39 protein-coding genes, 1 tRNA gene and 1 pseudogene are annotated in these 40,438 nt (G+C 44.8%); 16 read left to right on the plus strand and 25 right to left on the minus strand.

The window, feature by feature from the left end; genetic code table 11:
• Positions 1–8 precede the first annotated feature (8 nt).
• Positions 9–374 carry a hypothetical protein gene (locus PJF56_RS20530; RefSeq protein ID WP_283764584.1) on the minus strand — a complete coding sequence of 122 codons (366 nt, stop codon included), beginning with the start codon at positions 372–374 and terminating at the stop codon, positions 9–11.
• Between the two features lie 157 nt (positions 375–531).
• Here PJF56_RS20530 and PJF56_RS20535 point away from each other — a divergent pair, with 157 nt between their 5' ends.
• Together PJF56_RS20535 and PJF56_RS20540 are read left to right on the plus strand one after the other, a co-directional pair.
• Positions 532–1,443 carry a COX15/CtaA family protein gene (locus tag PJF56_RS20535; protein WP_283764585.1) on the plus strand — a complete coding sequence of 304 codons (912 nt, stop codon included), beginning with the start codon at positions 532–534 and terminating at the stop codon, positions 1,441–1,443.
• A 101-nt stretch (positions 1,444–1,544) separates the two neighbouring features.
• Positions 1,545–2,528: a heme o synthase gene (locus PJF56_RS20540; protein WP_283764586.1), complete on the plus strand. Its 984-nt coding sequence runs from the start codon at positions 1,545–1,547 to the stop codon at positions 2,526–2,528.
• A 64-nt stretch (positions 2,529–2,592) separates the two neighbouring features.
• On the opposite strand, the gene lnt is transcribed toward PJF56_RS20540, so the two are convergent.
• The 5 genes from lnt to upp all read right to left on the minus strand — a co-directional run bounded on the left by lnt (position 2,593) and on the right by upp (position 6,637).
• Positions 2,593–4,122 (minus strand): apolipoprotein N-acyltransferase, encoded by a 1,530-nt coding sequence (gene lnt / locus PJF56_RS20545; protein ID WP_283764587.1) that lies wholly within the window; start codon positions 4,120–4,122, stop codon positions 2,593–2,595.
• Positions 4,123–4,208: 86 nt separating this feature from the next.
• Positions 4,209–4,325, minus strand: a complete 117-nt coding sequence (locus PJF56_RS20550) for a photosystem II reaction center protein I (RefSeq protein WP_283754986.1) — start codon at positions 4,323–4,325, stop codon at positions 4,209–4,211.
• Between the two features lie 103 nt (positions 4,326–4,428).
• Positions 4,429–5,484 (minus strand): hypothetical protein, encoded by a 1,056-nt coding sequence (locus PJF56_RS20555; RefSeq protein ID WP_283764588.1) that lies wholly within the window; start codon positions 5,482–5,484, stop codon positions 4,429–4,431.
• Positions 5,485–5,603: 119 nt separating this feature from the next.
• Complete coding sequence (locus PJF56_RS20560; RefSeq protein ID WP_283764589.1) at positions 5,604–5,903, minus strand: ssl2009 family thylakoid membrane protein; 300 nt, start codon at positions 5,901–5,903, stop codon at positions 5,604–5,606.
• An 83-nt stretch (positions 5,904–5,986) separates the two neighbouring features.
• Complete coding sequence (gene upp, locus PJF56_RS20565; RefSeq protein ID WP_283764590.1) at positions 5,987–6,637, minus strand: uracil phosphoribosyltransferase; 651 nt, start codon at positions 6,635–6,637, stop codon at positions 5,987–5,989.
• An 80-nt stretch (positions 6,638–6,717) separates the two neighbouring features.
• Here upp and crtH point away from each other — a divergent pair, with 80 nt between their 5' ends.
• The 3 genes from crtH (at position 6,718) to PJF56_RS20580 (ending at position 11,265) form a co-directional block, all read left to right on the plus strand.
• Positions 6,718–8,229, plus strand: coding sequence for a carotenoid isomerase (gene crtH / locus PJF56_RS20570; RefSeq protein WP_283764591.1), 1,512 nt, complete (start codon positions 6,718–6,720; stop codon positions 8,227–8,229).
• A gap of 93 nt (positions 8,230–8,322) precedes the next feature.
• Positions 8,323–10,188 (plus strand): tetratricopeptide repeat protein, encoded by a 1,866-nt coding sequence (locus tag PJF56_RS20575; protein ID WP_283764592.1) that lies wholly within the window; start codon positions 8,323–8,325, stop codon positions 10,186–10,188.
• Positions 10,189–10,227: 39 nt separating this feature from the next.
• The gene (locus PJF56_RS20580) at positions 10,228–11,265 is read left to right on the plus strand and encodes an ABC transporter substrate-binding protein (RefSeq protein WP_283764593.1); all 1,038 of its coding nucleotides are present in this window, start codon (positions 10,228–10,230) and stop codon (positions 11,263–11,265) included.
• 102 nt (positions 11,266–11,367) lie between these two features.
• On the opposite strand, the gene lepA is transcribed toward PJF56_RS20580, so the two are convergent.
• Positions 11,368–13,179, minus strand: a complete 1,812-nt coding sequence (gene lepA / locus PJF56_RS20585) for a translation elongation factor 4 (RefSeq protein ID WP_283764594.1) — start codon at positions 13,177–13,179, stop codon at positions 11,368–11,370.
• Between the two features lie 416 nt (positions 13,180–13,595).
• On the opposite strand from lepA, the gene PJF56_RS20590 reads away from it, so the two are divergent.
• From PJF56_RS20590 to PJF56_RS20600, 3 genes are all read left to right on the plus strand, one after another.
• Positions 13,596–13,826 (plus strand): type II toxin-antitoxin system CcdA family antitoxin, encoded by a 231-nt coding sequence (locus tag PJF56_RS20590; protein WP_283764595.1) that lies wholly within the window; start codon positions 13,596–13,598, stop codon positions 13,824–13,826.
• 163 nt (positions 13,827–13,989) lie between these two features.
• Positions 13,990–15,732, plus strand: a complete 1,743-nt coding sequence (locus tag PJF56_RS20595) for a GAF domain-containing hybrid sensor histidine kinase/response regulator (protein WP_283764596.1) — start codon at positions 13,990–13,992, stop codon at positions 15,730–15,732.
• A 39-nt stretch (positions 15,733–15,771) separates the two neighbouring features.
• On the plus strand, positions 15,772–16,656 hold the full coding sequence (locus PJF56_RS20600; protein ID WP_283764597.1) for a sensor histidine kinase: 885 nt from the start codon (positions 15,772–15,774) through the stop codon (positions 16,654–16,656).
• Here the strand turns inward: PJF56_RS20600 and PJF56_RS20605 are convergent.
• Positions 16,646–17,443, minus strand: coding sequence for an alpha/beta fold hydrolase (locus tag PJF56_RS20605; RefSeq protein ID WP_283764598.1), 798 nt, complete (start codon positions 17,441–17,443; stop codon positions 16,646–16,648). The two genes, PJF56_RS20600 and PJF56_RS20605, sit on opposite strands and share 11 nt — an antisense overlap.
• A gap of 277 nt (positions 17,444–17,720) precedes the next feature.
• Between PJF56_RS20605 and metG the strand changes: the two genes are divergently transcribed.
• The 3 genes from metG (at position 17,721) to lptC (ending at position 21,231) form a co-directional block, all read left to right on the plus strand.
• Positions 17,721–19,319, plus strand: coding sequence for a methionine--tRNA ligase (gene metG / locus PJF56_RS20610; protein WP_283764599.1), 1,599 nt, complete (start codon positions 17,721–17,723; stop codon positions 19,317–19,319).
• A gap of 83 nt (positions 19,320–19,402) precedes the next feature.
• Positions 19,403–20,017 carry a LabA-like NYN domain-containing protein gene (locus tag PJF56_RS20615; RefSeq protein ID WP_271943784.1) on the plus strand — a complete coding sequence of 205 codons (615 nt, stop codon included), beginning with the start codon at positions 19,403–19,405 and terminating at the stop codon, positions 20,015–20,017.
• Entirely contained in the window at positions 20,017–21,231 is a 1,215-nt protein-coding gene (gene lptC / locus PJF56_RS20620) for an LPS export ABC transporter periplasmic protein LptC (protein ID WP_283764600.1), read from the plus strand. The genes PJF56_RS20615 and lptC overlap by 1 nt, the downstream gene beginning before the upstream one ends.
• Before the next feature lie 31 nt (positions 21,232–21,262).
• Here the strand turns inward: lptC and PJF56_RS20625 are convergent, their stop codons facing one another.
• Positions 21,263–22,060: a class I SAM-dependent methyltransferase gene (locus PJF56_RS20625; RefSeq protein WP_283764601.1), complete on the minus strand. Its 798-nt coding sequence runs from the start codon at positions 22,058–22,060 to the stop codon at positions 21,263–21,265.
• Between the two features lie 58 nt (positions 22,061–22,118).
• On the opposite strand from PJF56_RS20625, the gene PJF56_RS20630 reads away from it, so the two are divergent.
• On the plus strand, positions 22,119–23,324 hold the full coding sequence (locus tag PJF56_RS20630) for a glycosyltransferase family 4 protein (RefSeq protein WP_347179600.1): 1,206 nt from the start codon (positions 22,119–22,121) through the stop codon (positions 23,322–23,324).
• Positions 23,325–23,401: 77 nt separating this feature from the next.
• Here PJF56_RS20630 and PJF56_RS20635 read toward each other — a convergent pair whose 3' ends face one another.
• The 4 genes from PJF56_RS20635 to PJF56_RS20650 all read right to left on the minus strand — a co-directional run bounded on the left by PJF56_RS20635 (position 23,402) and on the right by PJF56_RS20650 (position 27,519).
• Positions 23,402–24,352, minus strand: a complete 951-nt coding sequence (locus PJF56_RS20635) for an NAD-dependent epimerase/dehydratase family protein (protein WP_283764603.1) — start codon at positions 24,350–24,352, stop codon at positions 23,402–23,404.
• Positions 24,353–24,401: 49 nt separating this feature from the next.
• A complete protein-coding gene (locus PJF56_RS20640) occupies positions 24,402–25,319 on the minus strand; it encodes an Npun_R2821/Npun_R2822 family protein (protein ID WP_283764604.1) in 918 nt (305 codons plus the stop codon).
• A 2-nt stretch (positions 25,320–25,321) separates the two neighbouring features.
• Positions 25,322–26,335, minus strand: coding sequence for an Npun_R2821/Npun_R2822 family protein (locus PJF56_RS20645; RefSeq protein ID WP_283764605.1), 1,014 nt, complete (start codon positions 26,333–26,335; stop codon positions 25,322–25,324).
• 137 nt (positions 26,336–26,472) lie between these two features.
• On the minus strand, positions 26,473–27,519 hold the full coding sequence (locus PJF56_RS20650) for a glycosyltransferase (protein ID WP_283764606.1): 1,047 nt from the start codon (positions 27,517–27,519) through the stop codon (positions 26,473–26,475).
• Positions 27,520–27,701: 182 nt separating this feature from the next.
• On the opposite strand from PJF56_RS20650, the gene PJF56_RS20655 reads away from it, so the two are divergent.
• Together PJF56_RS20655 and PJF56_RS20660 are read left to right on the plus strand one after the other, a co-directional pair.
• The gene (locus PJF56_RS20655) at positions 27,702–28,241 is read left to right on the plus strand and encodes a sulfotransferase (protein ID WP_283764607.1); all 540 of its coding nucleotides are present in this window, start codon (positions 27,702–27,704) and stop codon (positions 28,239–28,241) included.
• Between the two features lie 28 nt (positions 28,242–28,269).
• Positions 28,270–29,439 carry a glycosyltransferase family 61 protein gene (locus PJF56_RS20660; protein WP_283764608.1) on the plus strand — a complete coding sequence of 390 codons (1,170 nt, stop codon included), beginning with the start codon at positions 28,270–28,272 and terminating at the stop codon, positions 29,437–29,439.
• A gap of 44 nt (positions 29,440–29,483) precedes the next feature.
• On the opposite strand, the gene PJF56_RS20665 is transcribed toward PJF56_RS20660, so the two are convergent.
• The 9 genes from PJF56_RS20665 to PJF56_RS20705 all read right to left on the minus strand — a co-directional run bounded on the left by PJF56_RS20665 (position 29,484) and on the right by PJF56_RS20705 (position 37,030).
• A complete protein-coding gene (locus PJF56_RS20665) occupies positions 29,484–30,584 on the minus strand; it encodes a hypothetical protein (RefSeq protein WP_283764609.1) in 1,101 nt (366 codons plus the stop codon).
• 7 nt (positions 30,585–30,591) lie between these two features.
• Positions 30,592–32,079 carry an MBOAT family O-acyltransferase gene (locus PJF56_RS20670; protein WP_283764610.1) on the minus strand — a complete coding sequence of 496 codons (1,488 nt, stop codon included), beginning with the start codon at positions 32,077–32,079 and terminating at the stop codon, positions 30,592–30,594.
• 14 nt (positions 32,080–32,093) lie between these two features.
• Positions 32,094–33,002, minus strand: a complete 909-nt coding sequence (locus PJF56_RS20675; RefSeq protein ID WP_283764611.1) for a sulfotransferase family protein — start codon at positions 33,000–33,002, stop codon at positions 32,094–32,096.
• A gap of 11 nt (positions 33,003–33,013) precedes the next feature.
• Entirely contained in the window at positions 33,014–34,093 is a 1,080-nt protein-coding gene (locus PJF56_RS20680; protein ID WP_283764612.1) for a glycosyltransferase family protein, read from the minus strand.
• A 244-nt stretch (positions 34,094–34,337) separates the two neighbouring features.
• Positions 34,338–35,021, minus strand: coding sequence for a photosystem II repair protein Psb32 (gene psb32, locus PJF56_RS20685; protein WP_283764613.1), 684 nt, complete (start codon positions 35,019–35,021; stop codon positions 34,338–34,340).
• Positions 35,022–35,115: 94 nt separating this feature from the next.
• A complete protein-coding gene (locus PJF56_RS20690) occupies positions 35,116–35,592 on the minus strand; it encodes a universal stress protein (protein WP_283764614.1) in 477 nt (158 codons plus the stop codon).
• 252 nt (positions 35,593–35,844) lie between these two features.
• A complete protein-coding gene (locus PJF56_RS20695; RefSeq protein WP_283764615.1) occupies positions 35,845–36,114 on the minus strand; it encodes a hypothetical protein in 270 nt (89 codons plus the stop codon).
• Between the two features lie 189 nt (positions 36,115–36,303).
• Positions 36,304–36,375 (minus strand) — tRNA-Asn (locus PJF56_RS20700).
• Between the two features lie 103 nt (positions 36,376–36,478).
• Positions 36,479–37,030 (minus strand): NYN domain-containing protein, encoded by a 552-nt coding sequence (locus PJF56_RS20705; RefSeq protein WP_283764616.1) that lies wholly within the window; start codon positions 37,028–37,030, stop codon positions 36,479–36,481.
• A 259-nt stretch (positions 37,031–37,289) separates the two neighbouring features.
• Here PJF56_RS20705 and PJF56_RS20710 point away from each other — a divergent pair, with 259 nt between their 5' ends.
• Complete coding sequence (locus PJF56_RS20710; protein WP_283764617.1) at positions 37,290–37,742, plus strand: hypothetical protein; 453 nt, start codon at positions 37,290–37,292, stop codon at positions 37,740–37,742.
• A 323-nt stretch (positions 37,743–38,065) separates the two neighbouring features.
• Here PJF56_RS20710 and PJF56_RS20715 read toward each other — a convergent pair whose 3' ends face one another.
• The 3 genes from PJF56_RS20715 to PJF56_RS20725 all read right to left on the minus strand — a co-directional run bounded on the left by PJF56_RS20715 (position 38,066) and on the right by PJF56_RS20725 (position 39,836).
• Entirely contained in the window at positions 38,066–38,662 is a 597-nt protein-coding gene (locus PJF56_RS20715) for a L,D-transpeptidase (protein ID WP_283764618.1), read from the minus strand.
• 101 nt (positions 38,663–38,763) lie between these two features.
• A complete protein-coding gene (locus PJF56_RS20720) occupies positions 38,764–39,453 on the minus strand; it encodes an energy-coupling factor ABC transporter ATP-binding protein (protein WP_283764619.1) in 690 nt (229 codons plus the stop codon).
• A gap of 113 nt (positions 39,454–39,566) precedes the next feature.
• Positions 39,567–39,836, minus strand: coding sequence for a UPF0367 protein family (locus PJF56_RS20725; RefSeq protein WP_283764620.1), 270 nt, complete (start codon positions 39,834–39,836; stop codon positions 39,567–39,569).
• Positions 39,837–40,084: 248 nt separating this feature from the next.
• Here PJF56_RS20725 and PJF56_RS20730 point away from each other — a divergent pair.
• Positions 40,085–40,438: pseudogene (locus PJF56_RS20730) on the plus strand (photosystem II D2 protein (photosystem q(a) protein)); the annotation flags it as partial.

A 40,438-nucleotide genomic window follows, 5' to 3' on the forward strand; every position in this document is an offset into this window, starting at 1 on the left:
CAAGGTGTTCAGGAGTGCGAGCATCTTGCTCGCTGCTTCCCCAGGGAGCGAGACGCTCCCACTCCAAAATATCCAAGGTGTTCAGGAGTGCGAGCATCTTGCTCGCTGCTTAACCCTAGGGAGCGAGACGCTCCCACTCCGAAATATCCAAGGTGTTCAGGAGTGCGAGCATCTTGCTCGCTGCTTAACCCTAGGGAGCGAGACGCTCCCACTCCAAAATATCCAAGGTGTTCAGGAGTGCGAGCATCTTGCTCGCTGCTTAACCCTAGGGAGCGAGACGCTCCCACTCCAAAATATCCAAGGTGTTCAGGAGTGCAAGCATCTTGCTCGCTGCTTAACCCAACTGAATTCCTGAGAATCGAAAGAAAAACCAAAGCCTGGCTGGGATTAGCGATCGCCTCACTTACAGTAGTACACCAGTGGCATCAGGCCTGATGGTCTTACCCTCTGTCTTCGATGAGTGAGCATTTGCTCGCGAATTGTTTAACATGGATTGATAATTATTGAAGATAACGAACTGTGAGTATGGGCATGGCTAATTTCACACTCCATGAACAGATAGAATCCAAGCATCGAGTTCACCCTCAACAAAGAATCCTTAAGTTAGTGGTCAAACTCGTGGTGGCTACGGTGCTGTTAATGGCAGTCGGTAGCGCCACCAGAGTGATGAATGCAGGATTAGCTTGTCCCGACTGGCCCCTGTGTTATGGAACCTTAGTACCAACCCAACAAATGAATCTACAGGTGTTTCTAGAATGGTTTCATCGTCTGGATGCCAGTTTAATTGGCTTGGGGGCAATTGTCCTCATGGCTCTATCCTGGTGGTATCGCCAAGAACTCCCCCAATGGTTACCCTGGGCCGCCACTGGGAGTTTAGGATTAGTAGTATTCCAAGGACTGCTCGGAGGCCTCACGGTTACCGAGCTGCTGCGGTTCGATATTGTCGCTGCTCACCTGGGAACAGCCCTCCTATTCTTCCTCAGTCTGGTCACCATCTGGATGTTGCTGCTACCCTATAACGGCACAGGAGCAACGGGAAAATTATCCTGGATGGGCGCAGTAGCTGCCAGCTTGGTCTATATTCAAAGTATTTTAGGGGCGCTGGTGGCTTCCCAATGGGCCGTTCATCAATGCTTAGGAGGAAAACAACTCTGTGGGATTATGCATAGCCATATTGCTGGGGTACTCCCTCCGATTATCACCACTGCTGTTCTGATTATTTGGGCCCGGCGCACTCCTGCCCTTCACCCTTTGCTACGGCGCTTAATTCACTATGCTGGAGGCCTTTTAGTTTTACAAATTCTGTTGGGAGTGGGAACCTTATGGTTACATCTGCAAGTGGAACCCTTAACGGTGGCCCATCAAACCATTGGGGCCTGTTTATTGGGGATTTTAACTGCTTTTTCCGTTTTAGCCTGGCGCGATAATGCTCCGCATCGCTAACGCGATCGCCAAATTCTACCCGATCTCCAGTAGACACAACACTTTACCCATTGCCAATAACCCATTACCCGTTACCTGCGTAAAGCGCTCTATTTGAATCTATGCAAGACACCGCAAGAATTTCTGTCTCTTCTCTCCAACACACTCTTCTGGAGACCTGGCGCAATTACTATCAACTCACTAAACCTCGCATTATCCCCCTCTTACTGATTACCACAGCCGCCAGTATGTGGATTGCTTCAGAAGGCAACATCGATCCGATACTCTTACTGGTAACCCTGACTGGAGGAACTTTAGCTGCTGCCTCTGCCCAAACTCTCAACTGCATTTATGACCTCGATATTGATTATGCCATGGTACGCACGCGCAAGCGTCCCCTTCCTTCGGGAAAAGTGCAACCGCGACATGCGCTGATTTTTGCCTTAATTCTGGCTGGATTATCTTTTGGATTATTAACCCAATTTGCGAATCTGCAAGCGGCCCTTTTAGCGATGATGGGGATTGTGTTTTATATGGTGGTCTATACCCATATCCTCAAGCGCAATACGCCCCAAAATATTGTCATTGGTGGTGCGGCTGGCTCAATTCCGCCGTTAGTCGGTTGGGCAGCAGTGACGGGAGAATTAAGTTGGGCAGCTTGGTTATTGTTTGCTCTGATTTTTCTTTGGACTCCGCCCCATTTCTGGGCTTTAGCTCTGATGATTCGGGAAGATTATGCCACAGTCAATGTGCCCATGTTGCCGGTAGTAGAAGGGGAAAAAGCGACAACTGTGCAAATTTGGATCTATTCTTTGTTGGTGGTTCCGGTTTCGTTACTGTTAATTTATCCCTTGGGAGTCTGTGGGGCAGTGTATGGGGTGTTTGCTGTGGTTTTAGGGGGAGTTTTCCTCCAGAAAGCTTGGGTTTTACACCAAAATCCCCAGGATCTGCCTTTAGCCAAATCGATGTTTAAGTATTCGATTTTGTATATGATGGTATTGTGTACGGGAATGGTGATTGATAGCCTCCCCATTACTCATCAGATGGTACAAGCTTGTACCGGTCATTTAGAGACGCTGATGGGTATGGTGTTGAATATGAGTTAAGATCATTCAACTCTTGTCTGTTCTCTGTTGTTTGTTGCACCCGCTACGGCGGGTTTTTTAGTCTTTAACCGGATTTATTACCTATTATCGCGCCAAGGGCTAGAACTATACACAGCAGTGGGGTGAGCCAATCTCCCCATTGGATATATAAGGTTTGGGTGGTTCTGCGTTCAATGGTATCGGCGTGAATTTGATAGATGTTGCGATCGGAAATCCAGCGCGTTTTACCATAATGTTCGACAATGGCTGAATAGCCTGTATTGGTGGCTCGAATGGTGGTGCGATCGCTCTCTATGGCTCGTAGAACATCTTGAGCATGGTGTTGCCATTGCATGGCAGCGCTGTAGTGTGCATCGTTAGAAGCGGTGATGATAAATTCTCCTCCTTGTGCTGTTTGGCGGCGGAAAATTTGCGAAAAGGCAGAGTCGTAACAAATGCCGACAATGGCTTGTCCTACGGGGGTTGGGATGATTTGATCGGCAGCACCTTGAGCCAGTTGAGCGTCTAGGGGAGAGAGTCGGTTAATGAGTTTGCCGATCAGGGATTCAAAGGGGATATATTCTCCTAAAGGAACGAGTTTAATTTTGTCATATTGACTGATAATGGTTCCGGTTCTATCTAGGGTAAAGAGGCTGTTGGTGAGGCGATCGCCTTTTTGCCCGAATGCACCCACCCAAGCGGGGGTTCCCCAGTCGCGGATGGCTTGGAGTAGAGGAGGATAACCCCGGTTCTGTTTTGTCCAAAGAAAGGGGAGGGCGGTTTCGGGAGTCAGAACGATATCGACTCCTTGAGAGGCTAATTGTTTGTATCCTTGGGTATACCCGGCTATGGCGTTTTGCCATCCTGGAGAATAGAGTTTGATTTCATTGGGAATATTGCCTTGAATGATGCCAATGTTGAAGGTTTTTTCGGTTTTTGAGGCTAAGGATTGCTGGGAGAGAAAATAACCGGTTGCATGGCTGGAAAGAAGGATGGAAATTGCTCCAATTAGGATTGCTTTATATGTGCTTTTATGATATAATTTATGGCCAATGAATTCGGCGACTAATCCATTTACGGCAACCAATACGGCGGTAATTGTATTTGGCCCTGAAAGTTGGCTGAGGTGCAAAATGGGGAGGTTAAAAGGACTTTGGGTATAGGAAAGGGAACTCCACCAAAGATCGCTATGGCTCCAAAGACCTTCTAAAAGACACCAAAGGGTTGTTCCGAGGAGTACGGTATAGATACTGTTTTTCTCGCGGGTCAAATCATTGAATAAAAGTGCCCACAAACTGACTAGAGCGCTTCCCCAGAGGGTGATGAAGATCCAAACACTGAGGGCGATCGCCAAACTCGCGAACCAAGGAACGCCTAACCAGGTCATGGGATGAATTCCGGTAATCCAAAACAGAGCCACACCATGAAACCCAATTCCCCAAACCAGACCATAGCTCAGGGTTGCTTTCCAGGAACCAGAGCGCCGAACTAAGACCCAAAGGGGGATTAAGGCAATCCAAGCGAAGGGCCAAGCATTGACCGGAGCAGTAGTGATGCCCATCAGTAACCCTCCAATCAGCAAGAGGGTCACAGTTGCCAAAGATTGAGCTTTCATGATGGGGGTTTACAGCGCTTTGCGCCCTCTGTGGGGGAGGAGTGGGAGCGTCTCGCTCCCTAGATGTTCAATTGATTTTATCGGAATTATTCCAAGTCGCGACGACCAGGGTTACGGGATGGGTCACTCGATAGGAAACCAAAGACAAATAAAGCGACAAAGAAAAGCACAACGATATTAACAACGATTTTGAGCGTGAGCATTTATGTTTCTCCGAACAGATAGGCTTTGGATTATCATATCGAAATTTGGCTGAAAAACCTAGTCGAGGGAATGGTGGGGATGGATAGAGTGCCTATTCCCTATTCAAACTTCCTCATTAAGCCAGCGCCAGACTTTAGTCACTTGTTGTTCCACTTGAAGCAAGAGGCGATCGAGCCAGAGTAAGAGTTTTTCTGTGGGAGATAGGATGTATTCGTGGCTGGTGGCTTTCGTTTCAATGTAATCCGGTGCAGGTTCTGGAGTGCTGGAGGTTTGAGGTTGAGAGATGGATGAGGGTTGGGTGCGATCGCCCATCGTACCAAATAGTTCCTCGGAGGTTAACCAAGGATCGTCGGTGTGGGTGGGTGCGGGTTGGGGAGAGGGGGTTCTGAGTTGGGTGGGTTGCTTGGAGGCTAAATCGGTATTGAACCCAGTAGGAGGATGAAGATCGAGGGAAGTGAGCCAAGGAGCGTTGGAGGTTAAGGGGTTGGGTTGGTGTTGTTTTTGAGGTTGCCCGGTTTGAGATTCTCCAAAGCTGTCAATAGCGATGGCGACTCCGCCTTGTTCCATCCAAGCCATGAGTTGCCAAAATCGTCGTATGGGGGGCAATAGATGGGAGCGTTGGGCAAGGGTGGAAAGGGGGGTATAGGGTAGGGAATTGGGGGAGGGAGGGAGCAGTTTTTGGGCGATCGCCTCTTGCATGGTTTGCTGCTGTTGGGGTGTTAAAATATCGAGGGTTTGATTGGTTTGGGAGACCAGAACTAATTTTCCTGAGTCGAGCTGACTGGCAATGCCTTGCAGGAGTTTTCTCGATAGGCGATCGGGCGTAGGTTGAGCCGTTGAAGGGAGTTGGACGGGGGGATCGAGTTGGGTGAGTGCCGCTAAAACTTCCAAAATTGGGGTATCCGTTTCAGTTTCTTGGGGTTCTGGAGCGGTGAGCCAAGGGGCGACTTTATGCTGGAATTGATGATTAATGTAGCGTCCACTTTGAAAGACCCAATAAATGGGATAAACCATCACTTGGACAGTCCATTGTGCGGCAACTTTCAGGTGGCGTAGGGCGCTAGTTCCTCGATCGAGCCATTGCTGAGAATAGTGCTGAACCCAATTAAAGATCCGACTTTGATAGCGATCGCCTAGAGTCATCTTTTCCGCTCCCATTAACCCGCTTGATGGTTTTATTCTATAGCATTTGTGGGATCGGCAGGATGGGAGGGCATGGAGATGGCCCATTACCCATACCCATGAGATACCCCTAGATTGGGCTTCCGGGAGGCCTCTTAGTCAGAGGAGACCTTATTCATGGTTCCGAGTTGGTTGCGCACATCATCAATGGTTTCATTGAGTTGGGCGATTTTGCTTTCTAGGCGGCGACGAGCCGCTTCAATTTCGGCATCGGCTCTAAAATCGAGATCGGCGTTTTTCAATTCATTTTGAGTATTGCCATTTAAGAGTTCATCGGATTCTAGGTTGTCATTGCGGCGAGTGGCTAGGGTGGCCCCTAAAATACCACCTAAAACACTCCCGACAAGGGAACCGAGGAAAAATCCAGTGGCAAAGTTGTTATTAGATTGACTCATAGGATCGGGTGAGTTGAAGCTTTAATTTCTAGGTTAACGGTTATGGGGGATGAATGGCCAAATGGGTATCGCGTTTAAGTGCTTTAAGTGCCAAAGGTGCGATCGCCTGCATCTCCTAATCCCGGTACAATAAATCCTTGCTGATTCAATTGGGGGTCAATACAAGCCGTATAGACCTTGAGCGCGGGATAATTATCATTGAGCTTTTGCAGGGCTGGAGGGGCAGCCACTACAGAGACAATGCGGACAAACTGGGGATCGATTCCCCGTTGGGTGAGTTCTTGTAAGGCTAAGGTAATGCTACCTCCCGTTGCCAGCATGGGTTCTGGAATTAAAATCCGGGTTTCGGGGGCAAATTCTGGGGGCAGTTTGTTCAGGTAACAACTCGCCTCTAGGGTTTCTTCATTCCGAGCCAGACCCAGATGGTACACCTTCGATAAAGGGAGCAGGGCTTGGGAACCTTCGAGCAGGGCTAAACCAGCCCGGAGGATAGGAACCACGGCTACGGGAATTTCGGGGTTAACCAGGGTTGCTTCACAGGGAGCGAGGGGGGTTTCCAGGGTGGTTTGGAAGGTGGGTAACCAGTCTCGAACCGCTTCGTAGGTGAGCCAGCGTCCCAGCTCCGTCATGGCAGTTCGGAAGAGGGCGCTGGGAGTTTGGCGATCGCGGGCGATCGCCAACCAATGCTGAATCAGGGGATGGGGAGGCACATGAACGTGCAGTTGAAAAGTCATGGGGGTGTGAGGATAAACCAAACAATAGTTTACAATTTAAAGGTTAGACTTCTAAAATTATTTACTTCCCTTCCTAAGTCATGTCTGTTGAGTCTTCTTCCCCTGATTATGATGTCATTGTGATTGGTTCCGGTATTGGCGGACTGGTCACCGCAACGCAACTCGCTGCTAAAGGCGCTCAAGTTTTAGTCTTGGAAAGTTATTTAATTCCGGGAGGAAGTGCGGGCTATTTTGAGCGCAGTGGCTATCGGTTTGATGTGGGAGCCTCAATGATTTTTGGCTTCGGGAAACAGGGAACGACGAATTTACTCACCCGCGCCCTGGATGCGGTGGATATGAGTTTGGATACTTATCCCGATCCGGTACAAATCCATTATCATTTGCCAGGGGATTTAGAGCTGAAAGTCCATCGGGACTATGAGGCGTTTATCCAAGAATTGAGCGATCGCTTCCCCCACGAACGCAAAGGCATCCGTAAATTTTATGACGAATGCTGGCGCGTGTTTAATTGCCTCAACGCCATGGAACTCCTCTCCTTGGAAGAACCCCGGTATTTAATGCGGGTCTTTTTTCAGCATCCCTTGGCTTGTCTGGGTTTAGTCAAATATCTACCCCAAAATGTGGGAGATATTGCCCGTCGCACCATCCGCGACCCCCAACTGCTCAAATTTATCGATATTGAATGCTATTGTTGGTCAGTTGTCCCCGCCGAACTCACCCCCATGATCAACGCTGGCATGGTCTTTTCTGACCGCCATTATGGAGGCATTAACTATCCGAAAGGGGGAGTGGGACAAATCGCCCAAAAACTCGTCGAAGGACTAGAAAAAAAAGGCAGCAAAATACTCTACAAATCTAGAGTTAAACAAATTCTTCTCAAAAACAACAAAGCCGTAGGCGTAGAATTAGTTAATGGCAAACGCTATATGGCTCCCCGCGTCGTTTCTAATGCCACGCGCTGGAACACCTTTGAATCTTTACTGCCCTCAGAAACCCTGCCCCCAGCCGAACAAAGTTGGCAAGAACGCTATCAAAAATCTCCCAGTTTTGTCAGCTTACATTTAGGCGTTGAAGCCTCTGTTTTACCCCAAGGTACAGAGTGTCACCATATCCTACTTGAAGATTGGGATAAAATGGAAACTTCCCACGGCACAATTTTTGTCTCCATTCCTACCTTACTCGATCCCAACTTAGCCCCTCCGGGTTATCATATTATCCATACCTTTACTCCCAGTTGGATTGACCAATGGCAAGGACTAACTCCGAAAAAATATGAAGCCCAAAAAGAAGAAATTGCTGACCAAATTATTGACCGCTTAGAATCAATTTTTCCTGGACTAGAAGCTGGGTTAGACTACGAAGAAGTCGGAACGCCGCGCACCCATCGCCGTTTCTTGAACCGCCAAGATGGAACCTATGGCCCTATTCCGAAACGCAAGTTATTAGGATTATTAGGAATGCCCTTTAATCGCACGAGCATTCCGGGATTATATTGTGTCGGGGATAGCACTTTTCCTGGACAAGGCTTAAATGCAGTGGCCTTTTCTGGATTTGCTTGTGCCCATCGCATAGCGGTAGATTTGGGGTTGTAGCTGTTGCCCTCATCCCCCAGCACCCTTCTCCAAAGCGGACATGAAAGAGAGAGGGCAAGCCATACTAGACACGATCAAAAACCTAAAGAAGAAATGCCTGCACAAGATCCAGAACCCTTATCTTTAAGCGATCGCTACTCAGCGTTTATCGAGAAAATCGTTACCGATACCCTCAAAGGAAAGATTGGTTCCAAAGAGTATGTTTATCGGCAATTGGTAGCACAGCTAGAGTCGGAACGAGGTACGGGGGAGATTTTTGAACGATGTTTAATCGAACAAATGACACTGGCTGAAAATAAAATGGAGGCTGAACGGGATGAGTTAAAGCAAGCGAAAGCCCAGCGTCAACTGAGAGCGCTTCGCACTTTGGAAGAAGCATGGAATCGATACCAAGAGACTCAACGGACGGAAAATGCTTGTAGTGATGCGGTTACCCAACTGATCGATGCAGATGAGAGCGATCGCCTATCGGTTCTTCTGCAAATTCTCGATCCGAACCAAACTCATGCCTTTAGCAGTAAGGATATTGCATCCCTGGCACAAGAGCTAGAACAAGTTCAAGAATCCGATGAACATAGGGTTGCCGAACTTCACACTCTGGCAACAGGACTCAAACAAGGTTTGTCAGCCTATAGCGCTCTGGAGTTATTGGGATGGGTATACGAAAAGTCTCAATTGGGATTTGCTGCCAAAGGAAGTGCAAATAATCCTTGGGCATATTGGGCAAAACAAGTGAATAGTCCATTGTCCAAACGGTTCTTGACGGAACAATCTCAGAATCAATCGGCTGTCTCTTTGGCTCAACAACAAACCCATTTAGATTTGAGTGCTTGGGTAGAATTAATTGTCCTATTGCACGGCATCCAAGAAGGTTTGGTGAACTGGTTTGATAAACAACCCTACAATATTAAGGCGGGCAATGATGCCGCCGCGTCAACCTTTCTCACGTTTGCGATTATCTGGTGCGAATTAAGCCATGGATTTCGTCAAGCGGAGCAGCTTTTAGCATCCGATCGCGATCGCCTTGCGGATGCTTGCTTTCAAATTGGGCTGCAAATTTTGCGCTCTTTTGCCCAACGGGATAATTTTCCCCTCTATGGTGGCGTATTCGCTTCGTTTACCGGTAAAAATTTCCGAGACACGATTACCTATCTCGATCGCCCCCTGAAAACGATCGAGAAAAAGCAAGAGAAGGCCCGTATTCTCACCGTATTGGGCTATTCTCAACAGTGGATGGGCGATCGCGATCGCGCTCTCCTATTACACGAAGAAGCCCTAAATTTAGCCCGTCAGGAGTCCGATCGCCACTGTGAAGTGGCTAATTTGAACCATTTGAGTCGCTTGCAGCTCAGTCAAGGACAATTTCTGGAGGCGATCGATCTGGGACAACGGGCACTCTTGTTTGCGCGTCAGATTGGCGATCGAGTAGGGGAAATTAATGCGATCGCCAATTTAGGCTATGCAGATGTTCGTCAGGCTCAACAACAAGAACATATGGACATCTCGGAGATAGAAGCTTGTGTCGAAAGGCTCAAACGAGGCATGATGCTATTAGAAAAAAGTCCCGATTTAGTCTCAGCCATCTTTTGTACTTTGGCCATGGGAATTGCCCATTTAATCTTAGATCAGACCCATAACGCCCAATCCTATCTACAACAAAGCCTAGCCCTATCCATTCAGTTAGGCAATTTAGAATTAGAAGGCTTAAGTCATGCCAACCTGGGAGAAGTCAACTATCAACTCGGTCAACTTTCTCTAGCCGTATTTCACGCTAGTCTGGGGATGTACTTGTTACAGCAAGCCCATTCTACCGAGCAACGACCCGTGTCTAATTTAGTCGCCATTTTGAAGGGCAACCTAGGAGAAGTAGTCTTTAAGCAGAACCTGCAACAGCAGCGATCGCAGATTATTTCCAGAGTAGGTCTAGACGGATTTGATTACATTAACAATGAACAATGAACAATTAATAATTACCTAGTCCTCAAAAAAATCCTTAAGATGACTCAAACCCCCGCTATTTCCCGTCGCCAATTTCTACACCTCAGTTCCTTCGGATTAGGGGGTGGCTTACTCTCTCGCGACTCCCCTCGCAGCCCCAAGAATAATCCCTTAGACTCGGTAAAATTGGCCCTGAGTTGGAAAGCAGAAGCCGAATATGGAGGATTTTATCAAGCCTTAGCAACTGGAATTTATCAAAATCATGGCTTAGAGGTCACCATTCGCTCCGTTAATCCCCAAACCAATAATACTCAGTTACTCCTCGGAGGTGCGGTAGAGTTCAATATGGGAAGTTCTCTCAATATTTTCAAAGCCATAGAACAGAACATTCCCTTGGTTACCGTTGCCTCAATGTTTCAGAAAAATATTCAAGTGCTGTTAACCCATCCAGGAGTCGGTAATGATTCCCTGGCTGACTTAAAAGGAAAACCCATTTTTATTTCCTCTGGAGCGCAATTTACCTATTGGCAAGTTCTGAAGAAAAATTATGGATTTACAGATAATCAAATTCGCCCCTATAATTCTAATGTAACTCCGTTTTTAGTCAATGAAAATTCTGCTCAACAGGGTGTGTTAACCTCAGAACCCTACACCATTGAACAAAAAGGAGGGTTTAAGCCGATTGTACATCTGTTGGCAGATGCGGGTTATAATCCCTATTCTTTTACGATTACCACGACGCGAAACTTAGTCAATAATTCTCCAGATTTAGTCCATCGCTTTGTCGATGCATCGATTCGAGGGTGGTATAGTTATTTAGACGATCCAAAACCGGGCAATCGGTTGATTAAACAAGATAATCCAGATATGACCGATGATTTACTCGATTATAGTTTGAAGAAGCTCAAAGAGTATGATATCGTGACTTCACGGGAGGCAAAAACTTTGGGCATTGGCGCGATGACGGATGAACGGTGGCAGGCTTTTTTCCAATCGACGGTGGATTTGGGGATGGTGGATGCTGGGGTAGATTATCATCAAGCTTATACCCTGAAGTTTGTGAATAAGGGAGTAGATTATTATCAACAGTCGGTGTGAACTAGGAAAGAACCCTCCTATCTCCCCACTCCCCAGCAGTCAGGAACCCCTTTAAGGGTCGATCATAGAGTTCTCTTGGCTTTAGCCAGCCAGAGGAGTATGTCAACCGTTGTCTAACTTCAACACCGCCATAAATGCAGACTGGGGCACGTCTACTGTACCAATGGACTTCATCCGCTTTTTACCCTTGGCTTGTTTTTGCAGCAGTTTTTTCTTCCGGGAAATATCGCCCCCGTAACATTTGGCTAATACATCTTTACGCAAGGCAGGAATATGTTCGCTGGCGATGATCCGGGAGCCGATCGCCGCTTGAATGGGAACCTTAAACTGATGGCGGGGGATCAATTCTTTCAGTTTTTCTGTTAATCCTCGTCCCACATAATAGGCTTTATCCCGATGGACAATCATCGCCAGAGCATCCACGGGATCGCTGTTAATCATGATATCTAAGCGCACCAGATCGTTGGAACGATAGCCCAAAAAGTGATATTCCATGCTGGCATAACCGCGCGATCGCGTTTTCATCTGATCGAAAAAGTCCGTCACTACTTCCGCTAAGGGCAACTCATACACCAACGTGGTACGACTTTGGGTTAAATATTTCATGTCCTTGAACACCCCGCGCCGGGTTTGGCACAATTCCATCAATGTGCCCACATAGGTTTCTGGCGTAATAATATCAATTTGTACATAGGGTTCTTCAATGCTTTGCCGTTCGTTGGCGGCTGGCAGGGTACTGGGATTATCAATGGTGATGGTTTCTCCGGAGTTGAGAACCACCCGATAAACCACGGAAGGCGCAGTAATAATCAAATCTAGATCGTATTCTCGCTCTAACCGTTCTTGGACAATTTCCATGTGTAACAATCCCAAGAACCCGCAGCGAAACCCGAAGCCCATGGCGCTAGAGGTTTCTGGTTCATAGGAGAGGGCAGCATCATTGAGTTTGAGCCTCTCCAGGGCTTCCCGCAGTTCGGGAAACTGGTTGGCATCGGTGGGAAACATGCCGCAGAATACCATGGGGTTGGCTTCCTTATATCCCGGTAAGGGTTTCTCGGCAGGTGCGGCTTTGAGGGTAATGGTATCGCCCACCCGCGCATCTTCTACGGCTTTAATCGATGCGGCTAAATAGCCCACTTCTCCGGCGTGCAGTTCCTCCACTTGTACTTGGGTGGGAGAGAGAACCCCTAACTCGTCGATGTCGTATTCTTTCCCGGTTGCCATCAAGCGGATGCGATCGCCTTTGCTAACCTTACCATCCACGACCCGAAAATACACGATCACGCCCCGATAGCTATCATAATAACTGTCGAAAATCAGTGCCCGTAGCCGATCCTCCGTGGTATTTTGAGGAGCAGGAACCCCCTGAACAATGGCTTCTAGAATCTCCGGAATACCGAGTCCTTCCTTTGCCGAAGCTAAAATTGCGCCACTACAATCTAAACCAATCACCTCTTCAATTTCCGCCTTCACCCGATCCGGCTCCGCACCGGGTAAGTCAATTTTATTCAGAACGGGAATAATTTCTAGATCGTGTTCCAGTGCCAAATAGACATTCGCCAGGGTTTGCGCTTCTACCCCCTGGGAGGCATCCACTACTAACAGTGCCCCCTCACAGGCAATCAGCGATCGCGACACTTCATAAGAAAAATCCACATGCCCCGGAGTATCAATTAAATTCAGAACATAGGTTTCCCCATTGTTCGCCTGATAATTCATCCGCGCAGCCTGGAGCTTAATGGTAATCCCCCGCTCCCGTTCTAGCTCCATGGTATCCAGGAACTGCTCCTTCATATCGCGATCGGCGACCGTTCCCGTAAACTGGAGGAGGCGATCGGCCAAGGTAGACTTCCCATGATCGATATGGGCAATAATAGAGAAATTACGAATATGAGAGACTTTAGCGTCGGTCATAAAGTTTAATTTGAACCTAATTGAGTGAAACGTACAGTTAAAAGGGTTGTTCCGGTTCCAGACGCGCTTGAGTCAACAAGCACTCTGTCGATTGGCTCGGATTGTTAATATAGTTTAACCTAGTACGGGAGTTTAAGGAGATTCCTCCTCAATGACCCACCCATCAGACGATCGCAGCATGTTAGACTAAGATAAACCCTACGCGCTTTAAACAGACCGATCCTCTCGTCTGGTAAGCTAAAAACCCCCATTGGCTCTGATTGAGTCCCCCCGCCTCTTGAGGAGACGGAAAAATATCCCTCTGGTTTTGAGGTAAATCGGGTCTTTTTTCTCTCAATCCAGTTGAAAAAAAAAGACCCAAAAACATTAGGGTAACAACCAAAATCTGATGTCTATCGAGGCTTTAATCTAAATTGATGAACGATCCCACCCTTTCTTCCGAACGCCAACTTGATAAAGTAGAAATTTCTATCACTCTCGATGCTGAATTACTCGAACAAATTCAGCACCTAACCAACGATCCCTCTCGCATTATCGAAACAGCGATTCGTCAATGGCTCAGAGGCTCATCTCAACGGGATGATGAACTCACCCGCACTCTGATCAAAAGTCCTCCCCTACCTCCCAGGGGTGAATGGAACGATTAACCCCATAATCTCCCTGGATGTAACTCACCCACTGGGATCTCTAAATTAGAGCAGTCCCAATGGGGTTTTAGTCTTTTCTATTCCCCAGTGCTGACATCAGTAAAATCTGAGTTACTCTAGGTTAGAGGTCAAACGTCTCTATAAATTCACGCTATACCAACTCATGAATGCTTCTTCCCATGCATACATTCCCGCCTTGAAGGAAACAAGCGTTTCTAACCATTCAGAGAAGGCAAACCAATCAACACCCATCCTAGCAGAGTTAGGGGCTGAATTAAGTTTTATTCATAATACTTCGGGTGAGTATCTAGCTTTTAACTGGACTCAAGGGGAACGCTATGGTTTAGTTCCTGAGAGCTTGGTAGGGGAATTGATGGAAAACACCCTCTACCCCATTCCCATCGACCCCTATTTAGATCGAGTGCGTCAAGTGCTGGAAAATCAATTACCAGCACGGTTGAGTTATCCATTTCGCTATGGAGAAAACTACTTACTCTTCGATCTGGTCGTCACTCCAGTGCTAACGTCACCGTTAAAGGCCAATCAGGTGTTGGTTCTCGGACGACTGCTATCGAGTGCCGTGGGTTCTCAATCTTTTGCCAGTAGTCCGGAAGTGCCAACCGAGCAAGTGGGAAGAAGAAGCGATCATTATCAAACCCTTCTGACTCGAATTACACACAAAATTAGACGAACCCTAGATCTAGAAACCATTTGGAATCAAACCGTAGAAGGATTAGGGATTGCCTTAAACTTAGAAAGCTGCGCGATCGCCCAAAAATGTCTGGAAACCCAACACCTAAAAGTAGTAGCCAACTATAGTCATGAAGGGGAAACGTCACAAGTGGGGAGCTTATTTCCCTTAGAGCAAGATTCCCCCTTAATCACGGCTTTATCAAGTCTAGAACCCTTAGCTTGGGTAGAACCCGATCGCCAAGGAGTGCCAGAGTCCCGGTTAGCGGTAGCCACCTGCTATCAGGATCAACCCAATGGGTTATTGCTATTATCCCCTCCCGTGCGATCGGATGAGGAGGAACCCTATTTATGGTCACCCGAAGAAATTGAGTTGGTGAGCGAGTTAGCCGATCAGGTGGGAACGGCGATCGCCCATGCCACCCTATACCAAGAACTGGAATTAGCCAGAGAACAAGCAGAAGAAGCGTCACGACTCAAAAGTGAATTTTTAGCCAATACCTCCCACGAACTGCGAACTCCCCTCAACGGCATGATCGGCTTTCTGAAGCTAATTCTCGATGGGATGGCCGACGATCCAGAAGAGCAACTCGAATGGGTTGAAGAAGCTCATAAATCGGCCCTACATCTGTTAACCCTGATTAATGATGTGCTGGATCTGGCCAAAATCGAAGCCGGTAAAATGCAGATCGAGCTAAGTCCGGTGAATCTAGATGAATTGTTGACCAACCTAGAAAACTTTACCCGACCCCAAGCAGAAACCAAAGGCTTAAGTTACGAAGTCAGCCGTACTTCCACGAGGGACGAAGTGATGATTACCGGCAATTATCAGCGTCTATTGCAAGTGATGTTAAATCTGGTGGGCAATGCCATTAAATTTACCCATGAAGGGGGAATTACCATTACCGCAGAAGTGATTGCCAAGAAATTTGAAGTTGACCATCGGGAGTATCCAGGGTTTGTGAAGGTGAGTGTGGCCGATACAGGGATCGGCGTAGCCCTAGATAAACAAGAGAAACTGTTTCAATCCTTTTCTCAAATTGATGGATCTCGTACTCGTCAGTACGGAGGAACCGGGTTAGGATTAGCCATTTCTCAGAGATTAATTGAGGCCATGGGGGGTGAGGTCAATTTCTTTAGTATGGGAGAAGGACTTGGCTCAACAGTGACCTTTACGGCTCCTTTGGGACAATTGCCGGTGATTGTGAAAGAGTAAGTAGAGGATGTATGAGGTATGGTGAATGAATCTTTGAACGTGACTTCTAGTGCAAGTGAGGCCAGTGATGGGGATGAGTCGTTCTCTAATGCAGAGATCTTAACGGTGATGGCGGCGATCGCCAATGCCACACTGTACGAAGAACTGGAAATGGCACGAGTGCAAACGGAAGAAACGTCACGGATTAAACAACAACTTCTACACAAAATTTCCCATGAATTTAGAACCCCGCTCAATGGCATGATTGGTTTTCTCAAGCTGATCCTCGATGGGATGGCTGACGATCCAGAAGACCAAATGGAGTTTGTTCAAGAAGCTCATAACTCTGCCCTGCGTCTCTTAAATCATATTGAGGACTTTCTAGATTTAGCGAAACTTCAAAACAATCAAATGCCGGTTGAGTTAAGTTCAGTGCATCTGGATGAACTTTTAAGAGATGTCAATAAATTCACTCGTTCTAAGGCGGAGAAGAAAGGCTTAACGTATAGTGTTTCTGCAACTGAGACCCGCGATGAGATCATCCTCCTGTGCAATTACCCAGGGCTGCTTCAAGTGATGTTAAATTTAGTCGGGAATGCCATTAAGTTTACTCATGAAGGGGGAGTGGAGATTAGGGCAGAAGCGATCCCCAAAAAATTTGATTCCCTTGGACGAGAATATCCTGGGTCGATGAGAATCAGTATATCAGATACCGGTATCGGAGTTGCTCTAGACAAGCAGAGCAAGATATTTGAAGCATTTTATAAAGTGGATGGCTCTCATACTGCAAGATATGAAGGGACAGGGATTGGATTAACCATTTCCAAAGGATTAATTGAGGCTATGGGAGGTCAAGTGAATTTCTTTAGTTTGGGGGAAGATCTCGGATCGACTGTCACGTTAACGATTCCTTTACAACAATTGCCGATTATTATTAAGGACTAGATAGGGTGGGGAATTTAATCCATTTTTTATCAGTAAGAATACTAAAAATGCTAATCGACTCTTCTAATAAGCAGGCATGACCACTATGGGGTAAATAAACCACTTGAGAGTTAGGCAGGTAATGTTGCAAATGGCGAGCTTCAGATATGGAAGGTAACAAGCGATCGCTACCACTGGCTAAAATAAGCGTCGGTTGTGCGATCTTTTGTATATCTTTGGCCGTGAGGGTAAACTGTCGCAGTAAAGACAACCGCCAAGCGGAAGTCTCAGCAGGAACATCACAAAGGGCACACCAGAGAGCTTGGCGGTCTTGGGGGGCAATCCGAGGCAAAGCTGCCAGTAACAAATAAACCGCCACACTCCCCAAATTATAGAGGCGATCGGGAACCCAAGGCACAATCGATTCCCCCAACATCATCCAAGGACGGCGGTGAAAAGAAGACGCGGGATTGACCAAAATTAAGTGAGAAATTAAATCCGGCGCTTTGAGAACCGTTTGCAGCGCCAAACAGCCCCCAAACGACTCCCCACACAAATAGACCTGCCGGTTGGCTCTAGAGCGCAATTGAGCGGTAATTAAATCGATCAGGCGATCGCTCAACCCCTCCCAATCCAAACGATCCTCAGCCGGAATTCTCAAGGCACAGACCTCAAAATTCCTCTGCAACTCTCGAACCTGACGACCAAACAACGATCCCCAACCATCCATACCCGGCAAGAAAACCCATAAATCCGCCTCGGTACGCACAGCGCTCAACTGGAGAAAATGGGGCAACCGGTCACACATAGGAGAAAATAGAAGTATCGTCTTTGGTATTCAAGATTAACTAATCACGATCATAGATTATAGATAATACCTTTAAGGATAAGATCGATCCAGTCTGTTCTGTTGTCTCACCTAGAATCAATTGGCAATCCAGACAAAGTTAATCAACTAAGGCTACAATCAGAATTAATTCCCCTTATCGATCCGTTGAGTAAAATCTCTAGTAAACTCCATAAGACAAGCTGACGGGTAGATTTCACAAAGTAGGTCATTTAAAAAAAACTAACCTTAATATTCTATGAACTCTGAGTATCGAGCAAAAAAAACCTTTACCATTACAACCCCTCTATACTACGTCAATGACTTACCCCATATTGGCAGCGCCTATACCACCATTGCCGCCGATGTTTTAGCCCGCTACTGGAGACTGCGAGGGGAAGAAGTCTTGATGATTACGGGGACAGACGAACATGGCTTAAAAATTCAACGGACTGCCCAAGAGCGGGGGAAAGACCCCCAAGCCCATTGCGATGAAATTGTCCAGGGGTTTGAAACCCTCTGGCACAAGCTCAATATCCAGTACGATCGCTTTAGTCGCACGACAGCAGATAAACATCATCAAATTGTGCAAGAGTTCTTCCAACGAGTTTGGGATAATGGGGACATTTATCAAGGGGTGCAAAAAGGATGGTACTGTGTTTCCTGCGAAGAATTTAAAGAAGAACGAGACCTGCTCGATGGCCATCGCTGTCCGATCCATACCAACAAAGCCACAGAATGGCGAGATGAAAATAACTATTTCTTCCGGTTGTCGAAATACCAAGACCGGCTAGAAGCCTTCTATAGTGAGAATCCTGACTTTATTCAACCGGAAAGTCGTCGCAATGAAGTATTAAGTTTTGTTGCCCGTGGACTGCAAGATTTTTCCATCTCGCGGGTGAACTTAAATTGGGGATTTCCAGTTCCCACAGATCCTGAACATACCCTGTATGTCTGGTTCGACGCGCTCTTGGGCTATATTACTGCCTTACTCGATCCGGAAGATTCCCCCAGTTTAGAGAAGGCCATAGCTCGGTGGTGGCCGATTCAAACTCATCTGATTGGTAAAGATATTCTCCGCTTCCACACGGTCTATTGGCCAGCAATGCTGATGTCTGCGGGGCTACCGTTACCCAGACGAGTCTTTGGCCATGGCTTTTTGACCAAAGACGGGATGAAAATGGGGAAAAGTGTTGGTAATACGTTGAACCCCTATGAGTTAGTGGATCGCTATGGGGCCGATGCGGTTCGCTACTATTTTCTCAAGGAAATCGAGTTTGGTAAAGATGGGGATTTTAATGAAACCCGATTTATTAATGTTCTTAATGCGGATCTGGCTAATGATTTAGGAAATCTACTCAATCGGACTCTAGGGATGGCGAAAAAGTATTGCCAAGGTCAAGTACCGGAAATCAGCCCCGATCGCATTCCCGACGATCACCCCCTGAAAACTTTGGGAACCTCCTTGAAGTCAAAAGTGGATCTCGGTTATAATGACCTTTCCTATTCCCAAGCCTGTGAAGCTATTCTGGCCCTTGTCCGAAGCAGTAATAAATATATTGACGAGCAAGCGCCCTGGACATTGTATAAACAAGGACAACAGGAAGCCGTTGCAGAAGTTCTCTACTCAGTTCTAGAATCCGTTCGTTTAGCAGCCTATCTGTTCTCACCGATTATTCCGGGCATTAGCACTGCCATCTATAATCAATTGGGTTTTAGTGTTGATTTTAACGAAAATACGGATCTAAAGAACCAAATTTCCTTTGACACTCATGGGCAATGGGGAATCTTACCAACTCAACAAGCGTTAGGCAAACCCAAGCCTGTTTTTCAACGTCTAGAGTTAATTGAAGCTTAAATTTGATATAATAACAAGCTTTACCTTTCCCTTTCCAAACCACCATAAAACCATAAGATTTTAATAACTGAGGTATAACAATAATGTATGAATCGATGGAACAAAATCAAAGTCTATGTACTCCAGAACAGGTGCTGTCCAATCGGGGAACGGTGGCAATTTTTATTGATGGTTCTAATCTGTTTTATGCCGCCTTGCAATTGGGGATGGAGATTGATTACACCAAGTTATTGTGCCGCTTAACCAATGGTTCGCGCTTGTTACGTTCGTTTTTCTATACGGGAGTCGATCGCACCAATGAGAAGCAGCAAGGATTCTTGTTATGGATGCGTCGCAATGGCTATCGGGTGATTGCGAAGGATTTGGTGCAACTGCCCGATGGCTCGAAAAAGGCGAATTTGGATGTGGAAATTGCGGTGGATATGATGGCGTTAGTGGGCTGTTACGATACGGCGGTATTGGTGAGTGGTGATGGGGATCTCGCCTATGCAGTGGATTCGGTGAGCTATCGGGGGGTGCGGGTAGAAGTGGTGAGCTTGCGATCGATGACGAGTGATAGTTTGATTAATGTGGCCGATCGCTATATCGATCTCGAAAGCATTAAGGAAGATATCCAGAAAACTCCCCGACAAAACACCTATTCCTATCGTCCCTTATCGAGTCTAAGTCTGATGGATGAACGACAGGAAAAACGATAATGTTATGGAGTACAGGGTTGAAGTATCAAAGCATGAGTCCCAAAAGCTCTTGCATTGTGCGAAGCACTCTATCCTTAATTTTAGCGATCGCTTTATCCGCTTGTGGGGGATCGAATCCCTCCGATCGACTGGTGGAAGCAGCATCCGATGCTGAATCCTCTGATGAGGTTCAATTGGTCTTTAAGGATATCACTCTAGAACAGGGAGATAATCAAGGTCAGTTATTATGGAAAGTCCATGCCAAATCAGCAACTTATAGTGAAGATCGACAAATTGCCATCGTTGAAGAACCATTAGGGGAATTGTATCAAGATGGAAAATTAGTCTATCGGGTGGAAGCTAAACGCGGAGAAGTTCACCAAGATGGCAATTTGATTTTACTTAAAGACGAAATTAAGGCGATCGCCGTTGAAGATGAAGTCGTTTTGGAAGGCAATGAACTGGAATGGCGACCCCATGCGGATGTGCTGATTGTTCATAATACCCTAACCGGTTCCCATCCCCAGGTGGAAGCCAAAGCCGATCAAGCTAAAGTGTATAGCCGTTTGCGACAAATGGAATTGATCGGCAATGTAGAGGCTATTACCCATACTCCCCAGTTACGGATGAACACCGAACACTTAGTCTGGTTGATGAAAGATCGGCAAGTGGTGGGATCGGTTCCCCTGGAAGTCAAACACTATGAAGAGGAGGAAGCAACGGAACAAAAGTTAACTGATGAACCCAAAACTCCCCCCAGTCACACGGCCTTAGCTGGAGGGAGTATGGTGGATTTAGAGAATGAATCGGTTACCTTGATGAATCAAGTCACCTTAACCGCAGCGAATCCAGCTTTAGAAGCCAAAAGCGATTCCATGACCTGGGACTTGAAATCCCAGTCTGTGGGAGCTAATCAGAAGATTACCCTAGAACATTTGGATGAACAACTGACTTTAGTGGCCGATCGCGGTACGGTAGATTTAGCCAATCAAGTGGCCCATTTAACGGAAAATGTTCGGGTAACTGGGGGACGCAATCAGTCGGATCTATCGGCAGAAAATGTTACCTGGTCTTTTGGCACGGAAGAGGTGGAAGCCACGGGGAATGTGACCTATCGACAAGTGAATCCCCCTGTGTTTCTGCAAGGGGCTAGGGCCTTTGGTCAGTTACGGGATCAAAATATTACTGTAACCAGTGGCGATCGCACCAGAGTGGTGACGGAGATTATCCCTTAGATTCGGGTTCAGGCGATCGCGAAACGGAGTTTTATCGGCGAATCAAAACCGCCATCCCTTTATGCAGTTTACGTTGCAGGGAAAAGGGCAAAGAACCGGTAAATTTTTCGATGCCATCCACTACCCCCTTGGGCAAAATTTTCAAGAGATATTCGAGTTTAATATGGCCATTGGTTAAGGAATTGGTAAACAAGCGAATTTCTTCGATTTCTAATCCCGCTTGCTTCACCAGGGGCGAAATTTCATCGGTGTGCATCAGAAAAATATGACCATCCGAATTGGGGCTAAATTGTTGTTCTTCGTACAAAGATGGATCGGGACAATCGGAAAACTTGGGTAAATTATGGCGAATATATTCCCCATTGGGCGTGGTCATCACAATATACCCTCCTGGCTTCACCAATTGGGAAATTTTTTGCAGAAATCGATCGGGATGGGCTACATGCTCAATAATTTCCGTAATCAAGACCACATCAAAGCAAGAATCAAACCCTAAATCAAATAAATTACCAGGGGCATACTCAATATTGCCCTTTTCATACTTCATTTTCACGTAATCTACTAATTCCGATCGCAAGTCATTCCAAGTCACTTGGTAGCCCAATTCCGCCAGCCACAAACTATAATTGCCTTGAGAAGCTGCCACATCTAACACCTTAGCTCCCGGTTGGGCCACTTTTTGCACCAAATCAATCACCACCTGACGGCGATTCTGGTAAGCATAGGTATGACCCAGAATCCGGCGATCGCCATAAATTTCCATCTGGTCATAGTAAAATACTTCTTGCCAACTTGCGGGGGATTCTGGGGGAAGAGCGATCTGCTTCATGGCTGAATTTCTCCTAGGTTATGGTAAAACGTATCAGTAGAGTCTTCCACATAATTATATGAAAATTCTTATGCTTTCCTCCACTTTTCCTTACCCCCCTAGTCGGTCAGGAACAGAAGTGAGGACGTTTAATCTGCTTAAATATTTACAAAAAGACCATCAAGTAACCGTAGTTGCCCAGCGATCGCCCGATGTCACTGATGAAGATATTACCGGTTTGCAGGATCATGTCAGCGATCTGAAGATTTTTCCCATTCTCGCCGATGAGCGCAAAGGGGCGATCGCCAAAGGAAAGCGCCTATTCTCCTCGTTCTGGGAAGGAAAACCCCAAAATGTGATTCACCGTTACCTCAAGGATATTCAAACCCTGGTTCTTGAAGGAGTGGAGCAGGGTAAATACGATGCCATTACCTGCGAACATAGTGCCAACGCCGTTTATTTACGTCCAGAGCTAAAAAATCGGGTGGGGATGGTGGTGAATGTCCATAGTTCCATGTATTGGGGAACCAAAAATGCCATTGATACCGGAGCGTCCGAAAACCCCTGGCGCGATCGCCTGTATTTACCCGTTCTCTACCGCTACGAAAAACAATATTCCCAAATTACAGACAAACTGGTTGTCACTACAGTAGATGACCAAAAACAACTGCAAATTTTTGCCCCGGCTTCTAAAATTGAAGTCATTCCCAATGGCGTAGATCTAGAGTTATTTCCCTATCGAACCCACGATCCTGGCGGTTATACCTTAGCCTTTGTGGGATCAATGGACTTAACCCACAACATGGATGCAGCCATTTTCTTTGCCAAGAAAGTCTTACCCCAACTGCGCCAGCGCTATCCTGAAGTCAAATATCGCATTATTGGCAATCGTCCGACTCCTCAAATTAAAGCCTTAGCCAACCAACCCGGTGTAGAAGTCACTGGAAGAGTCCCCTCCATGGTGGAAGCGCTCCATCAAACCACCATCTGTGTCGTCTCCTTACAAACCGGTTTTGGCATTAAAAACAAGACCCTAGAAGCCATGGCAGCCGGTGTACCGGTTGTGGGGAGCGATCGCGGTTTAGAAGGACTCGATGCTGATAGCACTGCCTTGCGAGCCAATACGGTAGAAGAGTACATTGAAACCATTTCCCGATTATTTGAGAACCCCGAACTCAGAGCCAAACTCTCTCAAAATGGTCGCAAACTCATTGAAGATCGGTTCACTTGGGAACAGATGGGCAAAAAATATGAAGAAACTTTAGCAAACGCTCGCTCAAGGTAAAAGAAAACAGTGGGAGAAAAGGGCGAAACTAGCTTTTTCCCATTCCCCATTCCCTCTTACCTTTTGCCTTTTGCCTTTCAACGATAGAGTTCCTGAACCCATTTCCATTCCTGAGTTAACCCCTCCTCTAGGGAAACTTGAGGCTGATATCCGATCAGTTTATTGGCTTTAGAAACATCGGCACTCGTATGGCGAGCATCTCCCATGGCGCGATCAATGTGGTTTCTACGGATAGGTTGACCCACAATTTTTTCCATCGTATCCAACACATCCGTCAGTACCACCCGACTGCCACCACCAATATTAAAAATTTCCCCCACCCCATCAGTCGCCGTTGCCGCCGCCATATTCGCCGCCACAGCATCCTTAATAAACGTGAAATCCCTCGTTTGTTGACCATCTCCGTAGACATCGATCGCCCGATCTTCCAAAACAGCCTTGTAAAATTTGTGAAACGCCATATCCGGACGTTGACGGGGGCCATACACCGTAAAATACCGGAGTGCCGTAAACGGAACCTGGAAATTTTGGTGATATAACACACATAACCGTTCCGCCGCTAACTTCGTAATCCCATAGGGAGAAACCGGTTGGGGAGGAATCAGTTCCGAAGTCGGAAAGGTTTCCGCATTGCCATACACGGAAGAGGTAGAAGCATAGACAAACCGCTTCAAGGTCTTCACAGTTTTTGCTGCTTCCAGCATAATTTGAGTGGCGTTAATATTCCGTTCCGTATAGGAGCGAAACCCTTCCCCCCAACTCGCACGCACCCCCGCTTGCGCTGCTTGGTGATAAACCACTTCTACATCGGTAAGCAGGGAATTCCAGTCTAAGGTTTGAATATCCCCTTCTACCAGCGTGAACTGCGGATGATTTTCAAAACTGCTGACATTCCGGCGTTTCAGCGTTGGGTCATAATAGTCATTAAATTGATCGATCCCAATCACTTCTTGACCTTCATTGAGTAAGGTTTCCGCTAAGGTGGAACCGATAAAACCCGCCACACCGGTTACAATTACTTTAGTCATTATGAAGATAGTTTTTAGCTCTCATTTCTGGACAATTATAAAAGATGAATTAACCGATGATGGTTTTCTTAATCTTTCTCAGCTTTTGTTTCCATTGGGGTTCTGGTTTGGGCGCTGGAGGATCGGCCGGAGGATTGGGATCGCCAAGATAGCGGTAATATCTCCAAATATTCCAATAGGGACAACCGGGTTCAATCCGCATCCCTGCCCAGTGAAGATATTGTAGGGGTTGGTTCGTTTTGGGGTCAATTAAGGTATTTCCCTGTTGCTGGAAATGGGGACTGCCTGCCCAACTTCCTGGTGCTTTTCCGGGTCTGCGAACGACATTAAAGCGCCGGTTAATTCGCTTTAGGATCGTATAGTTAATGATGGGCTGATCGGAGGTTTTTTGACTAAAGTCGAAGTATTCAGGATGTTGGGCGCATTCGGTAAAGGCTTCATAGAGATCGGTTTCGCTCAAGAAGTTCTTTTTAGAGGCCCAAAATCCACAGTTAAAGATGTCTTGGAGATCGGTTGGCGTAAATACACCGTCTTCAATCACTTTGTTGGTAAATACGTTGGTAATGCCACCAGCATGTTGATAGTCACAACACAGAAAGTCGTATTTGTCAAGATAATTGAGGTTGTCGATAATCTTTTCAAAAACGACGATATCAGTATCAATATAGAGAAATTGATCGAAGTCTCCAAACCAACAGGCTTGTTTGCGGAATTGGTTGGGACGGGCGAAAAAGCCTTCACCAAAGATATCATAGAGCTTTTGAGAGAGCCGCTTAATGAAGTCTAGATCTCCGTATAGAGATACTCCATAGTCGTTTTTGAGTCTTTGGGCAATATTCTGATAGTTGTCGTCATAGGGAATCAGGACGACGGGGGTATCTTGGTCGTAATATCGGATACTATTGAGGAGGGCGATCGCCTGCTCGGTAAATTTATCGTTTGCTGTAATGTAAATTCCACGATTCATGATTACTTCCTAGAGGTCTTCATCCCTAATTTGCGAAACACTTTATCCATAAATGTGGGAGGTGGGTTATAGGGTTTAGGTTTACCAACAAATTGAGGTCGTTTCTCTGGCTCATGGAGATAACGATAGTGCAAGAAAATATCTCGATAGGGAAAGTCTAAGTTTTCTCCAGCACAGAGTCGAGTAAACACCTTAGAAGATATGCCAATATAGTGCAGGTAAGTGAGCTGTACCCCTTTATCATAGAGCAAATGATCCCGTTGCTCAAAGTGAGGAGAAGTTACGGAACATCCCGTGGTTTGCTCTTTGGGGAGTTGTAAGGAAAAGTTATACGCTGGATGATTAGAGCGCATAGTCATATAGTTCAGGATAGACTGATCCGGCCCATTGGGGTATAAAATTTCTGCTTCACCTGATTCCAATTGCTGGAGTAACCACTCTCGCGTTTCTTTAGGAAACAATCCTCGTTTAGAGCCATAAAATCCAGCACAAAAAATCTCCGAACTTAAACGCTCTTGTGGAAAAATTTTCCCAACCTTCTCAGAGTTGATATTATAAACATGACTGAGATCTTTATATTGGAAATCATAGACCACAAAATCTCGATCGTTGATGCGATCGAAAATAAAATCTAACTGATTTAAAACCAGTACATCGCCATCACAATAAATAAATTTTTCTAAAGGACTATTTTCATCAAAAGCACAAAACCTCCGATGCATTCCCAAACGATTAACACCTTGAATTCCTCTTGAGTTCCAATTTTGTAAAGCAGAAGGATGTCCCTTCCAAATTTCGTAAGCAAAGTCTTCCCATCGAGAAAGAATCTCTTCATCACAGAGAAGCTCTACATTGTTTCGACTTTTGACTAAATCCTGAATTTGGTTTAAGCGGTTATCATAAGGGATAATCCAAACGGGAAACTCTGGACTGAGATTAACTTCAATACTGTTTAACAGAGCCACCACTTGATCGTAGACGACATCATTAGCAAGGGTATATATTCCATCAGTCATAAGCTTATTATCTGTAGGTAAATACAGAAATTATGGAAAAACAGGTTTGTCTCCATTATGACTGATGGATTCTGACTTTGGCAAGGCTTGTCGGGTTTACAAGTAGTCTAAAAACAAAGATCGAGAAAATCAGTTTTTTATAATCCGTGATTTTTTAATCTCTTCAAAGATAGAACTCGTCGTTGTAAACTATTCCATTTGAGGGCTAGATAACGACCCATGAAAAATTTTTGCCGTTGCCAATCTGACAAACTGCGCCATTCTTCATAAGCAGGAACGCAAGTATTAAGTAAAAAGTCTTTCCATCGCTTAGTTATATTCTCTGGAGCTATTTCCTGGGCCCGTTGTTTACAGTTGTTAATCATCGCTTGGCGAAATTGCGTATCATCTCGTAGACGTTTAAGCGCATTAACAGTTTCTTCATAGCTATTGACTTCGATATAGTCAAGCTCACTTTTTCTCTCTCCCCGAAAAGCAGACTCACGTCCTAAAATAGCTGGAACTCCTGCATTCCAAGCGTTAAAGAGTTTGGAAGCGGGTTTCCATGGATAATCTGTGCTATCGTTAAATGAGCGCACAGCAAGAATAGCATCTACTTCACTATAGTTATTCCAGCGATCGCGCTCTTTCTCCCGTCTCCAGTTTAACCCCATTTGCTTGAGCTGTTCCTTCCATTCGGGTTGAGAAAGTTCCGGTGCTAAATTATAAGTAATACCAAAGTAAGCGACATTCTCAAAGCGATCGCCTCTTTCTGGACTTCTCGGAATAACCCCAGCTTGAGGCCAATGAGGTAAGTAAAATCGATCACTTGGCAACAAGTACCTATCTTCATCAATCGATTGAATCTGTAAAGATGGTGAATCGACTTCACAAGCATTTTGTACTATATGGATTGGTGCATAAGGATGGGGATTTTGATCTCCCTTCACGCAAACCCAAAGCAGATTGGCAGGAGGTTTCGCTTCATAAGGCAAAGAGTATCGATAAGCAACAACAATCCCCTCCTCTGGCATTTCTGGAATCAACTGGCAAGAAAATCCACTTTCTTGTAAGCGCAAATAAGTTTGTAAAATCCAGCTTCCTAAAACATCCGATGGACGCAGGTCTTCTGCTCTATCAGGAATGACTTGTGGCCAGTCACTCCGAGGAATATAAAAGTATATTTTAGGTTGTTTTTGTATCATAAAATTTAATTCCAGACATTTTGAGATCATATAGAAGTATATCAATTATCAAATCATTAAGGTAATTCAGTAAACTTAATCAAATACTTGACAAAATAGCCTTTGAGTGTTATATTCAGTATTTATAATGCTTAAAACTTGATAGAGAAGTTATAATTGATGCCACTAAATTTTATCCCTTTGTGGAGAAGAAGCTTAAGGCTAGAGAATTTAGAACTGGGGCAGTTGAAGCCTATTTATTACACCTAGTTAGAGATGGAAGAGCAGTCCTCAATTCTTTTCTACGCAGATTTGATGAAATGAATGTTGTAGACTTTACTGAGCGGTGGGTACAAAAGACTAAGGGAAGGCAGGCTTATTTTCATTCATTTAGAGAAGATAGAAGAATAGAAGTTGCCTATGAAGAGTTAGCGAGTCAACCCCACCAAACCATTCAAGCCATTTGCCAATGGATTGGCATAGAATTTATAGAGGATATGCTAGAATACTGGAAGTACGAGCATCACGACATTTCTGGCAATGATGGAACTTACTCTTTAATTAGACGCTACCAAGGCAAAGAAATGCTAGATAAAGTACGTAAAGTTCATGGAGAATATTACGAGAAACGAGACTTATCGATTAAATTAGATTTACGCTGGAAGAAAGAGTTATCCCCAGAAAATTTAGAAATATTTAATCGCATTGCTGGAGAAGTCAATCAACCTTATGAGTGGAATTGAGAAAACAGGATGAGAAGGCAATTAAATTATGAACCTTATTCAGGGAATTAAATCTCACTTCAAACTTAACGGATTACTAGGAACCCTAAGTGATAGATATTTACATTCTTTATTGGTTAAATTAACTACTATAGATAATGCATTTCCTAACTGTACAAAAATTAGACCTATTTCTCCAGGAAAATTCCCTACACCAGAAGTTGAGCAAATGTTGTTTTTTCCTAGAGCTGAGTCTCTGAAAAAGCCGACATATTCTTTACCAGATATTTACTCAACCACACTAGATAATGTATTATACTCTCCTACTTATAATGTCATTCTGAACCAATCTAGGCAAGTAATTTTAGACTCAGTAAACACAGGGAAGAGTGCCAAGAGATTTAGTGTTTCTGAATTATATCGCAAGAAAATCAAGACACTAAAAGGTGTATATAGTATATTTCGCTCTACAGACAATAGTTACTATCATACATTGATTGAAAATGTATCCAGACTTTATTTACTCAATCATAAAGACTATAGGGAAATTCCAGAAATTCAACTTTTATTGTCTAGCAAGTCAACAAAAATTGAAGAATATTATCTTGACCAAATGTTGCAAGACAATGTTACCATCAAAGTTGTTGAAGAAAATTACATATATTCGCTAGAAAAGCTTATTTTTTGTACTTTTTTAAATCGCAGATTTTGTGGTTACTTACCATTAGAATATCTAGAGTATTTTGGAGATAAAATATTACCACAACGTTCTAGAGATAAGAATAATCGTATTTTTATATCGCGATCAACTGACTTAAAGAAAATTTTAGAAAAGACTAAAGGAATCGGACGTTATGAACAGGACAAAATTGGCAAAGGCCGTTATCTTCTCAATGAAGAAGAACTCTTTCAGTCTTTGAAAAAATATGGATTTAAAAAGCATGTTCTTGAAGAGCTATCTATCCCAGAGCAAATTGAGCTTTTTTATGATGCTGATTTTATAGTAGGCGCTCATGGAGCAGGACTCTCTAATATGATTTTTTCCGATCGAGTTAAAATTCTAGAACTATTTCCAACACAGTTCTGTGTCCCACATTATTATTACCTAGCGAAATCCCTTGGTCATACTTACAGATACTGGTGTGGGCAGGAGGATGAAATTCATTCTAACTTTACCGTCAACGTTGCAGAGGTGATTTCTCGTTTAGGCGATCTCTAAACAGTAAACCAGTCAAAAAGATCCCCGATTTTAAAATAATCCTTTTAACGCTTGAAGGTCTGAATAAGTTCAATAGCATCGGGATTATTTTTCCTCCATACTTCCCGATCGCCACGAATTAGACCTAAATGCTCTTCAATATTATTAGAATTGATTAATACACCAAAGTCATTCGGTACAGTATCTTCATTATGTTGCAAAATCCGATTGAGTATTAAATCTCCAACCGGGATAGTAAAGTGAGAGCTATCTCGATATTGAGTCATCTCACTACTTAAGGGTTCTGTGGTAACGCTATTATAGCCTGAGAAATCCCAAACCGGCATGATCTTTACAATTTCCCTTTTTCTGTCTTCTATCTTGGACTCACCAGCGGCTATAGTAGCTCCTTCAAATTGAATTGCGTGAGGGGGAGTTATAAATACCCTTAAATTTAAACCATGTTCTTGACAAAGATCTCTAATAATTCTGATATTTTCTAGAGTCTCTGGTACGATGTCATTTTTTTTCTTATTCACAATAAATGGAAGCCAATGAGTGAATTTTATATCAATATAGCCAACATCTCTAAGACCATTAGGATGATAATAGATAGTATCTGGTTTTTGCCTGTTTTTTCCCAGAGTTTCTAAGCTTTTATTGAAAGTATTCCAAGAGAGATGGGTTTGTAAAAATTCTAATAGACGCAGATGATGTTTTCCAATTCGGTTTTCATCAAATCCAAGTTGGGTAGATTCTGGAAGAGCCAGCAGCCATAAGTCTATCCCAAAGATAACCACTTCCAGATTGTTCTGAGTCGCGATCGCATGTTCTAAATAACGTCTTTGTTCATAAAAGGTTCCTCCTTGCATCGCTAAATTGTAAACGGGTTGATACTCTGCTAATGCTGGAGAGTCTGGATTTAAGGCTTCCTCTAACCGAGATGCACCCAAAAAAATAGTTTTAGCATCCTGGCGAGTTAAATCAATTGCCTTATAAAGTCTAGTGTTATTTATGGTTTCAGGTTTAGACTGATTTATCCCATGAATCCTGGGGCTATTGGTGACACCAAAAGGATCAATCAAAGCATTAAACCCGATAACCAGTGAAGAACCGCAACCAGCAACGGCCAAGAATATATAAATAAAGCTCCGATAGGGTTTCATCTAAACCTCAAAATTGAAAATAAAGAAATTCGCTGACTTGGTTTAATGAAAGCAAGCAGACTAAAATCATACTACCTGCTCCAACAGCCCACCACCATCTGGGTTGAAAATTTTCCATTATTTCTTGAGTGTTAGGTAGCCATATTGCTCCAGCAAGGAATGCCAGGATGATGGATAAATTTATTCCTAGGCTGGTGGCATCAGTACCGGGAAGGTAGGGTAAGGCAGAGAGCGTTTCTTGCCCCTTAAATTGTATTCCTAGTGGAGTTAACCAAGAGAGAAAGAGTTCAAAGTTACCTGGTAAGATAATCCCTTTCATACCACTCGCAGCTTGAATCATCAATGCTGCTTCTTCAAAACTGCTAGATCGGAATAATATCCAACCCATAACCACTGCAATAAACGTAATTAACCACGCAAGGAATAAAGGTAATTTCATACCCAATCGTTGCCACTGGCGATCTATGACCAAATAGAGGCCATGAAGCCCTCCCCAGACAACAAACGTCCAACCTGCACCATGCCAAAGTCCTCCTAAGAACATCGTAATCATTAAATTCAAGTTTCGTCGTACTTCTCCCTTGCGGTTTCCTCCCAGCGGAATATACAAATAATCACGGAGAAAGTTTGATAAAGTAATATGCCACCTGCGCCAAAAATCAGAAATAGAAATTGCTTTGTAGGGAGAATTAAAATTAATCGGTAATTCAATATTAAATATCCATCCCAAACCGATCGCCATATCTGAGTAGCCAGAAAAGTCAAAATAGAGTTGTAAGGTATAACATAATGCCCCCACCCAGGCTTCAATAAAACTAACTTGACTAGCATGATTGAATACTTCTGCTACCCAAGGAGAAAGGCGGTCTGCAATTAGCATTTTCTTACCTAATCCAAGGGTGAATAACACTAACCCCTTAGCAAAATTTTTATCGCAAAAAACAAATTTACGTTTTTGCCAAAATTGCGGTATTAATTCATCATGACGCAGTATGGGCCCAGCAATTAATTGTGGGAAAAAAGATACAAATAAACTATATTCAAGAATTCCATATTTTTTCGTTTCACCGCGATAGGCATCGACTAAATAGGCAATTTGGGTAAACGTATAAAAAGAAATTGCTAAGGGTAAAACAATATTGGGTACTGAAAAACTTGTAGAGAATAAGTTGTTAACTGATTGAGTTAAAAATCCAGCGTACTTATAATACCCTATAAACCCTAAGTTTATACTGATTCCAGTCAGCAGTAGAAACTTGGATTTTTGACTTCCCTGTTCGCTTGCAGACAATCCCCTCCCAATCAAAAAATTTGTAAAAATTGAAATCAGGAGAAGAGGTAAATAGGCGATATTCCAATATCCATAGAAGAAGAATGATGTTACTACGAGCCAAATGATTGCAGCTAACGTCAGACGTAATTTGGCCAGACCAAAAAATCCAATTAACGTAAGTGGCAAGAATAAGAATATAAATACATGAGAGTTAAATAGCATCTTCTTATTTATTCTTAGTTAAGCCAACTCGATAAATCACGCCCAATGAGATCTTGTAGATTTAAAATATCTTCCCGATATTCTACAATCAGTTGCTTCCGCAACTTGTTGGATAATTTTGGTTTCCCTAAATTTTTCTCTTTGAGTCGATCTGCAATCGTTTTCCGAAGACCCATAGGTAGTATCGTTTTAACTACAGCTTTAATAGGATTAGGTCGGTTTAGCAGGGTATTGACTGTCTGATTCTTGGGGACACGAGTCGGGTTATGTTTCTTGCTCACATTGGGAACAAAACTATCATCGACTTCTAAGAATTGGAAAATATCTTTCATCAGTCCAGTGGTATCTTTAATCAAATCTTCATACAGATACACTCGAATTTGGTTTGCATCGAAAAGATCGAAGTATCGCTTTAACTGAACATAGTAAAATCCCCGGCGTTTATGATGCCATTGAAAACTCCAATCTTTAGCGACTCGATCGTCTTCTGCCTTAAGGGTTTTGGCAAAATCTGGAATCGGTTCTCGACCATTACTTAAGGAAAATAGAAAGTGTGAAAAAGCTCGTTCTGCTGGATGCCGAAGAATGGCGATGAGTTTTGCATCAGGAATGTGATTATGAATCCTCTGAGGGGCCTTTTCACTATAAATGTATGAGGTGGATGCTTCGCCTATGGCTTTCTCGTTTGTGACTCCTGCAAACAATTCACTATAACTTTGTAAATCAGTGATGGCATTGGTCATTACATGAGGGCCATAAGGGCCTATCCGATTAATATCTTCTCCTTCTAAAGTAAAAAAATCTGGCTCCTTTTGATCTCTAGAAGCTGGCATATAGATTTCCGGATGCTGCTTCAGATAATAATACAGAGATGAAGTTCCTGATTTAGCTGCGCCAATCAACAAAAAGTTTGGGAGTTTCATAATGTCTACACCTATCCAATTTCATCAATCCACAACTGGGAAACTTTATCCCAAGTTTCTTTTTGGGCTAGTTGCATAAAGTCTTGCCTGAGAGATGCTAACTGCTCTGGTTCTTTGAGTAACTCTACAATTTTCCATGCAAGAGCCTCTTGTGTTTCTTTAAGATAAGGATTTCCGGGGATTTTCAAACAATAATCTTTATCTTTAAGACCAGCATAATCTGTGGTCACTGGTATGCAGCCTACAAAAGCTGATTCACGAACTGTATTGCAATCTGTTTCTTGAAAGGTACACCCATAATAGTTGATTATTGAAGTTGATTTAGCTTGCATGAGTTCTAATCGTCCTAGTTTTCCTTGATTAATGACTCCAGGTAATTGCATTAATTGCAACATTTTGTCTTTCCATTCTGGTTTTGCTTCTCTAGGCCAACCATAATAGATATGCAGGGTAGCTTCTGGTATTTCTTTTTGAATTATTGGCCAACCAAATTCTAGCATCTTATCTAAGCCTCTAATGTAATTAGAAGCATAAATCAGTTTATAAGGCTCTTTAGGATTTTTGGCTAGATGTAGAAAAGATGGATCGACTCCATTGGGAATGACTACGACTTTATGATCTGGAATTTCTGTCAGGGTAGAGCGATGAAAACTTGTTTTACAAAAAATAAGGTCATAATTCTTTAGTTTTTCATATTGAGCTTCTTCAGGTAATAAAACACCCTTTCCTAAATCTAGCCATACTCGGTTTGCTTGAACGGGAAACTTAATTCTCCAAGCAAATTGCCACATAATTAAGGTATCAAAACTATCATAAGGATTAAACTTAGAGTAGTGAAGATACTGGACTCCATCATAAACACCTTCTTGAGAACCACAATTATTGTAGACTGTAACAGAATACCCCAGTTTAACCCATTCACGAGATAGATATATAATGCGTGCGTTAGCGCCTCCTAATCCAGTTTTTAGGCTCTGAGGAGACCATGGATACTTTGTGTGTCCTGTATAGTATACGATAGAGCGATGCGGCCAATTTTTTGGGGTCAACCTTTTTCTGAGGCTACTGATTTTAGATAAAACTTTGTTCATAAACTTGTGATTGAAATCAATTGTATACTCTTTTGAATAGCGTGGCTAAATAATATATCGATCATGCATAGCATTCCTTGGATCGTCAAGATGGGCAACTTTTCCTTTAGGCAAGGGTTATTATGAATCGAGGCAATACTTTTTCAGGAGATAGAGGGTGAACGACTGTTCACCCTTAAGTATCTGAAGTAAGTCTGTTAAGTGACTCCGATCGCCGCCAAGGGCTTGTTTTCCCATGTCTTTCCTACTGATAGAGCCAGAAATAGGTCACCATAGGGATCACCGTAGCCAAAATCAGCAAGACAATCACCCAAACGGTAGCATTAGAATTTTTGGTTTCTTCTGCCGAAGCAAAGGTGCTTTCAGCTTGGATGGTGTCTTCAACCACGGGAGGGCCGGGATCGGGATTACCGGATAAAATAGCGGTTAAGCGATCGCCAGCGCCTAAAAACGCCCGATTATAGCGATCGCCATTACGCAACGGCACTTGTATCGTTTCACTCGATACACTTTCCGCCATCTCATCGGACAACCAGCTCTTCGTTCCCTCTCCCGTGCGAATCGCCGAATTATTAGTCACCACATCTAAAACCAATAACACCTGATGACTCTGCTCCTCTGGAGTCGGAAACCACTTTTCAAACAAATCATTCGTAAAACTCTCAATGGTTTCCCCATAATCCAAACGACGAATCGTCACCAAGCGGACTTCATTCCCCGTCTCTTGTGCCAACTGACTCAACCGATCGCTCAATTTCCCCTCATTTAAGCGACTAATCACATCCCCTCGATCCAAGATCCAAGTCGCCTCTCCCGGTTTAACCACAGGCATTTGATAAACCCCCGTTGCTTGTGCCGGTTGAGGATTCATCCACCACAGCAACAGAGTCAAAATACTTATTAATAAGCCTCGAACTATTTTTTTCATCCTCAATTTTCCCTCATTAGAATTCTATCTATGCTTAACTTATCGTGTTATAGGTTATGGGTCATTGTCCATCCCCCCATCTCCCCATCCCCTCTCACAGATGTACCAAATACACAGAACAGCAAACATGATGCATCACATAATTACTCACACTGCCTAAAAACCATTCTGTGAGATTTGAGTGTCCCCGTCGTCCCATCACCACTAAATCCGCATTCCAAGATTGGGCCAGATCGCAGATCGTCCGTCCTGGATTACCATAGGTTTGAGTCACTTCCGTTTCCACACCGGCTTTTAGACTCCGATCTTCAAAGGTTTTCAGTAACTCTAGGCTCTCTTGCTCAAACTTCTGCCATTGATCGTGATACGATTTCACCCAATCTGTCCTCAACTGCGCTTCAAGCCCTAAACTCATCATCCGAGGATCGGGAGGACTATCGGTCGATTGACTCGATAGCACATGCAGCAACATTAATCGAGCAGAGTAAGTCTGAGCCAAGACTAAAGCCGTTTCAAAAATGGTATGACTGATTTGACTGCGATCGAGAGCAACAAGAATTCGCGACACCATAGGGATCAAGAGGGGCAATACTGGAGAAACTGAGGACAAACCATATAGGGTTTATTGTACTGTCTTTGGTCTATCCCTAGGGTAGGCGAGTTATCCATTGCACGAATAAAACTCCAATCGTTAGAGTCACGGCCGTTTGCAGTAGGTATATCATTGTCCAGCGTAAAACTTGAGAAATTCCCATGAGCGTGACCTCCAAAGTTAATGTGCGATACAGGGATTCATCTCACCCTCAAGAACCCTAAAGAGGGTTTAACGAAGAGATTGATGGGTGGTTGATAAGGAAGTCTGTTCATAGGTTCTCTCACTAGGTGATTCGGGTATATTTTGAGAGGATAGCCTGGTGATGCCTATCCGCAACACGGTTGACAGGGTAACCACGACCATTAAGCTCAGGGTAGCGGTTGGCAGGAGGGAGATAAACTGAGGTTGATTTCTTTTCACAATGGTTGTACCCATCAATTCCAGTCGGATGGTTAAGCCCAAGGTTACTGAAGGATTGAAAAGAAATACATCACCCATTCGTATCACCCAGTTGGGTGAATTGGGGAGAATTGAGAGTCGATTGGAGAGCGATCGCCAAATTCTGGTAATCAGCCTCGGTATTACTGTTTCCAGGGAGATACCTCCTGAGTCCCCGTTGCCTTCATAGTTGAGAAAACGGATAAGCCACTCAGGTATTATGCCCTAACTTTCAGACCGATTTTTTAACTCCCCAGGCCGGATTCGAACCAGCGACCAATCGGTTAACAGCCGACCGCTCTACCACTGAGCTACTGAGGATCACAGTTTCTTAATGTACCCCTAACCCTAGGGTTTTGTCAAGCCTTTTATCCAAACTTTTTTTTGGGAGCGATCGCCATGCCATCAAGAACCCGATCCCACTCTAATAGGGTAACCCCATCCGCAAAGCCATTAATCGCTCTTGAGCCGAGGCATCCAGCCCATGGAAGAGAGAAGAACGAGAAACTTTTTTCTTCGTTTTCCGTTGCTCATGGAAGACAGTTTTACTATTGCTCACCTCCTGAGCCAACCGACTTGCTGACATCCATTCCGCTCCATACCCTACCACCGTCATTTGTTGAGCGCGATCGGAAGTCGCCACCATCAAGCGCTTTTGATATTTTTCAATCGAGCGACTAAATTTAGCACAGGCAATCTCAATATAAGAATCCGCCGTTTGCCCAAAATTCGTGTAATACACAGACAACAGATCAGTAACCACTTCCCGATGACTGGGAGTGTGCTGCAAATGAGCATCAAACACAATCCGGGTATCATAGCCCCGGAAAGCACTATAGTTAGTCAAAATCTCGATCAGTTGCTCGCGAGCAACCTCTAGGCCTTGGCGATCGCGAGTTGCTTGCAAATCGCTCCAAGCACCAATAATGTTATAACCATCAACAAACAAAATAGCAGCAGTTCGGGGTCGGGACATGGGTCTTAATCGTCAATTTTCAGTTCCGGATTTGGGCATCTTAAGATAGTATAGTGGCATGATGCTGGCATCGTCGTGTCTCAATAGCGATCGATAAACCATTAATCCCTTATCGGGTAACGGTTTCAGAGATTTAACATTGAATAACAGAACTTCAGCCAGAATCACTGTCAATCCAGACAGCTTAAACCCTCAGTGAGTTCCCTAGGAATCTTTCCTGAGCGTTTACCCCATTACTAACCGTGAAGGAGTGAAACGGATGAACAAAATAGCAGCCTTCATTGGTGCGTCACTCATCCTCCTAATACCAGGAAAAACGGTTTTGGCCCAAGAAGCTCAATCCGAAGGCCGTCCCGTTTGTGAAGCCGCCCAAAAACTCGCTCAAAGTCCTCAAGGTGCAGAACAAACCGTTCGAGGCATTGTGCGCAGTATCGTTGGCGATATGGTAACCCTGGAATTAGCCAGTGGTGAAGTGCGTACCGTCTATCTTGACCGCAGAGAGCGGGGATTCATCGGCAATATTTTAGGAGCTGATGTAGTCGTAACTCCCGTTTTCTGTAATCGAGTTTCTCTTTATCGGGAAGCCCCACCCCCCGCGAGAGCCTTTAATATTCCTTCCTTACCTCCCCCGCCACCCCCGCCGAGTCTTCCCCCTCTCAATCCTCCACCCCCACCGCCACCCCCGGCTCCGTTATTACCTCAAACCTGGTAATTTCTTTCTGGTGTGGATAGCGAGGAAGACTCTTCAACCTCAAGAACAAAAAGCGAGACACAAACTGTCTCGCTTTTTGTATGGTTTCTAGAAAAACCATTACCGCGCTTCGCGCGGCAGAAGCGTAATGGGTAATGGGCAGAACCGATCAAAAGTCAGCCACCCCTGTTTTATGGGTGAGTCAGTGGCAAGAGTCATCTTTCTCCGCTTAACCGAACTTGATATGACAAGTGTTGAACCAGATTTGATATAACAACAGCGAGCAAGATGTTTGTCCTGCGGACACGCTACGCTACGCACTCCTTTATTCCCTCATTTGAAATTCACGGTTCCACAATGACTTGGGTTCCCACTTCCACTTTCTCGTAAAGGGCAATCACATCCTTGTTAAACATACGGACACAGCCATGGGAAACAGCATGACCAATGGAATCCGGGTTATTGGTTCCATGAAAACCAACTTGAGTTTTGCCATCTGTCCAAAAGCCCACCCATCGGGGGCCGAGGGGATTATCGGGCCCGGGGCCGATTTTGTTGCCTGTCCATAGGCTTAAAAAAATCGGATCGACTTCCATATTAAAAACTTCAAAGTCTCCTGTGGGGGTTTCCCATCCCTCTTTACCGACGGCTACGGGATAGCTGGCCAGCTCTTCATCTCCTTTATAAACATAAACCCGCCGTTCTCCGAGTCTCAAAACCAGATGCACTGGAGTTTGGCCCGGTAGATATTTGGCCGCTTCTCCTAGGGCAGGAACTTGGGGAACATCTTGAATGAACGGCAGTTCAACCAGCAGGGGAGAAGATTCCGAGTTTGGGGGAACTTCTCCTTCTAGGGCCTGGGTCGGTTGCATGAGTAAGGGCGAGAGAATGCTCAAACCGATCGCCGTTAAAGGGTGAATCGTTGACCGTCTGTTTTTCATAATGTTGCCTGACTTGATGCTCTAAGGTTGATCGATGGGAGGATTAAGGGGCTTGATGTACCGCAATTGTAATCGGAAGCTGGGAAAATTTCACCCTAATTTTAAGAGTTCAAATGGGTAGCCATTAAACGATTTTTTAACCGTTGGGGGTTTCCTTGGTCAATTACCTGGCCTTGATCGAGCAAAAATGCACCATGACAGTGGTCGAGTTCGTCGAGTCGATGGGTAACCCATAGGGCGGTGATTCCCCGTTGGATCACCAGGTTTTTGACTTGGATCACCAGTTCCAGTTGGGCTTCCCGGTCTAGGAGGGCGCTGGGTTCATCGAGAAGGAGAACTTTACAGTGGCGGGCGATCGCCCCAGCAATGGCGATTCTCTGCTTTTGGCCGCCACTGAGAGCATAAATGGGCCGTCGTTTGAGATGTACCAGATTGACCGCTTCTAGAGCTTCGTCAACCCGGTGTTGGACTTCCTGGAGCGGGAGTTTTTCTTCCACGAGACCAAAGGCAATATCGGCTCCGACGGTGGGCATCACCAGTTGATGATCTGGATTTTGAAACACAAATCCCACGGGGGATTCCAGATGGATCTGACCAGACTGAGGATGAAGCAATCCTGCCAGACTTCGCAGGAGGGTTGATTTACCACTGCCATTGGTTCCCAGAAGCATCCAGAATTGTCCTTGGGGGACTTCTAAGGAACAGGCTTTGAGAACAGATTGGCCGGAGGGCCAAGCAAAAGAGAGATTTTGAACGTGAATTCCAGGAGGGTTATGAATGGCTCCAGTCATTTATTTAGATCTCTTGCATAAGTGGCGAGAAAATGAATGGCAAGGCAGCAATCATATCTTGGTATGACTATTGCCTATTGCCTTTTGCCTTTTGCCTGACTTCTGCAAGAAGTCTATTGGGTGACGGCGAAGAATCCAGGAGGTCTACCCGAAGCGGCTGTGGTTCCGGTTTTCTCAGCTTTTTGGACGGCGGTGATTTCGCTGCTGAGAAGGGCAACGGTTTTTTCGGTTTGGCGATCGCACTTGAGTTCAACCACCTGGGATTCCGAGGAGCGCATGGCTTCTAGAATCTGGGCATAGAGTCCTTGAGCGTCTTCTTCAGATTTGCGCTCGACAGACAGGGGAATGGGATTATTCCTTAAGACAACATCAATCACGTACATAGGGTGAAGCAAGAATTTGATTTATTTAAGTTTAGTATGTCAGATTCTCCAGATTTTCCCATTTTTACCGGCACTCCAGTGGAGGTCAAGATGGAAAAATTGATCATTTCCCTTATAATCCTTATAATTAAGTAAAGAATCGTAAACTAGACTGGCCAAAGTCACCGTTTTCTGCTTAGAGCGGTTGGCTCAAACGTCAGCTAGGGCGCGATCGCAATCATTATGAAAATTTTGGAGAACATCGCTTTATGACAATCGCAGTCGGACGCGCCCCCAGCGAAAGAGGATGGTTTGATGCCCTCGACGACTGGCTAAAGCGCGATCGCTTCGTCTTCATCGGATGGTCAGGACTCCTCCTGTTCCCCTGCGCCTACCTCGCCATCGGCGGTTGGCTCACCGGAACCACCTTCGTCACCTCCTGGTACACCCACGGACTCGCCTCCTCCTACCTCGAAGGCGCGAACTTCCTCACCGTAGCCGTATCTTCTCCCGCAGACAGCATGGGACACTCCCTGCTCTTCCTCTGGGGGCCAGAAGCCCAAGGAAACTTCGCTCGCTGGTGTCAGCTCGGTGGACTTTGGCCCTTCGTCGCTCTCCATGGA

The organism is Roseofilum halophilum BLCC-M91, from assembly GCF_030068445.1.
GTDB lineage: Bacteria > Cyanobacteriota > Cyanobacteriia > Cyanobacteriales > Desertifilaceae > Roseofilum > Roseofilum halophilum.

Bases quoted from the DNA above. Each gene is read 5' to 3' on its own strand.
- PJF56_RS20615 (WP_271943784.1), top strand. From the start codon at position 19,403: ATGTATGAATCGATGGAACAAAATCAAAGTCTATGTACTCCAGAACAG.
- PJF56_RS20590 (WP_283764595.1), top strand. From the start codon at position 13,596: ATGAACGATCCCACCCTTTCTTCCGAACGCCAACTTGATAAAGTAGAA.
- PJF56_RS20625 (WP_283764601.1), bottom strand. From the start codon at position 22,060: ATGAAGCAGATCGCTCTTCCCCCAGAATCCCCCGCAAGTTGGCAAGAA.
- PJF56_RS20695 (WP_283764615.1), bottom strand. From the start codon at position 36,114: ATGGGTGATGTATTTCTTTTCAATCCTTCAGTAACCTTGGGCTTAACC.
- PJF56_RS20660 (WP_283764608.1), top strand. From the start codon at position 28,270: ATGAACCTTATTCAGGGAATTAAATCTCACTTCAAACTTAACGGATTA.
- PJF56_RS20605 (WP_283764598.1), bottom strand. From the start codon at position 17,443: ATGTGTGACCGGTTGCCCCATTTTCTCCAGTTGAGCGCTGTGCGTACC.
- PJF56_RS20535 (WP_283764585.1), top strand. From the start codon at position 532: ATGGCTAATTTCACACTCCATGAACAGATAGAATCCAAGCATCGAGTT.
- PJF56_RS20640 (WP_283764604.1), bottom strand. From the start codon at position 25,319: ATGAATCGTGGAATTTACATTACAGCAAACGATAAATTTACCGAGCAG.
- lnt (WP_283764587.1), bottom strand. From the start codon at position 4,122: ATGAAAGCTCAATCTTTGGCAACTGTGACCCTCTTGCTGATTGGAGGG.
- PJF56_RS20630 (WP_347179600.1), top strand. From the start codon at position 22,119: ATGAAAATTCTTATGCTTTCCTCCACTTTTCCTTACCCCCCTAGTCGG.
- PJF56_RS20690 (WP_283764614.1), bottom strand. From the start codon at position 35,592: ATGGTGTCGCGAATTCTTGTTGCTCTCGATCGCAGTCAAATCAGTCAT.
- PJF56_RS20715 (WP_283764618.1), bottom strand. From the start codon at position 38,662: ATGAAAAACAGACGGTCAACGATTCACCCTTTAACGGCGATCGGTTTG.
- lepA (WP_283764594.1), bottom strand. From the start codon at position 13,179: ATGACCGACGCTAAAGTCTCTCATATTCGTAATTTCTCTATTATTGCC.
- PJF56_RS20555 (WP_283764588.1), bottom strand. From the start codon at position 5,484: ATGGGAGCGGAAAAGATGACTCTAGGCGATCGCTATCAAAGTCGGATC.
- PJF56_RS20540 (WP_283764586.1), top strand. From the start codon at position 1,545: ATGCAAGACACCGCAAGAATTTCTGTCTCTTCTCTCCAACACACTCTT.
- PJF56_RS20710 (WP_283764617.1), top strand. From the start codon at position 37,290: ATGAACAAAATAGCAGCCTTCATTGGTGCGTCACTCATCCTCCTAATA.
- PJF56_RS20665 (WP_283764609.1), bottom strand. From the start codon at position 30,584: ATGAAACCCTATCGGAGCTTTATTTATATATTCTTGGCCGTTGCTGGT.
- lptC (WP_283764600.1), top strand. From the start codon at position 20,017: ATGTTATGGAGTACAGGGTTGAAGTATCAAAGCATGAGTCCCAAAAGC.
- PJF56_RS20725 (WP_283764620.1), bottom strand. From the start codon at position 39,836: ATGTACGTGATTGATGTTGTCTTAAGGAATAATCCCATTCCCCTGTCT.
- PJF56_RS20635 (WP_283764603.1), bottom strand. From the start codon at position 24,352: ATGACTAAAGTAATTGTAACCGGTGTGGCGGGTTTTATCGGTTCCACC.
- metG (WP_283764599.1), top strand. From the start codon at position 17,721: ATGAACTCTGAGTATCGAGCAAAAAAAACCTTTACCATTACAACCCCT.
- crtH (WP_283764591.1), top strand. From the start codon at position 6,718: ATGTCTGTTGAGTCTTCTTCCCCTGATTATGATGTCATTGTGATTGGT.
- PJF56_RS20595 (WP_283764596.1), top strand. From the start codon at position 13,990: ATGAATGCTTCTTCCCATGCATACATTCCCGCCTTGAAGGAAACAAGC.
- PJF56_RS20575 (WP_283764592.1), top strand. From the start codon at position 8,323: ATGCCTGCACAAGATCCAGAACCCTTATCTTTAAGCGATCGCTACTCA.
- psb32 (WP_283764613.1), bottom strand. From the start codon at position 35,021: ATGAAAAAAATAGTTCGAGGCTTATTAATAAGTATTTTGACTCTGTTG.
- PJF56_RS20560 (WP_283764589.1), bottom strand. From the start codon at position 5,903: ATGAGTCAATCTAATAACAACTTTGCCACTGGATTTTTCCTCGGTTCC.
- PJF56_RS20670 (WP_283764610.1), bottom strand. From the start codon at position 32,079: ATGCTATTTAACTCTCATGTATTTATATTCTTATTCTTGCCACTTACG.
- PJF56_RS20580 (WP_283764593.1), top strand. From the start codon at position 10,228: ATGACTCAAACCCCCGCTATTTCCCGTCGCCAATTTCTACACCTCAGT.
- PJF56_RS20675 (WP_283764611.1), bottom strand. From the start codon at position 33,002: ATGAAACTCCCAAACTTTTTGTTGATTGGCGCAGCTAAATCAGGAACT.
- PJF56_RS20705 (WP_283764616.1), bottom strand. From the start codon at position 37,030: ATGTCCCGACCCCGAACTGCTGCTATTTTGTTTGTTGATGGTTATAAC.
- PJF56_RS20680 (WP_283764612.1), bottom strand. From the start codon at position 34,093: ATGAACAAAGTTTTATCTAAAATCAGTAGCCTCAGAAAAAGGTTGACC.
- PJF56_RS20650 (WP_283764606.1), bottom strand. From the start codon at position 27,519: ATGATACAAAAACAACCTAAAATATACTTTTATATTCCTCGGAGTGAC.
- upp (WP_283764590.1), bottom strand. From the start codon at position 6,637: ATGACTTTTCAACTGCACGTTCATGTGCCTCCCCATCCCCTGATTCAG.
- PJF56_RS20720 (WP_283764619.1), bottom strand. From the start codon at position 39,453: ATGACTGGAGCCATTCATAACCCTCCTGGAATTCACGTTCAAAATCTC.
- PJF56_RS20645 (WP_283764605.1), bottom strand. From the start codon at position 26,335: ATGACTGATGGAATATATACCCTTGCTAATGATGTCGTCTACGATCAA.
- PJF56_RS20550 (WP_283754986.1), bottom strand. From the start codon at position 4,325: ATGCTCACGCTCAAAATCGTTGTTAATATCGTTGTGCTTTTCTTTGTC.